General features: G+C 62.6%; 46 protein-coding genes and 1 pseudogene (1 of these 47 running past the window's edge). 23 read left to right on the top strand and 24 right to left on the bottom strand.

What is annotated here, in order from left to right; all coding sequences use genetic code 11:
- From UW3_RS0100610 to arcD (UW3_RS0100585), 6 genes are all read right to left on the bottom strand, one after another.
- A protein-coding gene (locus UW3_RS0100610; RefSeq protein ID WP_010220194.1) for a sigma-54-dependent transcriptional regulator crosses the window boundary here: on the bottom strand, nucleotides 1–378 show its beginning. The gene continues 1,131 nt to the left of window position 1, outside the view; the window shows 378 of its 1,509 coding nt (coding positions 1–378); it begins with the start codon at nucleotides 376–378; its stop codon lies off the left edge, out of view.
- Between the two features lie 143 nt (nucleotides 379–521).
- Complete coding sequence (locus tag UW3_RS0100605; protein ID WP_010220192.1) at nucleotides 522–890, bottom strand: DUF5064 family protein; 369 nt, start codon at nucleotides 888–890, stop codon at nucleotides 522–524.
- Nucleotides 891–945: 55 nt separating this feature from the next.
- Nucleotides 946–1,875 carry a carbamate kinase gene (arcC, locus tag UW3_RS0100600; protein WP_010220191.1) on the bottom strand — a complete coding sequence of 310 codons (930 nt, stop codon included), beginning with the start codon at nucleotides 1,873–1,875 and terminating at the stop codon, nucleotides 946–948.
- Nucleotides 1,876–2,006: 131 nt separating this feature from the next.
- Nucleotides 2,007–3,017 (bottom strand): ornithine carbamoyltransferase, encoded by a 1,011-nt coding sequence (locus tag UW3_RS0100595; protein WP_010220190.1) that lies wholly within the window; start codon nucleotides 3,015–3,017, stop codon nucleotides 2,007–2,009.
- A gap of 80 nt (nucleotides 3,018–3,097) precedes the next feature.
- Entirely contained in the window at nucleotides 3,098–4,354 is a 1,257-nt protein-coding gene (gene arcA, locus UW3_RS0100590) for an arginine deiminase (protein ID WP_010220189.1), read from the bottom strand.
- 33 nt (nucleotides 4,355–4,387) lie between these two features.
- The gene (gene arcD / locus UW3_RS0100585) at nucleotides 4,388–5,815 is read right to left on the bottom strand and encodes an arginine-ornithine antiporter (RefSeq protein WP_010220188.1); all 1,428 of its coding nucleotides are present in this window, start codon (nucleotides 5,813–5,815) and stop codon (nucleotides 4,388–4,390) included.
- A gap of 443 nt (nucleotides 5,816–6,258) precedes the next feature.
- Here arcD (UW3_RS0100585) and arcD (UW3_RS0100580) point away from each other — a divergent pair, with 443 nt between their 5' ends.
- Nucleotides 6,259–7,686, top strand: a complete 1,428-nt coding sequence (gene arcD / locus UW3_RS0100580) for an arginine-ornithine antiporter (protein ID WP_010220187.1) — start codon at nucleotides 6,259–6,261, stop codon at nucleotides 7,684–7,686.
- Nucleotides 7,687–7,791: 105 nt separating this feature from the next.
- Here arcD (UW3_RS0100580) and UW3_RS0100575 read toward each other — a convergent pair whose 3' ends face one another.
- The 9 genes and pseudogenes from UW3_RS0100575 to gap all read right to left on the bottom strand — a co-directional run bounded on the left by UW3_RS0100575 (nucleotide 7,792) and on the right by gap (nucleotide 18,083).
- Nucleotides 7,792–9,150: a CoA transferase gene (locus UW3_RS0100575; RefSeq protein WP_010220186.1), complete on the bottom strand. Its 1,359-nt coding sequence runs from the start codon at nucleotides 9,148–9,150 to the stop codon at nucleotides 7,792–7,794.
- 49 nt (nucleotides 9,151–9,199) lie between these two features.
- A complete protein-coding gene (locus UW3_RS30145) occupies nucleotides 9,200–9,955 on the bottom strand; it encodes a methyl-accepting chemotaxis protein (RefSeq protein WP_371128687.1) in 756 nt (251 codons plus the stop codon).
- A 102-nt stretch (nucleotides 9,956–10,057) separates the two neighbouring features.
- Nucleotides 10,058–11,128, bottom strand: a pseudogene (locus tag UW3_RS30140) (methyl-accepting chemotaxis protein); the annotation flags it as partial.
- A 298-nt stretch (nucleotides 11,129–11,426) separates the two neighbouring features.
- Entirely contained in the window at nucleotides 11,427–11,852 is a 426-nt protein-coding gene (locus tag UW3_RS0100565) for a YbaN family protein (RefSeq protein ID WP_010220184.1), read from the bottom strand.
- 60 nt (nucleotides 11,853–11,912) lie between these two features.
- A complete protein-coding gene (locus UW3_RS0100560; protein WP_010220183.1) occupies nucleotides 11,913–12,527 on the bottom strand; it encodes a biliverdin-producing heme oxygenase in 615 nt (204 codons plus the stop codon).
- A 145-nt stretch (nucleotides 12,528–12,672) separates the two neighbouring features.
- Complete coding sequence (locus tag UW3_RS0100555) at nucleotides 12,673–15,267, bottom strand: TonB-dependent receptor (RefSeq protein WP_010220181.1); 2,595 nt, start codon at nucleotides 15,265–15,267, stop codon at nucleotides 12,673–12,675.
- A gap of 119 nt (nucleotides 15,268–15,386) precedes the next feature.
- Nucleotides 15,387–16,349 (bottom strand): FecR family protein, encoded by a 963-nt coding sequence (locus UW3_RS0100550; RefSeq protein WP_026001135.1) that lies wholly within the window; start codon nucleotides 16,347–16,349, stop codon nucleotides 15,387–15,389.
- 93 nt (nucleotides 16,350–16,442) lie between these two features.
- Nucleotides 16,443–16,955, bottom strand: a complete 513-nt coding sequence (locus UW3_RS0100545) for an RNA polymerase sigma factor (protein ID WP_010220179.1) — start codon at nucleotides 16,953–16,955, stop codon at nucleotides 16,443–16,445.
- A 126-nt stretch (nucleotides 16,956–17,081) separates the two neighbouring features.
- Nucleotides 17,082–18,083 (bottom strand): type I glyceraldehyde-3-phosphate dehydrogenase, encoded by a 1,002-nt coding sequence (gene gap / locus UW3_RS0100540; protein WP_010220178.1) that lies wholly within the window; start codon nucleotides 18,081–18,083, stop codon nucleotides 17,082–17,084.
- Nucleotides 18,084–18,352: 269 nt separating this feature from the next.
- Here gap and edd point away from each other — a divergent pair, with 269 nt between their 5' ends.
- The 10 genes from edd to UW3_RS0100490 all read left to right on the top strand — a co-directional run bounded on the left by edd (nucleotide 18,353) and on the right by UW3_RS0100490 (nucleotide 30,171).
- Nucleotides 18,353–20,179: a phosphogluconate dehydratase gene (gene edd, locus UW3_RS0100535; RefSeq protein WP_010220177.1), complete on the top strand. Its 1,827-nt coding sequence runs from the start codon at nucleotides 18,353–18,355 to the stop codon at nucleotides 20,177–20,179.
- Complete coding sequence (locus tag UW3_RS0100530; protein WP_010220176.1) at nucleotides 20,176–21,129, top strand: glucokinase; 954 nt, start codon at nucleotides 20,176–20,178, stop codon at nucleotides 21,127–21,129. Before edd ends, UW3_RS0100530 begins: the two co-directional genes overlap by 4 nt.
- A gap of 75 nt (nucleotides 21,130–21,204) precedes the next feature.
- Entirely contained in the window at nucleotides 21,205–21,903 is a 699-nt protein-coding gene (locus tag UW3_RS0100525) for a response regulator (protein ID WP_036994276.1), read from the top strand.
- A 43-nt stretch (nucleotides 21,904–21,946) separates the two neighbouring features.
- Complete coding sequence (locus UW3_RS0100520; RefSeq protein WP_081492753.1) at nucleotides 21,947–23,341, top strand: ATP-binding protein; 1,395 nt, start codon at nucleotides 21,947–21,949, stop codon at nucleotides 23,339–23,341.
- Nucleotides 23,342–23,475: 134 nt separating this feature from the next.
- Nucleotides 23,476–24,738 carry an ABC transporter substrate-binding protein gene (locus tag UW3_RS0100515; RefSeq protein ID WP_010220173.1) on the top strand — a complete coding sequence of 421 codons (1,263 nt, stop codon included), beginning with the start codon at nucleotides 23,476–23,478 and terminating at the stop codon, nucleotides 24,736–24,738.
- Between the two features lie 121 nt (nucleotides 24,739–24,859).
- Entirely contained in the window at nucleotides 24,860–25,768 is a 909-nt protein-coding gene (locus UW3_RS0100510; protein ID WP_010220172.1) for a carbohydrate ABC transporter permease, read from the top strand.
- Nucleotides 25,761–26,606 carry a carbohydrate ABC transporter permease gene (locus UW3_RS0100505; protein ID WP_010220171.1) on the top strand — a complete coding sequence of 282 codons (846 nt, stop codon included), beginning with the start codon at nucleotides 25,761–25,763 and terminating at the stop codon, nucleotides 26,604–26,606. The genes UW3_RS0100510 and UW3_RS0100505 overlap by 8 nt, the downstream gene beginning before the upstream one ends.
- A gap of 5 nt (nucleotides 26,607–26,611) precedes the next feature.
- Nucleotides 26,612–27,772, top strand: a complete 1,161-nt coding sequence (locus UW3_RS0100500; RefSeq protein WP_010220170.1) for an ABC transporter ATP-binding protein — start codon at nucleotides 26,612–26,614, stop codon at nucleotides 27,770–27,772.
- Nucleotides 27,773–27,826: 54 nt separating this feature from the next.
- The gene (locus UW3_RS0100495; protein ID WP_010220169.1) at nucleotides 27,827–29,173 is read left to right on the top strand and encodes a carbohydrate porin; all 1,347 of its coding nucleotides are present in this window, start codon (nucleotides 27,827–27,829) and stop codon (nucleotides 29,171–29,173) included.
- A gap of 143 nt (nucleotides 29,174–29,316) precedes the next feature.
- Complete coding sequence (locus tag UW3_RS0100490; RefSeq protein WP_010220167.1) at nucleotides 29,317–30,171, top strand: D-hexose-6-phosphate mutarotase; 855 nt, start codon at nucleotides 29,317–29,319, stop codon at nucleotides 30,169–30,171.
- Here UW3_RS0100490 and hexR read toward each other — a convergent pair.
- The gene (gene hexR, locus UW3_RS0100485) at nucleotides 30,164–31,024 is read right to left on the bottom strand and encodes a DNA-binding transcriptional regulator HexR (protein WP_174242320.1); all 861 of its coding nucleotides are present in this window, start codon (nucleotides 31,022–31,024) and stop codon (nucleotides 30,164–30,166) included. The genes UW3_RS0100490 and hexR overlap by 8 nt on opposite strands.
- Nucleotides 31,025–31,237: 213 nt before the next feature.
- On the opposite strand from hexR, the gene zwf reads away from it, so the two are divergent.
- The 5 genes from zwf to UW3_RS0100460 all read left to right on the top strand — a co-directional run bounded on the left by zwf (nucleotide 31,238) and on the right by UW3_RS0100460 (nucleotide 35,772).
- Entirely contained in the window at nucleotides 31,238–32,707 is a 1,470-nt protein-coding gene (gene zwf, locus UW3_RS0100480; protein ID WP_010220164.1) for a glucose-6-phosphate dehydrogenase, read from the top strand.
- Nucleotides 32,694–33,407, top strand: coding sequence for a 6-phosphogluconolactonase (gene pgl / locus UW3_RS0100475; protein ID WP_010220163.1), 714 nt, complete (start codon nucleotides 32,694–32,696; stop codon nucleotides 33,405–33,407). The genes zwf and pgl overlap by 14 nt, the downstream gene beginning before the upstream one ends.
- Nucleotides 33,408–33,424: 17 nt before the next feature.
- Nucleotides 33,425–34,099, top strand: coding sequence for a bifunctional 4-hydroxy-2-oxoglutarate aldolase/2-dehydro-3-deoxy-phosphogluconate aldolase (locus UW3_RS0100470; RefSeq protein WP_010220162.1), 675 nt, complete (start codon nucleotides 33,425–33,427; stop codon nucleotides 34,097–34,099).
- 174 nt (nucleotides 34,100–34,273) lie between these two features.
- Nucleotides 34,274–35,008, top strand: a complete 735-nt coding sequence (locus UW3_RS0100465) for a monalysin family beta-barrel pore-forming toxin (protein ID WP_010220161.1) — start codon at nucleotides 34,274–34,276, stop codon at nucleotides 35,006–35,008.
- 56 nt (nucleotides 35,009–35,064) lie between these two features.
- On the top strand, nucleotides 35,065–35,772 hold the full coding sequence (locus UW3_RS0100460; RefSeq protein WP_010220160.1) for a monalysin family beta-barrel pore-forming toxin: 708 nt from the start codon (nucleotides 35,065–35,067) through the stop codon (nucleotides 35,770–35,772).
- Between the two features lie 66 nt (nucleotides 35,773–35,838).
- Here the strand turns inward: UW3_RS0100460 and UW3_RS0100455 are convergent, their stop codons facing one another.
- The 7 genes from UW3_RS0100455 to UW3_RS0100425 form a co-directional block, all read right to left on the bottom strand.
- Entirely contained in the window at nucleotides 35,839–37,185 is a 1,347-nt protein-coding gene (locus UW3_RS0100455; protein WP_010220159.1) for a coiled-coil domain-containing protein, read from the bottom strand.
- Nucleotides 37,186–37,189: 4 nt separating this feature from the next.
- Nucleotides 37,190–38,629, bottom strand: coding sequence for a DUF6384 family protein (locus UW3_RS29175; RefSeq protein ID WP_051636697.1), 1,440 nt, complete (start codon nucleotides 38,627–38,629; stop codon nucleotides 37,190–37,192).
- Nucleotides 38,629–39,768 (bottom strand): hypothetical protein, encoded by a 1,140-nt coding sequence (locus tag UW3_RS0100445; RefSeq protein ID WP_010220157.1) that lies wholly within the window; start codon nucleotides 39,766–39,768, stop codon nucleotides 38,629–38,631. The genes UW3_RS29175 and UW3_RS0100445 overlap by 1 nt, the downstream gene beginning before the upstream one ends.
- A gap of 165 nt (nucleotides 39,769–39,933) precedes the next feature.
- Nucleotides 39,934–41,607 (bottom strand): 2-isopropylmalate synthase, encoded by a 1,674-nt coding sequence (gene leuA, locus UW3_RS0100440; protein WP_010220156.1) that lies wholly within the window; start codon nucleotides 41,605–41,607, stop codon nucleotides 39,934–39,936.
- 311 nt (nucleotides 41,608–41,918) lie between these two features.
- A complete protein-coding gene (locus UW3_RS0100435) occupies nucleotides 41,919–42,743 on the bottom strand; it encodes a M23 family metallopeptidase (protein ID WP_010220155.1) in 825 nt (274 codons plus the stop codon).
- 3 nt (nucleotides 42,744–42,746) lie between these two features.
- Nucleotides 42,747–44,126: an exodeoxyribonuclease VII large subunit gene (gene xseA, locus UW3_RS0100430; RefSeq protein ID WP_010220154.1), complete on the bottom strand. Its 1,380-nt coding sequence runs from the start codon at nucleotides 44,124–44,126 to the stop codon at nucleotides 42,747–42,749.
- A gap of 85 nt (nucleotides 44,127–44,211) precedes the next feature.
- A complete protein-coding gene (locus UW3_RS0100425) occupies nucleotides 44,212–45,093 on the bottom strand; it encodes a LysR family transcriptional regulator (protein WP_010220153.1) in 882 nt (293 codons plus the stop codon).
- A 102-nt stretch (nucleotides 45,094–45,195) separates the two neighbouring features.
- On the opposite strand from UW3_RS0100425, the gene UW3_RS0100420 reads away from it, so the two are divergent.
- The 4 genes from UW3_RS0100420 (at nucleotide 45,196) to guaA (ending at nucleotide 49,813) form a co-directional block, all read left to right on the top strand.
- A complete protein-coding gene (locus UW3_RS0100420; RefSeq protein WP_010220152.1) occupies nucleotides 45,196–45,978 on the top strand; it encodes a sulfite exporter TauE/SafE family protein in 783 nt (260 codons plus the stop codon).
- Between the two features lie 18 nt (nucleotides 45,979–45,996).
- On the top strand, nucleotides 45,997–46,554 hold the full coding sequence (locus UW3_RS0100415; protein ID WP_026001132.1) for a hypothetical protein: 558 nt from the start codon (nucleotides 45,997–45,999) through the stop codon (nucleotides 46,552–46,554).
- A gap of 85 nt (nucleotides 46,555–46,639) precedes the next feature.
- A complete protein-coding gene (gene guaB / locus UW3_RS0100410; protein WP_010220150.1) occupies nucleotides 46,640–48,109 on the top strand; it encodes an IMP dehydrogenase in 1,470 nt (489 codons plus the stop codon).
- Between the two features lie 126 nt (nucleotides 48,110–48,235).
- Complete coding sequence (gene guaA, locus UW3_RS0100405; RefSeq protein ID WP_010220149.1) at nucleotides 48,236–49,813, top strand: glutamine-hydrolyzing GMP synthase; 1,578 nt, start codon at nucleotides 48,236–48,238, stop codon at nucleotides 49,811–49,813.
- Between the two features lie 65 nt (nucleotides 49,814–49,878).
- On the opposite strand, the gene UW3_RS0100400 is transcribed toward guaA, so the two are convergent.
- Complete coding sequence (locus tag UW3_RS0100400; protein WP_010220148.1) at nucleotides 49,879–52,809, bottom strand: membrane-targeted effector domain-containing toxin; 2,931 nt, start codon at nucleotides 52,807–52,809, stop codon at nucleotides 49,879–49,881.
- Between the two features lie 210 nt (nucleotides 52,810–53,019).
- Here UW3_RS0100400 and UW3_RS0100395 point away from each other — a divergent pair, with 210 nt between their 5' ends.
- The 3 genes from UW3_RS0100395 (at nucleotide 53,020) to tadA (ending at nucleotide 57,632) form a co-directional block, all read left to right on the top strand.
- Nucleotides 53,020–55,641 (top strand): membrane-targeted effector domain-containing toxin, encoded by a 2,622-nt coding sequence (locus tag UW3_RS0100395; RefSeq protein WP_010220147.1) that lies wholly within the window; start codon nucleotides 53,020–53,022, stop codon nucleotides 55,639–55,641.
- 132 nt (nucleotides 55,642–55,773) lie between these two features.
- A complete protein-coding gene (locus tag UW3_RS0100390; RefSeq protein WP_010220146.1) occupies nucleotides 55,774–57,150 on the top strand; it encodes a multicopper oxidase family protein in 1,377 nt (458 codons plus the stop codon).
- Nucleotides 57,150–57,632, top strand: coding sequence for a tRNA adenosine(34) deaminase TadA (gene tadA / locus UW3_RS0100385; protein WP_010220145.1), 483 nt, complete (start codon nucleotides 57,150–57,152; stop codon nucleotides 57,630–57,632). The genes UW3_RS0100390 and tadA overlap by 1 nt, the downstream gene beginning before the upstream one ends.
- The last annotated feature ends 39 nt before the right edge of the window (nucleotides 57,633–57,671 follow it).

Here is a 57,671-nt window from a genome sequence, read left to right as displayed (position 1 = left end):
GCCAAACAGGTCGGCCACCGAACGGTCGGACGGTTCCTGCCCGCACAGTGCCACCAACGCCGGGTTGGCCAGCAACACGTGGCCGGCGCTGTCGAGGGCCAGCACCGGGTCGCTCATGGCCGCCAGCAAGGCATCGAGCTGCAGGTGGCGACGCTGGCCGGGGAGGATGTCGACCACTTGTACGGTTTGCACGCCGTGCACGTTGAACAGCGCGTCGTGCAGCTCTTCGAGCACGTGGGGGCTGAGGGTCGGGGCGTCGATGTAGACGTTCGGCGGCACCATCTCCACAGCGTCCAGGTTGAGGTTGCGGGCGCCGAGCAGGGCCAGCACTTCCTGGGTGATGCCGACGCGGTCGATGAAACTGACGTGGATGCGCATGGGGGGAGGGGTTCAAGGCTGCCGAAGGCACCAAGTATGCCTTGCGACCGCTTTGCGGTCGAATCGCTGGCAAGCCAGCTCCCACAGGATCGGCGCATGCATTTCCCTGTGGGAGCTGGCTTGCCAGCGATGAGGCCCGAAGGCTATTCCAGATGTTCTGGCTTGACCGAGTCGCCAGACTTCATATTCAGCTGGGTCCGAATATCTTCGAACATCAGGTCATAGATCTTGTGTGGCGACCCGAGGCTCTCGAACTTCTTCGGCGCTGGCAGGTAGCTCTGGGCCTTGCGTGTGGTAAGGCTGAGAAAACTGGGGAGGACCTGATCTTTGGCCAGGAAGAATTTTTCGTCCACCGGCTTGCCTTCGATGTTGCCATGCATGTGGAACTGAATGCCTCGACCTTCCCTGGGGTCCTGCGCCACTTCGTAATTGATGTTCAGGTCGTAGCTGTGATCATTCTGGTTCAGTGCGGTGCGCTCGATATGGACGTGACCAGGTTGAAACTGGGCCATGGTGCAATCCTCCGGAAGGTTGAAAATGGCGGGCCCTCAAGCCCGCCCACTGCATTCAACGGTAGCTGATTCCAGGCTTCGAGGTGCTCACCCGGGTACCGGCGGTCCCCTTGACGATATCCTCGATGTCAGCCAGCGAACCGATGACCGCCACTTTGCCGGTATGGCGGGCGAAGTCGCAAGCGGCCTGGACTTTCGGGCCCATGGAGCCGGCGGCGAAACCGAGGCGTTCGAGCTCGTCCGGATGCGCCTGGGCAATGGCCTTCTGGCTCGGCTTGCCGTAGTCGATGAATGCGGCATTGACGTCGGTGGCGATCACGAGCAGGTCGGCTTCGAGCTGTTCGGCCAGCAGCGCCGAGCACAGGTCCTTGTCGATTACCGCTTCGATGCCCTTGAGCTTGCGCTCGGCGTCATACATGGTCGGAATGCCGCCGCCGCCCGCGCAGATGACGATGCTGCTCTTTTCCAGCAGCCATTTGATCGGGCGAATCTCGAAGATGCGCTTGGGTTTGGGGCTGGCCACCACTCGGCGGTATTTATCGCCGTCGGCCTTGACCACCCAGCCTTTCTCCTTGGCCAGACGCTCGGCGTCTTCCTTGCTGTAGACCGGGCCGATGAACTTGGTCGGGTCCTTGAAGGCCGGGTCGTTGGCGTCCACTTCCACCTGGGTCAGGAGGGTGGCGAACGGCACTTCGAAGTCCAGCAGGTTACCCAACTCCTGTTCAATGATGTAACCGATCATGCCTTCGGTTTCAGCGCCGAGCACGTCCAATGGGTAGGCTTCGTCCGGCTTGTAGGATTGCGCCTGCAACGACAGCAGACCGACTTGCGGGCCGTTGCCGTGGGCGATGACCAGCTCGTTGCCCGGATGGATCTTGGCGATCTGCTCGGCGGCGATGCGGATATTGGCGCGCTGATTGTCTGCAGTCATGGGTTCGCCACGGCGCAGCAGGGCGTTGCCGCCCAATGCAACAACGATACGCATGATGATGTCCTTCTAGGAAAGGGAGATGCCACCCTGTAGGAGCGGGCTTGCCCCGCGATGGCGGTGCATCTGCTGCACCGCGGTGACGCTATCGCGGGGCAAGCCCGCTCCCACAGAGATTGGCAGCTGGATTACAGGTCAGCCAGGGTCGAGACCAGGATCGCCTTGATGGTGTGCATGCGGTTTTCCGCTTGCTCGAAGGCGATGCAGGCAGGCGACTCGAACACGTCGTCGGTCACTTCGATACCGTTGGCCAGGTTCGGGTACTGCTCGGCGATCTGTTTGCCGACCTTGGTGTCGGAGTTGTGGAACGCTGGCAGGCAGTGCATGAACTTGGTCCGCGGGTTGCCGGTGGCTTTCATCAGCTCGGCGTTGACCTGGTACGGCAGCAGTTGCTGGATGCGTTCGCCCCAGGCTTCAACCGGCTCGCCCATCGATACCCAGACGTCGGTGTGGATGAAATCGACGCCCTTGACCGCCGCTTTCGGGTCTTCGGTGAGGGTGATGCGTGCGCCGCTTTCTTCCGCGTATTTCTTGCAACGGGCGACCAGGTCGTCGTGCGGCCACAGGGCTTTGGGCGCGCAGATGCGCACGTCCATGCCAAGTTTGGCGCCAACCAGCAGCAGCGAGTTGCCCATGTTGTTGCGGGCATCGCCCAGGTAGGCGTAGCTAATGTCGTGGATCGGCTTGTCGGCGTGTTCACGCATGGTCAGCACGTCGGCGATCATCTGGGTCGGGTGGTATTCGTCGGTCAGGCCGTTGAACACCGGGACGCCGGCGAACTTGGCCAGCTCTTCGACGATTTCCTGCTTGAAGCCACGGTATTCGATGGCGTCATACATGCGCCCAAGCACCCGGGCGGTGTCCTTCATGCTTTCCTTGTGGCCGATCTGCGAGGAGTTAGGGTCGATGTAGGTGACGTTGGCGCCCTGGTCGTAGGCAGCCACTTCAAAGGCGCAACGGGTGCGGGTCGAGGTTTTCTCGAAGATCAGCGCAATGTTGTTGCCTTTGAGGTGCTGCTGCTCGGTGCCGGTGTACTTGGCACGTTTCAGGTCGCGGGACAGGTCCAGCAGGTAGCGCAATTCGCGAGGGGTGTGGTGTTCCAGGCTCAGCAGGTTACGGTTGTGGATGTTGAACGCCATGATGATTCTCCTGTTCGTGTGAACGGAAAGCGGTGATCGGCCCGTCTGCACCCGTGGGTGCAGACGGTTGGATGGTCGTTTTAATAGTCGATAGGGTCACGCACGATCGGACAGGTCATGCAGTGACCGCCGCCGCGACCGCGGCCCAGTTCGCCGGCGCTGATGGTGATGACTTCGACACCGGCCTTGCGCAGCAGGGTGTTGGTGTAGGTGTTGCGGTCGTAGCCGATGACCACGCCAGGCTCTACCGCCACCACGTTGTTGCCGTCATCCCATTGCTCGCGTTCGGCGGCGAAGCTGTTGCCGCCGGTTTCCACTACGCGCAGCTGCTTGAGGTTGAGGGACTCGGCGACCACGTCGAGGAACGACTTGTTTTCGCGGCGCACGTCCATGCCGTACGGCTTGCTGCTGTCCGGACGGATGACGAACGGGACGATTTCCTTGACCACTTCCGGGAAGATCGTGACCAGGTCGCGGTCGCAGAAGCTGAACACGGTGTCCAGGTGCATCGCTGCGCGGGATTTCGGCAAGCCGGCCACCACGACCTTCTCGACCGCGCCTTTGGCAAACAGCGATTGCGCCAGTTGACCGATGGCCTGGCGCGAGGTGCGCTCGCCCATGCCGATCAGGACCACGCCATTGCCGATCGGCATGACGTCGCCGCCTTCGAGGGTGGCTTTGCCGTGGTCATGGTCCGGGTCGCCGTACCAGACTTCAAAGTCGGCACCGCTGAACTCGGGGTGGAACTTGTAGATGGCGGTGGTCAGCAGGGTTTCCTGACGTCGCGCCGGCCAGTACATCGGGTTGAGGGTCACGCCGCCGTAGATCCAGCAGGTGGTGTCGCGGGTGAACTGGGTGTTGGGCAGTGGGTCGAGCAGGAAGCTGGAGTGGCCCAGGTAGTCGCGGTACATCTTGATGACGCTGGCGCCTTCGCTGTCGGGCAGGTCTTCACCGGCCACGCCGCCGATCAGGAATTCGGCGAGCTTGCGTGGCTCCAGGCCTTCGAGCCAGCTGCGCACTTCGTTGGTCAGGCCGACTCCGACGGTGTCCGGGGTGATCTTGCGGTCGAGGATCCATTTCAGCGCTTCGGGGTTTTGTACGGTCTCGGTCAGCAGGTTGTGCATTTCCAGCACTTCGATGCCGCGCTCGCGCATTTTGGTGACGAAGTCGAAGTGGTCGCGCTTGGCCTGGTTGACCCAGATGACGTCATCGAACAGCAGTTCGTCGCAGTTGCTCGGGGTCAGGCGCTGGTGCGCCAGGCCAGGGGAGCAGACCATCACTTTGCGCAGTTTGCCGGCTTCGGAATGTACGCCGTACTTAACTTTATCCGTGGACATGGTTCATTTCCTCCAAGTTGCGAAAACGGGTGGTTACAGAGTCAGGAAGCCGTCGTACAGGCCGTAGGCCGCCACCAGGGCGCCAAGGACCACGGCGGCGAAGATCAGCTTCTCCACGTTGGTAAAAATCGGTTGGCCGACCTCGCGCTTGGCCTTGGCGAACAGGATCACGCCAGGGGCATAGAGCAGGGCCGAGAGCAGCAGGTATTTGACGCCGCCGGCATACAGCAGCCAGACCGCGTAGAGCAGGGCGATGGCGCCGATGACCAAGTCTTTCTTGCGTTCGGCCAGGGCCTGTTCGTAGGTTTCACTGCGCAGGGCGAGCAGGAAGGCATAGGCTGCCGACCACAGGTAAGGCACCAGGATCATCGAGGTGGCGAGGTAGATCAGTGACAGGTAGGTACTGGCCGAGAACAGGGTGATGACCAGGAAGATCTGCACCATGGCGTTGGTCAGCCACAAGGCATTGGCCGGTACGTGGTTGGCGTTCTCGCGGCGCAGGAACTCCGGCATGGTGTGGTCTTTGGCGGCGGCGAACATGATCTCGGCGCACAGCAGCACCCAGGACAGCAGCGCGCCGAGCAGCGAGATGATCAGGCCGACGCTGATCAGGACCGCGCCCCAGTGACCGACCACGTGCTCAAGCACGGCAGCCATCGACGGGTTCTGCAGCTTGGCCAGTTCCGGTTGAGTCATGATGCCCAGCGACAGCACGTTGACCAGCACCAGGAACAGCAGCACGGTGATGAAGCCGATGACCGTGGCCTTGCCCACGTCCGAGCGTTTTTCCGCCCGGGCCGAGAAGATGCTCGCGCCTTCGATGCCGATGAACACCCAGACGGTGACCAGCATCATGTTGCGCACCTGGTTCATCACGCTGCCCAGGTCCGGGTTCATCGAACCCCAGATGTCAGCGGTGAAGATGTCCAGCTTGAAGGCGAACAGCGCGATCAGCACGAACAGCGCCAGCGGCACGACCTTGGCCACGGTGGTGACCAGGTTGATGAAGGCCGCTTCCTTGATGCCGCGCAGCACCAGGAAATGCACGGCCCAGAGCAGTACCGAGGCGCCAATGACCGCCGCCGGGGTGTTGCCCTCGCCAAAGATCGGGAAGAAGTAGCCAAGCGTGCTGAACAGCAATACGAAGTAGCCGACGTTGCCGAGCCAGGCACTGATCCAGTAGCCCCAGGCCGAAGAAAAGCCCATGTAATCGCCGAAACCGGCCTTGGCGTAGGCGTACACCCCGCCGTCCAGGTCAGGCTTGCGATTGGCCAATGTCTGGAATACGAAAGCCAGGGTCAGCATGCCGATGGCAGTGATGCCCCAGCCGATCAGAACAGCGCCTACATCGGCACTTGCGGCCATGTTTTGCGGCAGCGAAAAGATCCCGCCGCCGATCATCGAGCCGACAACAAGTGCAACCAGCGCACCAAGTCGTAGTTTTCCGGGAGCGTCTGACATTGAATAACTCCGTACCAGGAGAAGAGATGGCGCTAGAATAAATCCAGCGGCGAATTCATTAGCTGATTCAGGTCAGTTCATGAGGACATTCCATTGCAAATCAATGACTGAAACAGCTTCCCGGAGTACGCCGACCACAGTGCTGCAAGCCTTGTCCACCGGCACCTCCATGGCGTTTTAGAGCAATCGCTCTTGCGGGGGCTGCGAGAATTGAAGCTAGTCCGTTTTGGGGGAATCGCAAATTTTCCCTGAGAAAATTTCTTATTAGCTTGAAGAGGCGGAAATTGTGCCCAAAACTCACCGTTTAGTTCGTCAGGCATAGACGCACTAGTTATGAGCAGGGGGCGCTTAGTGGTTTAATATATATAGACGCTAAGACTGAGCTTGTATTTAACTCAGGGTGTACCTCTGGCGTTACAAACACGAGACAGAAGGGGATCTGCATGTCCGAACCTGGACAGAAATTGCGCCTGGGTGCGTTGATCGCCTTGGTGGTCGGCTCGATGATCGGCGGTGGGATTTTTTCGCTGCCGCAAAACATGGCCGCACGTGCTGACGTCGGCGCGGTACTGATCGGCTGGGGGATTACGGCGGTGGGCATGTTGGCGCTGGCCTTCGTGTTCCAGACCCTGGCCAACCGCAAACCTGAGCTCGACTCCGGGGTGTATGCCTACGCCAAGGCCGGCTTTGGCGATTACATGGGCTTTTCTTCGGCCTGGGGCTACTGGATCAGCGCCTGGCTGGGCAACGTCGGCTACTTCGTGCTGCTGTTCAGCACCCTGGGTTTCTACTTTCCGGTGTTCGGTGAGGGCAATACGCCGATTGCCATTGCCTGTGCCTCGTTGCTGCTGTGGGCGGTGCACTTTCTGGTGCTGCGCGGAATCAAGGAGGCGGCGTTCATCAACCAGGTCACCACCGTGGCCAAGATCGTGCCGCTGGTGATGTTCATCGTCATTGCCGCCGTGGCGTTTCGCGCCGAGATCTTCACTCGTGATATCTGGGGCATGAGCAACCCGAAGTTCGGCGGGGTGCTGGACCAGGTACGCAACATGATGCTGGTGACGGTGTTCGTGTTCATCGGTATCGAGGGTGCCAGCGTCTATTCGGGGCGCGCGGCAAAGCGCTCGGACGTCGGCAAGGCCACGGTGGTCGGCTTTCTTGGCGTGCTGGCCCTGCTGGTGCTGGTCAACGTGCTGTCGCTCGGGGTGATGACCCAGCCGGAACTGGCGGCCTTGCAGAACCCGTCGCTGGCCTCGGTGCTTGAACATATTGTCGGGCCCTGGGGGGCCTTGCTGATCAGTATCGGCCTGGCGGTGTCGCTGCTCGGCGCCTTGCTGTCGTGGGCCTTGCTGTGTGCCGAGATTCTCTTTGCCACCGCTCGCGACCAGACCATGCCGCGCTTTCTGGCCAGGGAAAACGCCAACCACGTTCCCTCCAATGCGCTGTGGCTGACCAACGTGATGATTCAGCTGTTCCTGCTGATCACGCTGTTCTCTGCCGGGACCTACACCAGCCTGATCTACCTGGCGTCGTCGATGATCCTGGTGCCCTATCTGTGGTCGGCGGCTTATGCGGTATTGCTGGCGGTGCGCGGGGAATCGTACGAAGGGCACCCGGGGGCGCGACGCAAGGACTTGGTGATTGCCGGTATCGCCCTGGTGTATGCGATTTGGCTGTTGTACGCCGGCGGGCTCAAGTACCTGTTGTTGTCGGCGCTGCTGTACGCGCCGGGGGTGATCCTGTTCGCCAGGGCCAAGCATGAGCAGGGGCAGGCGCTGTTTACCACTTGGGAGAAGCTGATCTTTGCTGCGGTGCTGGTGGGCGCGGGGTTGGCGGCTTATGGCTTGTACAGTGGGGTGTTGAGCCTTTAATCAGGGCTGCGGCGCAGCCCATCGCCGGCAAGGCCGGCTCCCACAGTAGACCGGTGTGCAGCACACTCTGTGGGGGCTGGCTTTGCCCGCGAGAGGCCCTCGCATTCACCAACAGGCAGCAGCAGAACCCAGCTCACAAGCCCCCCGCTCCCAAACCAGCGGCGCCCCTGCAACCCGCAGCGGCGCTTTTAGCCGTCGCGCCGTCCCCCAGGGCGTCTGCTCCAGTAGCGGGTTCAGATCCGCCGCCGTCTCTACCTGCAACGGCACATCCGCTACCACGGTGCCCTGATCGATCAACAACTTCGCCGTGCGCGCCAGCGACAGGCGCAAGGTTGCCCCGCAACCGCTGCCCAGGCGATCGCTGTACGCCTTGATCGCCGCAGCCGCCATCAGGTAGCCGGTGCCATGGTCCAGCGCCTGCACCGGCAGCGGCACGGGCTGGTCGGCCTGTTGCCAGCGCATGCCTTCGCAAGCGATGCCGCAACTCATCTGCACCAGGCTGTCGAAGCCCCGGCGCTGCTGCCAGGGGCCGCTCCAGCCGTAGGCGTTGAGGCTCACATCGATGAGCCCGGGGTTGAGCTGGCGGCGCTGTTCGCTGGCATACCCCAGTCGTTCGAGGGCATCGGCGCGGTAACCATGCAGGAGAATATCGGCTTCACTGAGCAGGCGTTCAAACACCCGTCGATCATCCCCATCGTGCAAGTCCAGGTGCGCACAACGTTTACCCAGGGTCACCTCGGCAACCACCGCCGGTTCCTCCCAGCCTGGCGGGTCGATCCGCAGTACCTCAGCGCCGAAGCCAGCCAGCAGGCGGCTGGCTGTGGGGCCGGCGAGGATGCGGGTCAGGTCCAGCACCTTGACCCCGGCCAGAGGTCGGACGGCGTTACCGCTCCAGCGTCTGCTTGTAAAGGCTGGAGCCAGTTGGCGGTGAATCAACGGCTCGGCATTCACTGCCAGGCCCTGAGGATGGGCCGACCATTCGGACCCGCTGTGCATTTGCGCGGCGCAACCGCCAGCGGTGACTATCGCGCTTTCCAGCTCGCTTGCGCGCCAGCGCGCAACCAGGTCAGCCATTTGTGCGCGGTCAGCCGCACGGCCCACTACCTTCTCGGCGGCGGCGCGATGATGAGCTGCGTTGGTATGCAGGCGAATCCAGCCGTCCTCGGCGCGGTAGTCACCGGCAATCGGGTCCCACAAGGGCGGTGTGCTCCAGCCTTGCGGGCGCAGGCTGGTGGCGAACCAGAACGAGCTCAGGCGGCGGTCAACTTCAACGGCAGGCTGTTGCTCAAGCTGGCGCCGCAGCAGTTCGGCGATTGCCAGGCCACAGGCGGCAACGCTGCTGCTGGCAAGCGCGGTGACGGCGAAAGTCGAAGGCAGGGCGCCGTTGCCGTGAAAGCGCAGGGTATTGCGCAGTGCCGTTGGCAGCTGCAGTTCGGCGACAAGGGTGTCGAGTAGCGCGGTCATCAATGGCCCTCCAGCAGAAGGGCCATTGCAGACCATCAGCGGCGCCAGGTCAAACCCTGAACTGATCCATCAGGGCCATCTGCTGCGACGACAGGGTGTTGAGCTGGCTGCTCACCTGCGCCGATTCGGCGGCCTGGCCGGTCAGGGTTTCGGTCACGCCACGGATCGCCGAGACGTTGCGGTTGACCTCTTCGGCCACGGCGCTTTGCTGCTCGGCGGCACTGGCGATCTGCAGGTTCATGTCGCTGATCACCGTGACCGCCTCGCTGATTTTGTCCAGCGCTTGCACCGCCTGGTGGATCTGCCCGGCGTTTTCCTGGGCCTTGCCGTGGCTCGAATGCATGGTCGCGACCACCTCGCGGGTGTTGCTCTGGATGCGTTCGATCACCTGGCGGATCTCTTCCACCGAGTCCTGGGTGCGCCGTGCCAGATTGCGCACTTCATCGGCCACCACGGCAAAGCCACGGCCGCTTTCGCCGGCGCGGGCCGCTTCGATCGCGGCGTTGAGGGCCAGCAGGTTGGTCTGTTCGGCGATGCTGCGGATCACTTCCAGCACCGAGCCGATCTGCTCGCTGTTCTGCGCCAGGGTTTCCACTTCGCCGACGGCCTTGCTGACCTGTTCGGCAAGCACGGTAATGTCGCGGGTGCTGCGCTCGATGATTGCCATGCCGTCCTTGGCCGAGCGGTCGGCCCCTCGGGCGGCATCGGCGGCACTGGCGGCGCTGTTGGCGACGTCATGGGCGGTGGCGCTCATCTCGTTGGAGGCGGTGGCCACCTGGTCGATCTCGCGAAACTGCACCTGCATGCCTTCGCTGGTGCGCTGGGCAATCGCCGAGGACTGGTCGGCGGTGGCTCGGGCCTGGGTGATGCTCTGCTTGATCTGGGCGATGGTCGGCTGCAGCTTGTCGAGGAAGCGGTTGAAGCCGCCGGTCAGCCGGCCCAGTTCGTCCTTGCGCGCGTAGCGCAGGCGCTGGGTCAGGTCGCCGTCGCCGCTGGCGATGTCTTCGAGCATGCTCGCCACGCTGTTCAGCGGGCGGGTCACGCCGGTGGCGGTCAGCCACATCAGCAGCAGGCCGCCGAGGCCGGCGAGGGTGGCGAACAGCAGCACCTTGACGGTGCCGCTGGTGCGGGCGTCCTCGAGGGTAGCCTGAAGGCTGGTGGCGTCGGCCAGCAGTACCTGCTTGGGCAGGTCGATCAGAATGCCCCAGGGTTTGCTGTCGGTAATCGGTTGCACCGGGTTGACGGCACGGATGGTTTGGCCTTGCTCAAGGATCAGCGGCTGGTTGGCGGCGAGCTTTTGCAGTGCTTGCTGGCCGTCCTGGTCGATGGGTTTGCCGACCTTGCCGGCATCGTTGCTGTTGGCGGCCAGCAGGCCGCTGGGGGCGACGATCATCAAGCGCCCGGCGCCGTTGAACAGCTCCTGCTGGGCTTTGGCGGCAGCGGATTGCAGGGCATCGAGGGAGATGTCCACGCCGGCCACGGCGATCACCTTGCCGTTGTGCAGCAGCGGCATGGTGATACTGGTCATCAGCATCTGCTTGCCGCCGACGGTGTCGGAGTAGGGTTCGAGCAGGCACGCCCGGGCGCTGTTGCGCGAGCAGGTGTACCAGACGTTGTAGGGCGTGCCGCTGAGGTTGATCTCGGTCTTGTTCAGGTCGACATCGCTGATCACCGTGTTCAGGGCCTGGCCCTGGGCGCGGCTCCAGTAACTGGCAAAGCGCCCGCTTTCGTTGCTCAGGCGCTTGGCGTCGTTGGCAAAAGCACTGTCGCCGCCCTCCAGGCCATCGGCCTCGAAGGCCAGCCAGATGCCGAGCACGTCGGGGTTGCGCTTGAAGCTGGTGGCCAGGCTCTGGTTGATCGCTTCGCGCAGGTCGCCGCCGCTCAGGCCGCGGTCACGGGCCAGTTGTTGCAGGTCCTGGACCTGGTCGGCGAGGGCGGTGATGACGGTCTGGCTGTCGCTGAAGGTGCGCCGCAGCATCTCGGCTTTCTCGCCCGCGCGGGCCTGCAGCAGGGCCTGGACGTTGCGGGTGAGCATGGTGGTGCTGGCGTCAGCGACCAGTTCATCGCTCTGGTGCGATTGATACAGGTTGATACCGACGACAAGTGCGACCACGCCAAGCAGGCAGAGGCCGGAGAGCAGGACGATTTTCAGGCGGATCGAGAGCGTGTCGAACATGGACGTACTCGCTAAAAGGCAGGCCGGCAGGGACCGAGCCACCGTACGGGCTCGATTCGCTACATCCATTTAGCGATAACAGTTCATCGGCCTTATAGCCTTAGCCATGAGTGTGTGCCGATGAACGGTCGTCAAGGCTCAAGGGCGCGGCTTCTGGCCGCGACCAGATCCACAGGTTGCCCAGGGTCATGCCGGCAATGGCGAGAAATACCGGCCAGCGATGGTCGAGGAACACCAGCATGAGGCTGGCGCACAGCAGCATGCTGAGCGTGGCGCTGACCTTGGCCCGGCGCTGGATCACCTTGCCGTTGCGCCAGTTGCTCAGGATCGGCCCGAACAAGCGATGGTTTTCCAGCCAGGCGCTCAGGCGCGGCGAACTGCGGGTGGCGGCCCAAGCGGCAAGGAGGATGAATTCGGTGGTGGGCAGGCCGGGAATCACGATCGCCACCAGGCCGATGCCGAGGCTGACGTAAGCCAGCAGGCCAAACAGCAGGCGTGAGAGTTTTGAAGCGGCTGGGCGGGTCATGGGCTTGTCGGTGTGCACGGGCAAGGCCCGGTTACCGCGAGGGTAACCGGGTACGACGCATCAGGCCAGTTCGGCTTTAGGCGCAGTTGCATAGGCGTGTTTGAGCAGTTCGGTGAAGCGCTCGAAGGCGGCCACGGCGCCTTGCTCGGCCTTGGCTTCTTCTTCGGCGCTCAGTTGCAGGCCGTCGAGGATGCGGGTGAACTGTTTCCAGCCTTCGGCGCGGCCACCGGCCGGTTCGCCCAGGTGACGGGCACCGAAGCTGTCCGACAGGCCCAGGCCTACGGCACGTTTGATCAGGAACGCGGCGCCAAGCTTGGAACCTTCGGAAACGAAGATCCAGCCCATGGCTTCACCCAGGCTTGGGTTCTGCAGGGCGCCGGCGAAGTCGGCCGGGATCTCGGTGTTCAGGTCCGCCAGGTCCAGGCCGGCCTGTTCGGCGCGGCAGCGTTCGGCCAGATCCGGGACGATGGCGATCAGTGCCGGATCGGTGTACAGCGCTTTGAGCTCGGACTGGAACAGGTACTGGGCAACCACGAAGCGGGCGAAACTCTCGCGGGTTTCGAACGGCGCGTGGGATTTGACCAGGGCGTCCAGTTCGCTGTGCGGGGCGTGGGTCAGCTGGTTCAAGCGTTGCGAGCGCAGGCTGGCGCGTTCGGCGGTGGTAGCGGCGGTCATGGTGATTCCTTGCGAAATGGGCGTGCCTGATGACTAGACGAATGAGAAGACGCGTGACAGTAAAAAAACCTCACCTCAAAGGCTTTTCGCGGGGCAAGCCCGCTCCTACAAAATCTGTAGGAGCGGGCTTGCCCCGCGATGCGGTTTAAATATCCCAGACCAGGTTGATGGCGACGTTGCGGCCCGGCATGGTCAGGCGGTCGAGGTTGGCCGGGGCGGTCACTGCCGCTTCACCGAGGCCGTCGTAGCCGCGCACGTCATCCCACTGCCAGTACTTTTTGTCGGTCAGGTTGTAGAGACCGGCGTTGACGCTGATGTCGTCAGTAACCTTGTAGAAACCGGTCAGGTCGAGCACGCCGTAGCCGGGGGTGCGGAACTGCTTGCTGGTGCCGTCGGGGGCAAAGAAGGTGGTGTCGTCGACGCGGTCCTTGCGCTTGACCAGGGTCCAGCTCAGCAGCGCGCCGTATTGTTCCTGCTCGTAGCCCAGGCCCATCACCGCGGTCAGCGGGTTGACGCTGTTGAGTGGCTGGCCGCTGTCGTCGTTGCGGCCGTGGGCGTAGGCCAGCGAGCCCTGGGTGTACACGCCGTGCGGAGCACCGAAGGCGTCGAGGTTCAGGCGGCCCTTGAACTCGGCACCCTTGATGGTCGCGTGCTTGATGTTGTTGGCTTCGAAGGTCTGGCCCAGGTTGCTGCCCTGCACGGCGTCTTCGTTGATGAAGTCGCGGTACTTGTTGTAGAACACCGCAACATCGAAGTTACCCGCTTCGAAGTTGCCGCGCAGACCGGTTTCGTAGCTCTTGCTCTTTTCCGGTTCGAGGTTGGAGTTGCCACGCACGCTGTAGCCCAGCCCCGGGTTCTCGAAGCGGCCGTACAGCGCCTTGGCGGTTGGCGTGCGGAAGCCTTCGGCGTACTGGCCGTACCAGGTGTAGTTGTCGTTGAAGGCGTAAGTCAGGCCGAACTTGGGCGAGACCCGGTGCCATTTCTTGGCGTCGTCATCGACAGGGTCGGTGGCGCTGGCGCCAACCCCGCGGAGGAACTCGTCGGTCATGTGCGGCTTGAGTTCGGTGTAGTCGTAGCGCACACCCGGCAGGAAGGTCCACTGGTTCCAGCGGATCTCGTCCTGGGCGAACAGGCTGTAGGTGTTGACGGTCGGATCGGGGAAATCGCTGACCAGGGCCTGGCTGTCTTTGGCACTGGCCTGGCCGATGAATTGACAGTCGCCACCAACGTTCAGGCAGGTGCCGGTGCCGCTGCGCGAGCCGGTGACCTTCTGGTGCTTGAGGGTGGTGCCGTAGGTCAGCAGGTGCTCGGTGGCGCCGACGCTGAAGGCTTTGTCCAGTTGCGCGTCGAACAGCCACTGGCGATCCTTGTAGGTGGTCTGGCGGTCACGGAACACCTGGCGGCCCGATGCGAAGTAGAGCTCTTCGGTGCGCTGGTCGGTCTTGCCGATCTGGTAGTTCAGGCTCCACTTCATGTTGTCGGCCAGTACGCTGCCCAGGGCGAATTCGTGGTTGATACCGAAACGCTCGCGGGTCACGGTGTCGTTACCGGTGCGGTCGCGGTACGAGTTCATGGCGCCAAAGCCTGGAATGAACGGCCCGCCCACGGCGCTCTTCTGCTTCAGGTCGCGGTCGTCCTTGTAGCTTTCGTAGGTGAAGGCCAGGCGCGCGTCGTCAGCGTAGTTCCAGCCGGCCTTGGCGAGGATGTTGGTGGTGCGTACGTCTTCGGGGTTGGCGGCGGTACGCGCCAGGCCTGTGCCGCCGTGGCTGCTGTAAGACTCGATTTCATGGCCGTTGCGCTGGCTCAGGTGCAGCAGGCCGTCGAATTCCCCCTGGCGGCCGGCGACGGTGGCCGAGTTCAGCCAGCTCTCATCTGCCGAGCTGTAGCCGGTCTTCAGGCGTGCGCCGAGGTCCTGGCCAGGCTTGATGATGTCGTCGGGGTCGAGGGTGAAGTAGCTGACCGCGCCGCCGATGGCGTTGCTGCCGTACAGCACCGAGGCCGGGCCACGGAGGATCTCCACGCGCTTGACGATCTCAGGGTCGACGTAGTTGCGCTGGGTCTGGGCGTAGGGGCCGAAGAAGAAACTGTCGGGGATCGACACGCCGTCGATCTGGGTCAGTACCCGTTCACCGTCGATACCACGGATGTTGTAACCGTTCAGGCCGCTGCGCTGCCCGGTGCCGCTGACCGACACACCCGGCTCGTAACGGACCAGGTCCTTGATGCTGTTGACGTTCTGCCGGTCGAGCTGCTCACGGGTCTGCACGCTGACGGTGCTCGGCACCTGGCTGATGTCCTGGGCGCTGCGGGTGGCACTGACGGTGATCTGCTGCAGGGCGATGGCCTTGCTGGCGCTGCGTTCAATCACCACGTTGCCGCTGCCGAGGGTGCGGTAGCTCAAGCCGGTGCCGGCCAGCAGTTGCTGTAACGCGGCTTCCGGCTTCAGCGAACCCTGCGCCCCCGGGGAGGCCACGCCTTCGGCCAGTTCAGCGGAGAAGCCCACTTGCCAGCCGGTCACCACAGTAAAGGCATTGAGCGCCGACACCAGTGGTTGCTGGCTGATGGCGAAGCGGTAGTCGCCCATCCGCGGGGCACTGGCCTGGGCCGGTTCCGCGGCCAGCGCCGGCAGGCTGCAGGCGCCGCTGGCGAGCAGGGCCAGGGTCAGCAGGGAGAACGTGCAACGCTGCAGGCCGGAGGTAGGTGAAGTGGCTGAAGACCGACGAGTGAAACCAGTGGGCATCGAAAGCGCTCCCTGTCGCGCAAATGTTATAGGTGCTGGCTGATTCAAAAATAAGAATCAGTTGCATTGGCTATAACGAGACGTAACAGCTTCAGGGATCGCGTAAAAAAACTTTTGCGTCAGTTGAGAATGACCAGTGCCGGGTATTCGTGCAGCTGCGCCGAGGTGATGTGGGCAAGGGCGCGCAGGGTTTCCAGGGGTTGGTCGAGGCGGTAGTTGCCAGTGACCGCGACGTTTGCCAGGTGCTCATTACCGTTGATGATCCAGCCGGGGTAGTAGCGGCGCAGTTCGGCCAGCACCTGGCTCAACGGACAATTTTCGAATACCAGGCGGCCCTGGACCCAGGCCAGGTCCTTCTGCGCGTCCAGGCGCCCGCGTTGGCTGAAACCGTTGGGCCCGACGCTGATACTGTCCCCCGCCGACAGGCGAATGCGCTGGTCGCTGCTGGCCTGCAGGTCGACGTCACCGCGTTGCACCCGCACCTGGGCTTCGCCGTTGAGGTAGCGCACGGCAAAATCGGTGTCGCGCACGCTGGCCCGCAACGGGCCGGCCTGCAGCTCCAGGGGCGGTTGGGTACCGGCGGGCACTTCGAAGTAGGCCTCGCCCTGCAGCAGCCGGGCCACCTGACGGTTGTCGCGCAGGTCGCTGGCAAAGGCCGAATTGGTGTTGAGCAACACCCTGGAGCCGTCGTCCAGCTGTAGCCGCTGGCGTTCACCCACCACGGTCAGGTGGTCGGCCTGCAGGCGCAGCGGCAGGTTGCCAAGGGTGAAAATCCCTACCAGCAGCACGGCGGCTGCGGCCAGGGGCTTGTAGTGCGGGCGGATGCGTGAGCGTAGCGTGCGGCGCTGCCCCTGTTGCAACTGGCTGGCAACCTGACGCAACGGCGCGCCGTTCCAGATCGCTTCGGCCTCGACGTAGGCCCGGGCATTGGCCGGATCGGCTTCCAGCCAGGCTTCGAAGGCCTGGGTATCTTGTTCCGACGCGCATTGCAGGCGAATCAGCCAGTCCAGAGCCTGGTCCATGGCCTGATCACTGGCACCTTGGCCAGGTGGCGAGGGGCGAGGGGCGGGACGGTCGGTCACGGGTGGGTCCTTGGCGGGTTGGCGCTTTTGCGCGAATGATCGGGGGTATCCATGGGGATGGCAAGGGTTTAGCTGCGATCGACGACAGGCTGTTTACTGCAGCCGGTCGGCTACCCCCACACAGATGGCCATGATCAGTTTCAGTTCCTTCTGAACCGTGCTTGCCGAGACGTTCAACTGCTCGGCGATTTCCAGGTAGCTGGCGCCATGCAGGCGGCTGAGGATGAAGATCCGTTGTTGGCGCTCGGTCAATTGCGCGAGGCTGACGCTCAGGCGCTTGAGCAGTTGTTCGGCGTGGGCGGCGTCTTCGGCGCTGCTGCTGGGCGCGGCGACGTTGTGCAGGATCTGCTCGGGTACATCGTCGACCAGGTTGCGCGACTGCGCCCGGCGTGCGCGCAAGTGATCGAGGGCGAGGTTGCGCGCAGTCTGGAACACGAAGGGTTCAAGGTGTTCGATGGGGCGTTCGCCAAGGGCGCGGGTCACCCGCAGGTAGGTCTCCTGCAACAGGTCCTCGGCAGTGCTGGGGTTATCCACCATGCGCTGCAGGGTACGCAGCAGGCTGACGCGCTGCGCGAGGAAAACGGCGTTGAACTGGGACTGACTCACAGCGGTACCCGACCATGGCGTGGCGAATGATAATGCTTATCATCAACGCCTTGGTCAAGTATTGGCGTTTTTTAACCTGCGACACTGGACCTGTGGGAACTGGCTTGCCAGCTCCCACAGCGATCGTCAACGGGCGTTGCACAGCGCCAGGCAGTTATCCAGCATGCGATTGGAGAAGCCCCATTCGTTGTCGTACCAGGCCAGCACCTTGAGCATGCGCCCGTTGGTGCGGGTGTGATTGGCATCGAAAATCGACGACAGCGGGTTATGGTTGAAATCACAGGACACCAGCGGCAGGCTGTTGTAGCCCAGCACCTTGGAATGCCGGCTGGCTTCCTTGAACAACTCATTGACTGCCGTGGCCGTGGCCTCGCGCTCAAGGTTGACGGTAAGGTCGACCAGCGACACGTTGATCACCGGCACCCGCACGGCCATGCCGGTGAGCTTGCCGGCCAGCTCCGGCAGCACCAGGCCCACCGCTTCGGCCGCGCCGGTCTTGCTCGGGATCATCGACTGGGTCGCCGAGCGGGCACGGAACGGGTCGCTGTGGTAGACATCGGTCAGGTTCTGGTCGTTGGTGTAGGCGTGGATGGTGGTCATCAAGCCTTGTTCGATACCGTACTCGCGGTGCAGTACCTGGGCCAGCGGCGCCAGGCAGTTGGTGGTGCACGAAGCACTGGAGATGATTTGGTGCGAAGGGCGCAGGATGTCATGGTTGACCCCATACACCACGGTGGCATCAGCACCCTTGGCTGGTGCCGAGATAATGACTTTGCCAGCCCCGGCAGTAAGATGGGCGGCCGCCTTGGCGCGTTCGGTGAACAAGCCGGTGCATTCGAACACCACATCGATGGCTTCGGCTTTCCATGGCAACTCCGCCGGATTGCGGATGGCGCTGACGGCAATGCGGTCGCCGTTGACAGTAATGCTCTCGTGATCGGATTCAACCGTGGCAGCAAAGCTGCCGTGGACGCTGTCGTGTTTGAGCAGATGGGCATTGATCGCACTGTCGCCCAGGTCGTTGATGGCGACGACCTGCAGGTCCTGGCGGTAGCCTTGGGTATAGAGTGCGCGAAGGATGTTGCGGCCGATGCGGCCAAAGCCATTGATTGCGATACGAAGGGTCATGGAGCTACCTCTGGCAGACCGGGTGAAGCCCGTGGCAATTGAAGTTTTGCTTCACTGCATCTGTTTTTGTTGTTGGAATTACAAGATTATTCGTAAAAAAATAGAAAACAAGCCTTTTTGCTGGCAGTATTTTGTTCAATCTACAACGAGCGATCGGCCAAGCCGTTCCTCCCGCAACGCATCGCCCCTGTTTTTGAGCCTAGGCCGCGATCGTTGATAAGGGAAACCGCCGCAGAGGTCGCAACCACCGATAGCCTGGAGTCCAGTACATGCATCCGCGCATTCTTGAGGTCACCCAACGGCTGATCGCCCGCAGTCGCCCCACCCGTGAACGCTACCTTGAACTGATTCGCGGGGCCGCCAGCGACGGGCCGATGCGCGCCAAGCTGCAATGCGCCAACTTCGCTCACGGTGTCGCCGGCTGTGGCAGCCAGGACAAACAGAGCCTGCGAATGATGAACGCGGCCAACGTCGCCATCGTCTCCGCCTACAACGACATGCTCTCGGCGCATCAGCCTTATGAGCATTACCCCGAACAGATCAAACAGGCGCTGCGCGAGATTGGCTCGGTCGGCCAGTTCGCCGGTGGCGTGCCGGCCATGTGCGACGGGGTCACCCAGGGTGAGCCAGGCATGGAGCTGGGCATCGCCAGCCGCGAAGTGATCGCCATGTCGACCGCCATTGCCCTGTCGCACAACATGTTCGACGCGGCGCTGATGCTCGGTATCTGCGACAAGATCGTCCCTGGCCTGCTAATGGGCGCGTTGCGCTTCGGCCATCTGCCGACCCTGTTCGTCCCGGGCGGGCCAATGCCGTCGGGCATCTCCAACAAGGAGAAAGCCGATGTGCGCCAGCGTTACGCCGAAGGCAAGGCCAGCCGCGAGGAGCTGCTGGAGTCGGAGATGAAGTCCTATCACAGCCCCGGCACCTGCACCTTCTACGGCACCGCCAACACCAACCAGTTGCTGATGGAAGTGATGGGCCTGCACCTGCCGGGCGCCTCGTTCGTCAACCCGTACACGCCGCTGCGCGATGCCCTCACCGCCGAGGCCGCCCAACAGGTCACGCGCATGACCAAGGCCAGCGGTAACTTCATGCCCCTGGGCGAGATCGTCGACGAGAAAGCCCTGGTCAACTCCATCGTTGCCTTGCACGCCACCGGCGGCTCGACCAACCATACCCTGCACATGCCGGCGATTGCCCAGGCGGCGGGCATCCAGCTGACCTGGCAGGACATGGCCGAGCTTTCGGAGGTGGTGCCGACCCTGTCTCACGTCTACCCGAACGGCAAGGCCGACATCAACCACTTCCAGGCCGCCGGCGGCATGGCCTTGCTGATTCGCGAACTGCTCGATGCCGGTTTGCTCCACGAAGACGTCAACACCGTCGCTGGCCACGGTCTGCGCCGTTACACCCAGGAGCCGTTCCTCGAGGGCGGCAAGCTGGTCTGGCGCGAAGGCCCAAAGGCGAGCCTGGACGAGGCAATCCTGCGTCCGGTCGCGCGGCCGTTCTCGCCCGAAGGCGGCCTGCGGGTGATGGAAGGCAACCTCGGGCGCGGGGTGATGAAAGTTTCCGCCGTCGCTCCCGAACATCAGGTGGTCGAAGCCCCGGCGCGGGTCTTCCATGACCAGCAGGCGCTGGCCGATGCGTTCCAGGCCGGCGAGCTGGAGCGCGATTTTGTCGCGGTGATGCGCTTTCAGGGCCCGCGCTGCAACGGCATGCCCGAGTTGCACAAGATGACCCCGTTCCTCGGCGTGCTGCAGGATCGTGGCTTCAAGGTGGCACTGGTAACCGACGGGCGTATGTCCGGCGCTTCGGGGAAAATCCCCGCGGCCATTCATGTTTGCCCTGAAGCCTTCGATGGCGGCCCGCTGGCACGCCTGCGCGATGGTGATATCGTCCGCGTCGACGGTGTGGCCGGCACCTTGACCGTGAAGCTCAGTGCGGCCGAACTGGCTGATCGTGAACTGCCGGCGGCGCCGAGCGGCAATGACCTGGGCTGCGGCCGCGAGCTGTTTGGCTTCCTGCGTACCGCCCTGAGCCCGGCGGAGAAGGGCGCCAGCGCCTTCACCTCGGCACTGGAGACGCTCAAGTGAAGCGCGCACTGGTCGGCGATATCGGCGGCACCAACGCGCGCTTTGCCCTCTGGGAAGACAACCGCATGCACGCGGTGCAGGTCTTTGCCACGGCCGACTACACCAGCCCGGAACAGGCCATCGGCGCCTATCTGGCCGATCATGGCCTGGCCCGCGGTGAGCTGGGCGCGGTGTGCCTGGCGGTGGCCGGGCCGGTCGATGGCGATGAGTTCCGCTTTACCAACAACCACTGGCGCCTCAGCCGTCAGGCGTTCTGCAAGACCTTGCAGGTCGAGCGCTTGCTGCTGATCAACGACTTCACCGCCATGGCCCTGGGCATGACCCGTCTGCAGGCGGGCGAGTACCGTACCGTTTGCGACGGCACGCCCGATGCCGGCCGCCCGGCCCTGGTGATCGGCCCGGGCACGGGTCTTGGCGTCGGCACCTTGCTGAGCCTGGGAGAGGACCGCTGGATGGCCTTGCCCGGCGAGGGCGGGCATGTCGACCTGCCGGTGGGCAATGCCCGCGAAGCGCAGATTCGTCAGCAGATCGAGAACGAAATCGGTCATGTCAGCGCCGAATCCGTCCTCAGCGGCGGCGGCCTGTTGCGTTTGTACCAGGCCATCTGCGCGCTGGACGGCCAGCCCGCACCGCTGCAGAGCCCGGCGGCGATCACCGATGCGGCGCTGGCCGGTGAGCCTGTTGCCCTGGCGGTGATCGAGCAGTTCTGCTGCTTCCTGGGCCGAGTAGCGGGCAATGATGTCCTGACTCTCGGCGCACGCGCCGGGGTGTATATCGTCGGCGGCGTGATTCCGCGCTTTGCCGAACTGTTCTTGCGCAGCGGCTTTAGCGCCAGCTTTGCCGACAAGGGCTGCATGAGTGGCTACTTCAAGGATGTCCCGGTATGGTTGGTAACCGCTGAGTTCTCCGGTTTACTCGGGGCTGGCGTAGCTTTGCAACAAGCCGGCTGATATCTGGGGGCGGGCTTGCCCCGCGAGGCCCTCTCCCTGATAGACAAGGAGTGATGCGTGAGCAAGTCGATACTGATGGTCGACGACGACCAGGACATCCGTGAGCTGTTGCAAACCTACCTGAGCCGTGCCGGTTTCAGCGTCCAGGCGGTGGCCGACGGGCGCGGCTTTCGCCAGGCTCTGGATGCCAGCGATTGCGACCTGGTGATCCTCGATGTGATGCTGCCCGACGAAGACGGTTTCAGCTTGTGCCGCTGGGTGCGTCAGCATCCGCGCCTGGCGCAGGTGCCGATCATCATGCTCACTGCCAGCTCCGACGAGGCCGACCGGGTCATCGGCCTGGAGCTGGGCGCCGATGATTACCTGGGTAAACCCTTCAGTCCGCGTGAACTGCAGGCGCGGATCAAAGCCCTGTTGCGCCGTGCCGGTTTTGGCCAGGAGCGCAATGGCGGTGATGTGCTGGCCTTCGATGACTGGCGCCTGGATACCATCAGCCACCGCTTGTTCCACCGCGATGGTGAAGAGGTGATCCTTTCCGGCGCCGACTTTGCCTTGCTCAAACTGTTCCTCGATCACCCGCAACAGATCCTCGACCGCGACACCATCGGCAATGCCACCCGCGGTCGCGAGCCGATGCCCCTGGACCGTATCGTCGACATGGCGGTCAGCCGCCTGCGCCAACGCCTGCGCGACACAGACAAACCGCCGCGTTTGATTCGTACCGTACGCGGCAGTGGTTACCTGCTGGCGGCCAACGTTGCGCCTGCGCACTGAAGGGCGCTGGCGACTGCCGCTGCCGCGCTCGCTGCTGGGGCGGATGCTGCTGTTGACCCTGCTGGTGGTGCTGCTGGCGCAGGGCCTGTCGAGCCTGATCTGGCTGTCGCAACTGCGCGCCAGCCAGATGGAGGGCCTGGTCGCCAGCGCGCGCAGCCTGGCCCATTCGATGAGTGCCAGCGTCAGTTACTTTCGTTCGCTGCCGGTGGCGTACCGGCCGATGGTGCTCGACCAGTTGCGCAGCATGGGCGGCACCCGTTTTGTCGTTTCCCTCAATGACAAACCCCTGGGCATGCAGGTGCTGGCGGCCACGCCGCGCAAGCAAGCGGTGGTCGATGCCGTCGGCGACGTGCTGCACCAGCGCCTTGGCGCGCAGCTGGAAATCTCCATCCAGTTCGTCAGCCCGCAGGATCTGCGGATCTTCAACAGCGGCCTGAAACTCGATGAGCTGCCGCGCTCCTGGGCGCACTATGCGTTGACCCTGGAGCCGATCAACCCGCCAGTGCTGGTGACCCAGATCCGCCTGGATGAAGACGAATGGCTGTACATCGCCTCGTTGCTGCCCGAGCCCTACACCAGCCTCGAAGAACAGGGCCTGCCGAGTCAGCAGCTGTGGTTCATCGTGCTCACCAGCTCGTTCCTGCTGTTGTTCATCGGTTTGCTGGTGCACTGGCAGAGCCGCCCGCTCAAGCGCCTGGCCCTGGCTGCCAGGGAAATGTCACTGGGGGCCGATGTCGAGCCGGTGACGGAAGGCGGTGGCAGCGAAGTGGAGGAGGTGGGCCGGGCCTTCAATGCCATGCGCGAGCGCATCAGCCGCTACCTGACCGAACGCAGCCAGTTGTTCAGCGCCATCTCCCACGACCTGCGCACGCCGATCACGCGTTTGCGCCTGCGGGTCGAGCTGCTGGATGACGAGCCGTTGCAGGCCAAGTTCGGCCGCGACCTGGATGAGCTGGAGATGTTGGTCAAGGGCGCACTGCAATGCGTGAAAGACACCGACATCCACGAGAACATCGAGCGTATCGACCTCAACCAGGTGCTCGAATGCCTGGTCGAGCCGTACCTGGGCAGCGGCCAGATCACGCTTGAAGGCCGCGCGCTGGCGCCGTATCCCGGCAAGCCACTGGCGCTCAAGCGCTGCATCGGCAACCTGATCGACAACGCCCTGAAGTATGGCGAGCGTGCTCACCTGCGCATCCTCGACAGCGACAGTGACTTCGTTTTGCAGGTCGACGACGAGGGCCCGGGTGTGCCTGAGCAGCGTCAGGAACAGGTGTTCGAGCCGCACTTTCGCCTGGCCGGGCAGCAGCAGGGTTACGGTCTGGGGCTGGGTATCGCGCGCAACATCGCGCACAGCCATGGCGGTGAAGTGAGCCTGCGCAACCTGCGTGAGGGCGGCTTGCGGGTGACCCTGAGCCTGCCGCGCAGCAGTGACTGAAAGCGAATGTCACCAGCCTGTGACATTAGCGCATCCCTTCGTTACCTCCGGCACAGGTGCCGCTGGTTAGACTCTGATGCAAGCGCAAGCACCACGACTTGCACCTGCATAACAACAAGAAAAGGTTCCTCTCGATGAATGCGATCAATCGCCTCGCCGCTGTCATTTCTCTCGCCTCCTTGTTGCCCTTGAGTGCTGTTGCTGCCGCTAACGGTACGGTCGAAGTCACCCACTGGTGGACCTCCGGCGGTGAAGCCGCGGCGGTGAAAACCCTCAAGGAACAAGTCGAGAAAGACGGCTTCACCTGGAAGGACAACGCCGTCGCCGGTGGCGGTGGCGCCGCGGCCATGACCGTGCTGAAAAGCCGCGCGGTCGCCGGCAACCCGCCGGGCGCCGCCCAGATCAAGGGGCCGGATATCCAGGAATGGGGCGCGCTGGGCCTGCTCACTGAGCTTGATGATGTCGCCAAAGCCAACAACTGGGATGCCCTGCTGCCAAAGAAAGTTGCGCAGCTCATGCAGTACGACGGCCACTATGTAGCGGTGCCGGTGAACATCCACCGGGTCAACTGGTTGTGGATCAATCCGCAGGTGTTCGACAAGGCCGGTGCCAAGGTGCCGACCACCCTCGACGAACTGTTCGCTGCCGCCGACAAGCTCAAGGCTGCCGGCTTCACCCCGCTGGCCCATGGTGGCCAGCCGTGGCAGGACAGCACCGTGTTCGAAGACCTGGTGCTGAGCATCCTCGGGCCCCAGGGCTATCACCAAGCCTTTGTCGAACTGGACGAAGACACCCTGACCGGCGAAAAAATGATCGAGGTGTTCAAGACCCTGCAACGCCTGGGCACCTACATGGACCCTAACCGCGCCGGACGTGACTGGAACATTGCCGCTGGCGAGGTCATCAACGGCAAGGCCGGCATGCAGATCATGGGCGACTGGGCCAAGAGCGAATGGACTGCCGCCGGCAAGGTCGCGGGCAAGGACTACCAGTGCGTGGCCTTCCCCGGCACCCAGGGCAGCTTCGCCTACAACATCGATTCGCTGGCGATGTTCAAGCTCAAGAACGCGAACGACATCAAGGCCCAGAACGACCTGGCCAAGGTCGCCCTGGAGCCGCGGTTCCAGACCGTGTTCAACCAGAACAAGGGCTCCCTGCCGGTGCGCCAGGACATGGACATGAGCCAGTTCGACGCCTGTACGCAGAAGTCGGCGGCGGACTTCAAGGAAGCGGAAAAAGGTGACGGCCTGCAACCGAGCATGGCCCACAACATGGCGACCTCCCTGGCGGTGCAAGGGGCGATCTTCGATGTTGTCACCAACTTCTTCAACGACCCGAAAGCCGACCCGGCGACAGCGGTCAAACAGCTGAATTCGGCGATCAAGTCGGCCAAGTGATGGGCTGATGTGCGGGGGCGGGCTTTCGGACCCTTCGCGGGGCAAGCCCGCTCCCACAACAGCAACGCATCCCTGTAGGAGCGGGCTTGCCCCGCGATAGCCTCCACACGAGATCATCCTGATGAGCACTGTTGCCACAATCAACAAGGCCTCCCCCCTGGACGCCCTGCAGCGCTGGCTACCGAAACTGGTACTGGCGCCTAGCATGCTGATCGTCCTGGTGGGCTTTTACGGCTACATCCTCTGGACCTTCGTCCTGTCCTTCACCAACTCAAGCTTCATGCCCAGCTACAAGTGGGTGGGCCTGGCGCAGTACGCGCGGCTGATGGAGAACGACCGCTGGTGGGTGGCGAGCAAGAACCTGCTGCTGTTCGGCGGTATGTTCATCGCCATCAGCCTGGTGATCGGCGTGCTGCTGGCGGTGCTGCTCGACCAGCGCATCCGCCGCGAAGGGTTCATTCGCACCATTTACCTGTACCCGATGGCGCTGTCGATGATCGTCACCGGCACCGCCTGGAAATGGCTGCTCAACCCCGGCCTGGGCCTGGACAAGATGCTCCGCGACTGGGGCTGGGAAGGCTTTCGCCTGGACTGGCTGGTGGACCCCGACCGGGTCGTCTACTGCCTGGTGATCGCCGCCGTGTGGCAGGCCTCGGGCTTTGTCATGGCGCTGTTCCTGGCCGGCCTGCGCGGCGTCGATCAATCGATCATTCGCGCCGCGCAAGTCGATGGCGCCAGCCTGCCGAGCATCTACCTGCGTATCGTCCTGCCGAGCCTGCGTCCGGTATTTTTCAGTGCGTTGATGATCCTTGCGCACATCGCGATCAAGAGCTTCGACCTGGTCGCGGCGATGACCGCGGGCGGCCCGGGCTATGCCTCGGACCTGCCGGCGATGTTCATGTACTCCTTCACCTTCAGCCGCGGGCAGATGGGCATGGGCTCGGCCAGTGCGATCCTGATGCTCGGCGCGATCCTGTCGATCCTGGTGCCTTACCTGTATTCGGAACTGAGGAACAAGCGCCATGACTAGGTCCCTCGCTCCCCGCTCATTGAGCCTCAGCCGCCTGGCCATCTATTCGACCCTGATCCTGGCCTGCGCGCTGTACCTGATCCCGCTGATCGTGATGCTGCTGACCAGCTTCAAGTCGCCGGAAGACATCCGTACCGGCAATCTGCTGAGCTGGCCCGAGGTGATCACCGGCATTGGCTGGATCAAGGCCTGGGACACGGTGGGTGGCTACTTCTGGAACTCGGTGAAGATCACCGTGCCGGCGGTGCTGATCTCGACCCTGCTCGGTGCGCTCAATGGCTATGTGCTGTCGATGTGGCGCTTCAGGGGCTCGCAGCTGTTCTTCGGGCTGCTGCTGTTCGGTTGCTTCCTGCCGTTCCAGACCGTGCTGCTGCCGGCCTCGTTCACCCTCGGCAAGCTTGGCCTGGCAAGCACCACCACCGGCCTGGTGCTGGTACACATCGTCTATGGCCTGGCCTTTACCACGCTGTTTTTCCGCAACTACTACTGCAGCGTGCCGGATGCCCTGGTGCGGGCGGCGCGGCTCGATGGCGCGGGGTTCTTCACCATCTTCGGGCGCATCCTGCTGCCGATGTCGGTGCCGATCATCATGGTCTGCCTGATCTGGCAGTTCACCCAGATCTGGAACGACTTTCTCTTCGGCGTGGTGTTCGCCAGCGGCGACGCACAACCGATCACCGTGGCCCTGAACAACCTGGTCAATACCAGCACCGGGGTCAAGGAATACAACGTCGACATGGCGGCGGCGATGATCGCCGGGTTACCGACCCTGTTGGTCTATGTGCTGGCTGGCAAGTATTTCCTGCGCGGGCTCACGGCCGGCGCGGTCAAGGGGTAAACACAATGGCAACGCTTGAACTGCGCAACGTCAACAAGAGCTACGGCAGCGGCCTGCCGGACACCTTGAAAAACATCGAACTGTCGATCGACTCCGGCGAGTTCCTGATCCTGGTCGGCCCGTCCGGTTGTGGTAAATCGACCCTGATGAACTGCATCGCCGGCCTCGAACAGATCAGTGGCGGGGCGATCCTGGTGGACGATGCCGACATTAGCGGGATGAGTCCCAAGGATCGCGACATCGCCATGGTGTTTCAGTCTTACGCGCTGTACCCGACCATGAACGTGCGCGACAACATCGCCTTCGGCCTGAAGATGCGCAAGATGCCCGCCGCCGCCATCGATGAAGAGGTGGCACGGGTGGCCAAGCTGCTGCAGATCGAGCATCTGCTCACGCGCAAGCCCGGTCAGCTGTCCGGGGGGCAGCAGCAGCGCGTGGCCATGGGCCGGGCCTTGGCGCGGCGACCGAAGATCTACCTGTTCGACGAGCCGCTGTCCAACCTCGACGCCAAGCTGCGGGTGGAGATGCGCACCGAAATCAAGCTGATGCATCAACGCCTGAAGACCACCACGGTGTACGTCACCCACGATCAGATCGAGGCCATGACCCTGGGCGACAAAGTGGCGGTGATGAAGGACGGGCTGATCCAGCAGTTCGGCACCCCGCAGCAGATCTACAACGATCCGGCCAACCTGTTCGTCGCCAGCTTCATCGGTTCGCCACCGATGAACTTCATTCCCCTGCGCCTGCAACGCCAGGACGGCCGCCTGCTGGCGCTGCTCGACAGTGGCCAGGCGCGCTGCGAGCTACCCTTGGGTATCGAGACGGCGGGCCTGGAGGACCGTGAAGTGATCCTCGGCATTCGCCCGGAACAGATCGCCCTGGCCCCGGCCCAGGCCAATGGTTTGCCGAGTATTCGTGCCGAGGTGCAAGTCACCGAACCCACCGGCCCGGACCTGCTGGTGTTCGTTACCTTGAACCAGACCAAAGTCTGCTGCCGCCTGGCCCCGGATGTACCGACCCAGGTGGGCGACACCCTGAACCTGCAGTTCGACCCGGCGCGGGTGCTGCTGTTCGATGCCGCCACTGGCGAGCGCCTGGGCGTCGCTGCGCCGGTACTGGCCCAGGCGGGCAAGGATAATGTCGCCCAATTCAAGGGCCGCTGAATTCGTTAGAGAACGTAGAAACCCATCGAGAACAATAAAACGAGGAAACAAGGGATGGATCACTTCAAGCGTATCAAGCCGCTGGCGCCATTGACCCTGCTGGCGGCCCTGGGCGTCAGTTGCGGGGTGCAGGCGGCCGGCGCCTTTGCCCCGGAGTCGAAATGGATGAGCGGCGATTGGGGCGGTACCCGTACCGAATTGCTGGAGAAGGGCTACGACTTCACCCTCGATTACGTCGGTGAGGTGGCCGGCAACCTCAACGGTGGCTACAACGACGACAAGACTGCCCGCTACAGTGACCAGTTCGCCCTCGGCGCGCACCTGGACCTGGAGAAGATCTTCGGTTGGCAGGATGCCGAGTTCAAGCTGGCGATCACCGAGCGTAGCGGTCGCAACCTGTCCAACGACCGTATCAGCGACCCGCGCGCCGGGCAGTTCAGTTCGGTTCAGGAGGTCTGGGGCCGCGGCCAGACCTGGCGCCTGACGCAGATGTGGGTCAAACAGAAGTACTTCGACGGCGCCCTGGACGTGAAGGTCGGGCGCTTTGGCGAAGGCGAGGACTTCAACAGCTTCCCCTGCGACTTCCAGAACCTGGCGTTCTGCGGCTCGCAAGTGGGCAACTGGGTGGGTGGCATCTGGTACAACTGGCCGGTCAGCCAATGGGCGATGCGGGTCAAGTACAACATAACCCCGGAGTTCTTCGCCCAGGTCGGCGTGTATGAGCAGAACCCCTCCAACCTCGAGACCGGCAACGGCTTCAAGCTCAGCGGCAGCGGCACCAAGGGCATGATCCTGCCGGTGGAACTGGTCTGGTCGCCGCAGGTCAATGGCCTGCCGGGCGAGTACCGCCTGGGTTACTACTACAGCACGGCCAAGGCCGATGACCTGTATGACGATGTCAATGGCCAGCCCCAGGCGCTGACCGGCGCCGCCTTCAAGTCGCATTCGAGCAAGCATGGCTGGTGGGTGGTGGCCCAGCAGCAGGTCACCGCGCACAACGGCGATGCCAACCGCGGCCTGAGCCTGTTCGCCAACTTCACCGTGCACGACAAGGCCACCAACGTGGTGGACAACTACCAGCAGGTGGGCATGGTCTACAAGGGTGCCTTCGATGGCCGGCCCAAGGATGACATCGGCTTTGGCGTGGCGCGCATTCACGTCAACGATGATGTGAAGGATCGCGCGCAACTGCTCAATCAGCAAAGCGGCATCGAGGATTACAACGACGCCGGTTTCGTGCCGATCCAGAAGACCGAATACAACGCCGAGCTGTACTACGGCTTCCACGTCACCAACTGGCTGACCGTGCGGCCGAACCTGCAGTACATCAAGAGCCCGGGCGGGGTCGATGAGGTGGATAACGCGCTGGTCGCCGGGTTGAAGATTCAGTCGTCGTTCTGAGGTGATATGTTGTAAATTTACGCATATTGCGACCGCTGTGCGGTCGATCGCTGGCAAGCCAGCTCCCACATGGGTTGCGCAGATCCTGTGGGAGCTGGCTTGCCAGCGATAGCGTTCCCACTGAATAACAAGAGTTCCCAGCCATGCCAGAGCACCCGCTACAACGTTTCTTCACCTCGCAGAGGCCGCGGCCGACCTTCGAGTGGGAGCGTTACCAGCAGCGCGATGTGCTGATCATCGATCACCCGCAATGCCAGGCGGTGTTCAGCCGTCAGGGTGCGCAATTGTTGCACTTCCAACCGCAGGGCGAGCGCCCGTGGCTGTGGTGTGCGGCGCAGTGGCCGCAAGTTGGCGCCATCCGTGGCGGCGTGCCGGTGTGCTGGCCCTGGTATGGCCGTCATCCCAGCGAAGACATGTGGCCGGCCCACGGCTGGGCGCGCTTGCTCGACTGGAAGCTGATCGACAGCAGCGAAGATGAACACGGCGTGACCCTCAAATGGCGCCTGCAACTGTGCGACTGGCAGGTCGACCTGTTGGCCAGGCTGGGTAAACGCATGGAGCTGCAGCTGAGTACCGAACACCAGGACAGCCAGCCTTGTCAGTTGAGTCATGCTCTGCTGGCTTACTGGCGTATTAGTGACGTTTCTGAGATAGCGCTATCTGGGCTGGAAAACATTGAAGGTTACGACCGTTTGAACCGTCAATCCTGTCGCCAGAAGGGCGCTTTGAAGGTCCACGGCGGTTGCCAGCGGGTGTTTCCCAATGCGGCGACCCTGCAGTTGCACGATCCGGCTTGGCAGCGCCAGCTGTGCATCGATACCGGTGACAGCGAGGATACCGTGGTCTGGCACCCCGGCAGTCGGCCGTTGATGGGTGTCAGTGGCAGCGAAACCCTGGGCTTCGTCTGTGTCGAGGCGGCCAGTGGCAGCAGTGACAGCCTGAGCCTGGCGCCAGGGGAGCAAGCACACCTGCGTTTGCAGGCGCACCTGCTCAGTTGAGTTCGTCGTCGATCGGGTAACGGCTGGCGTTGAGGCTTTCCTTGATTTTGCGCAGGTGCGGCTGGAAGTCGACGCCGCGGCGCAAGGTCATGCCGGTGGCCAGCACGTCGAGCACGGTCAGCTGGATGATTCGCGAGGTCATCGGCATATAGATGTCGGTGTCTTCCGGCAGCGGGATGTTCAGGCTCAGGCTGCTGGCCTTGGCCAATGGCGAGTCGGCGGCGGTCAGGCCGAGTACCGAGGCGCCGTTTTCCCGGGCCAGGCGCGCGACTTCAACCAGCTCGCGGGTGCGCCCGGTGTAGGAGATGATCACGAACAGCTCGCCGGTGTGGGCCACCGAGGCCAGCATGCGTTGCATCAGCACATCGGCGTGGGCCGACACTGCCAGGTTGAAGCGGAAGAACTTGTGCTGGGCATCCAGCGCCACCGGGGCCGAGGCGCCGAGGCCGAAGAAGTGGATCTGCCGGGCCTGGATCAGCATGTCGACGGCGCGGCTGATCAGCTGCGGATCCAGTTGCTGGCAGGCACTGTCCAGCGAGGCGATGGCGCTGCCGAAGATTTTCTGGGTGTAGGACGCCGGATCATCGTCGGCTTCCACTGCCCGGCTGACGTAGGCAGCGCCGCTGGCCAGGCTCTGCGCCAGTTGCAGCTTCAGTTCGGGGTAGCCGCTGACGCCGAACGAGCGGCAAAAGCGATTGACCGTCGGCTCGCTGACCTTGGCGGCCTGGGCCAGGGCGGCAATGCTGAAACGGGTGGCTTGCTGGGGGTTGAGCAGGATGACTTCGGCGACTTTACGCTCAGCCTTGTTCAGCTCTTCGAGGCGGCCCTGGATCTGCTCCAGGAGGTTTCGCACGCGGTCCATGGGTGTTTTCCTTGGGTCGATGAGGCACCCGGCTGGTGACAGCTGCGGGCTTTTGACACGGTGGCCTATCGTACTGATGGCATGGGTGGCACACCACTTGAATCTGTCCACTGGGTAAAATGTTGTGGTTTTTACTACATTATTCCTTGAAAACTGCGATTGAAAACGGTATTTCTACGTCAACTTGATAAAAGAACCAACATCATGGCTTCGATCAGCGTTGAACCCTGCACCTTTGCCCTGTTTGGCGCCCTTGGCGACCTGGCCTTGCGCAAGCTATTTCCGGCGCTTTATCAGCTCGACCGGGCCGATTTGCTGCACGCCGACACCCGCGTGCTGGCCCTGGCCCGCGAGGCGGGCAGCGTTGAACAACACCTGGCGTCGATAGAAGCGCATCTGCGGGAGTTCGTGCCCGCCGGGCAGATCGAGGCGCCGGTGTTGCAGCGCTTCCTGGCCCGCCTGAGCTACCTGCACGTGGATTTTCTCCAGGCCGATGACTATCAGGCCCTGGCCGAGCAGGTTGGCAGCGACAGCCAGTTGATCGCCTACTTCGCCACCCCGGCGGCGGTGTATGGCGGCATCTGCGAGAACCTCGACAAGGTTGGCCTCAGCGCCCGTACCCGGGTGGTGCTGGAAAAACCCATCGGCCATGACCTGGAATCCTCACGGCGGGTCAACGACGCCGTGGCCCAGTACTTTCCAGAAAACCGCGTCTACCGCATTGACCATTACCTGGGCAAGGAGACGGTGCAGAACCTCATTGCCCTGCGTTTTGCCAACAGCCTGTTCGAAACCCAGTGGAACCAGAACTCGATCTCCCACGTGGAGATCACCGTCGCCGAAAAAGTCGGCATCGAAGGGCGCTGGGGCTATTTCGACAAGGCCGGGCAACTGCGCGACATGATCCAGAACCACCTGCTGCAACTGCTCTGCCTGATTGCCATGGACCCGCCCAGCGATCTCTCGGCCGACAGTATCCGTGACGAGAAGGTCAAGGTGCTCAAGGCCCTGGCGCCGATCAAGGGCGAGGGCTTGAGCACGCAAGTGGTGCGCGGCCAGTACATTGCCGGCTACAGCGAAGGCAAGCCGGTGCCCGGTTACCTGGAAGAAGACAACGCCAACGCCCAGAGCGACACCGAAACCTTCGTCGCTCTGCGTGCCGATATCCGCAACTGGCGCTGGGCCGGGGTGCCGTTCTACCTGCGCACCGGCAAGCGCATGCCGCAGAAGCTGTCGCAGATCGTCATCCACTTCAAGGAAACCCCGCACTACATCTTCGCCCCGGAACAGCGTTTGCAGATTGGCAACAAGCTGATCATCCGCCTGCAACCGGACGAAGGTATCTCGCTGCGGGTGATGACCAAGGAGCAGGGCCTGGACAAAGGCATGCAACTGCGCAGCGGGCCCTTGCAGCTGAATTTCTCCGATACCTGGCGTAGCGCGCGGATCCCCGATGCCTACGAGCGGTTGTTGCTGGAAGTGATGCGCGGCAATCAGAACCTGTTTGTGCGCAAGGATGAAATCGAATACGCGTGGAAGTGGTGCGATCAGCTGATCGCCGGCTGGAAACAGTCGGGCGACGCGCCCAAGCCCTATGCCGCCGGTTCCTGGGGGCCGATGAGCTCGATTGCACTGATTACCCGCGATGGGAGGTCCTGGTATGGCGATATCTGAACTGCAACTGCCGGCAACCGTCACGGCACATGATTTCAACACCGCGCCGCAATTGGCCGAAGGGCTGGCCAAGGACGTGGCCGGGCGCCTGAATATGGCCATTGCAGCTAAAGGCCAGGCCACCCTGGTAGTGTCCGGTGGGCGCAGCCCGGTGGCTTTCTTTGCGGCGCTGCTCAAGCAGCCGCTGGACTGGTCGAAGGTGCTGGTGACCCTGGCTGACGAGCGCTGGGTGCCGGTCGAGCATGCCGACAGCAATGCCGGCCTGCTCAAGCGCCATTTGTTGACCGGTCCTGCTGCCAAGGCGCGTTTCCTCAGCCTCTATCGCGCCGCAGGCAGTCTTGAGGCCGCTGCGCAGGAAGCCGATCAGGCCCTGGCCGAACTGCCAGGGATCGACGTACTGGTGCTGGGCATGGGCGACGATGGCCATACCGCCTCGCTGTTCCCCAACAGCCCGAACCTTGCCGAAGGCCTTGACCCAAGCAGCCCGCGTCGCTGCCTGGCGATGCGGGCGCCGGCGGTGCCGCATCAGCGCTTGAGCATGACCCGCGCACTGCTGGCCCGTGCCGGCTTTACCGCCTTGTCGGTGCAAGGTGCGGGCAAACTCGCTACCCTGCGCGCCGCGCTGGCCGGCGACGACTCGGCGCAAATGCCGATTCGCGCCTTCTTACAAGACCCTCTGGATATTTACTGGTGCCCATGAGCCAAGGATCTGCCGTTATGACCACGCATGAACTGAAACAGCCGGGAGCTTCCATGGCCGACAAGATTGCCCGGATCGATCAGATCTGCACCCAGGCGCGCATTTTGCCGGTGATCACCATCGCCCGCGAAGAAGACATTCTGCCCCTGGCCGACGCTCTGGCCGCCGGTGGCATCAAGACCCTGGAAGTGACCTTGCGCTCCGCCCACGGCCTCAAGGCCATCCAGGTGCTGCGTGAGCAGCGCCCGCAGCTGTGTATCGGGGCGGGCACGGTACTGGACCGCAACATGTTTGCCGCCGTGCAAGCGGCCGGCGCGCAGTTCGTGGTCACCCCGGGCATCACCCAGGACTTGCTCGAAGCGGGCGTCGACAGCGACATTCCGCTGCTGCCCGGCATCAGCACGCCGTCGGAAATCATGATGGGCTACGCCCTCGGCTACCGGCGCTTCAAGCTGTTCCCGGCCGAGATCAGCGGCGGCGTGGCGGCGATCAAGGCCTATGGCGGCCCGTTCGGCGACGTGCGCTTCTGCCCCACCGGTGGGGTCAATCCGGGCAATGTGAAACAGTACATGGCCCTGGCCAATGTGATGTGCGTGGGCGGTACCTGGATGCTCGACAGCAGCTGGATCAACAACCGCGACTGGGCCCGCATCCAGGCTTGCAGCGCCGAGGCCCTGGCCCTGCTGGACTGAAACCGAATTCGTTGTGTGCTACACGGCTTTGAGGTGCGCTTGGTCGGCGCACCTTTTTTTTTGCCTGTGATTTTGTCGAGGGTGTTGACGCTCAAGGGAAGCATGTCCGGCTGTCGAGATGATCGACCGCGCCGTACGGTTAAAAGGCTGAACGACTTTTAACTGAGGTGCGTTATGCAAGACGAAGAAGTACATGAGGCAGTCGGGTTCCCGCTCAAGTGCGGGTCATACGAAATTGAACGCTATTTGATCGGTGATCAGAACTTCACCCGGGGCTGCTGGCTTGACGGGCAGTCAATCTACGGCGACGTCAACTTCAAGGAGCGCAAATGGCCGACCATCAGCCGGCCGGTTTTTGCCTATCTGGCTTATGTTGATACGCGGGTGATACAGGGTACTGGCAATCAGACCATGGAAGTCACCGCTGCTCAGGGGCATCACCTTTGGTTCTTCAAGGGCACGGCCAAAGACTGTTCCGTGGCGCCGGCGATTGATCAAGTCAATGCGTTTTCAAACCTTCAAACCGGGATGAATTCCGAGCAGGCCTGGGCACCCGCACGGCCGCAAAAACAATCGTTACTCGTCCCGGGTGGCGAGACCTACCTGGTTTATCAGGTGGCACTGGTCTATGCCCATCGCGCATTCGGTGCTGCTGACACTATCGGCAGCCTGTTCAGCTCCAATCATACCTGCGTCACGCGGACTGAGGGGCGAAAGGACTTGTTGTTCCTTTCCTCGGTGACAACCAATCGGCTTTGCGCCCGCGAACTGGATCGAGAGGTGGAACAGCCTCTGTCCAGAGACGATCTGTTCAAATTGATATTGCTCGACAAGTACTCCGCGGCTGTCAATGCCGGCGCCTGGAGTTTTGATATGGACGCGCTTCACGATCCGCGTAAACGCTACTGATCAGCAGGCGTGCCTGGACATTACCGACGTTACCCGTTTTGACAAGGAATTCACCGATGAATCAGCAACCAGCAATACGCGACTTGCCTTTTAAAGAAGGCGCCTATGAAATTGATCGCTACTTGTTTGCAGAAGGCGCTTCCAGTTATGGATGCTGGGTAGAGGGCCTGACAGTAGAAGGTGGTGTCAGCTACCTGGGTTCTTCTTGGAACGTTCAGACACGACCCATCTTTGCTTACCTTGAGTACCTCAGGCCGCTGGTCAACAAGCTCAGTGTTGAACAGACCTTTAAAGTCACTACCCAGCAGGGGATGAGCAAAAGTTATGCGACTGCCGTCTCGAAAACCTACGGCGCTGGGGTAAAGCTGGGGGCGATCAAAATAGGTGCGGAGATCACTGAGGCCAGCGTCTACGGCGAGGCCTTTTCCGAGTCCAGCACTGACGAGTGTTCATTGTCTGTTCCGGCCCATGCGACGAACTATGTTTATCAAGTCAACATGGTCTATGCGCACAAGATGCTGGCGGGCGGCAAGCTTAAACAGGCGGCGGATAACAATCTCGTCGACCTGGTCGTTGATGAACATGATCGCGTGGTTCGAGCAGACCTGGTCTTTCTCACGTCGTTTGCTACGCAGAAAATTGTCATGTTGCCCAGCGACGCATCCATCAATCCCTTCAGCTGGGAGCAGATCAAAAAAGCGGTCCTGTTTGAGGGCTACCAGCACTATAGCGAGCAGGGCGATATCGGTTTCTGGGGTTTTTGACCATCTCAGAGGCTGATGGCCTGTACGCCAGCCACGCCTGAAATCCGGGCGTGGCTGGCTGGGTACTCAAAAGCTGTCGCTGGTGCTGAAGCCCCCACCACCGCTGCTGCTGGAGCTGGAAAAACCGCTACTGCTCGAACTTGAACTACTGGAGCCGGAGCTCGACCAACTGCTCGACGAAGAGCCGCTGGATGACGAGCTGCGCGGCACCAGGCGCCGGCCACTTTGCAGCAGGGTTTCCAGGGCGTGCAGGCTGAGATCGCGCGTCATGTAGTCGGCCAGCAAGCGGTCGAAGCTCAAGCTGGTGTTATAGCTGTAATCGCTGTCCCGGTAGTAATCGGTGCGCAGTGCCCGCTCCAGTTCCTTGGCTCGTTCGTAGTCACGCAGGGCGCGGTCATGCTGGTCGCGCAGGTCCGGCAAGCGCGCCTGTACATCCTGCAGGCGCGGGTACAGTTCCTTGAGCTGGGCGGCGATCTTGTCATCGTTGCTGTCCGGGGTTTTTTGCACTTCGACCAGCAGTTGTTCGATCGTTTGCGCCTGCAGGCGCTCGGTGATGTTCTGGCGGATCCGCAGGTAGTGCGGGTCCTGCTTGCCGGCAAAAGCGGCCAATTGCTGGTGCTGCTCGTTGGCCCGCGCCTTGGCAGCGGCGATATGTTTGTTCAGCGTGGTGTCTTCGCAGGTCAAAGGGTCCATGCCCGCCGCCGTTCGCGCCTGGGCCAGGTGCTGGTTAACCGCGGCTTGCCGCGTGGCAATCAGGGCCAGGCGCTCGCCTTGCTGTTCTTCGTTGCGTGTCTGCATGGCGCGCAGGATCAGCTCGTTGCTGCGGTTACCCTGGTAGTTGACGCGCTTGGCCAGCTTGTTGTCGAGCCAGCGGTGCAGAAAGTTGTAGCGGTACTGGTCGGTGCCGTAATCACGTTTGAGCAGGTGGTAATAGATCGGGTTGGCACTGTAGGAGGGCAGCTTGTCGACGCACTCCTGGCGGATCTCGGCGTAGCCGGTAATCGCTTCGCGATTGGCCTCTTGCGCGGCGAGCAGTTGCTCCTCCAGCTCGCACCAGGCAGGTTCGAGCGCCAGTTGCTCCTTCACCTGGCGCTCGATGCTTTCAATACGCTCGCGCACGGTGTGCTGGCTGGTCAGCGAGGCGGCAATATCGCTTTCGACCTGGGCAAGCTCCGCGCGCAGTTGCACTTCGGCCTCCTGGCGTGCCTGCAATTGCAGCAAGGTGTCCTGGTCGAGGGCCGGGCGATGTTCAAGCTTGAGCGTGACGATATTGCTCAGGCGCGTGAGGATGTCCTGCTCCAGGCGTGCTTCCTGATCGCTCAGGGCCGACAACATCTGTTCGGCACTGCGCAGCAAGGCCTCGCTGCTGCGGGCGTTCTGTGCCACGGTGCTGGTGAGGGTACTAGGCGTCATGTGTTCACCAGTCCAGGATCATGTCAGGGTTGCTTGTGGTGCGCTGGTTGAAGCGCAGGGTCAGCGAATTGGCAGCCTTGCTGCCCATCATGCGCTCATCGACATGGCCGTCGTCGAGCTTGTCCTGCTTGACCTTGAGGTATTCGGCCTGGCTGACGCGCACGCCGAACAAGCGGGTCCAGCGTTGTTTGCCGGTTTCAGAGCTGGTGACCGGGACATTGGCGCTGATGCCAGCCGGGTCGGTGGCCTCGACCACCAGGAACCAGCTCTTGCCTTTGTCGGTGGCCTCGCCGCGGTTGCAACCGGCGGCGTCGTAGCAACGCTCGACCCCGGACTTGATCCCGGTGCGGTCCACGACCTGGATCGTCAGCGCAACGGCCGCGAAGTCGAGCATCTGCTCAAGATGCTTAAGCTGACCTTGGGCCTGGAAGGTGTCCTGGGTGTCCAGGCTGTTGCTGGCTTGCGCGAACAGCGCTTGCAGTTGCGCACGATCGCCAGCGGCCAGGGGCATCGCCTTGAAGCGCTGCAGCAGTTGCTCGCGCAGGGTGAACTGCTCCAGCAAGCTGCTGGTATAAAGGATCTGCTCAGCCAGTTCGTTGACCTGCCGGGTGGCTGTTTTCAGCGTTTTATCGTCCTTGACCTGCAGCAGTTGCTGGTCGGCCAAGCTGGCAAGCTCCTTGAGCTTGGCAAACCGCTTGATGCCTTCCAGGTAGGTCGGTGTGGCCAACAGGCTGGCCAGCTCATCGCGCTGTTTGTAGATGCCCTCGACCGTGGCTAAGGCGTACCGGCTCTCGTACAGGTTGTCGCGGGCCTGCTCGAGCTGCGCCTCACGCTGCTCGACCAGCGCCTTGACGCTGTCGCGGTTGGTCTTGTGGATGAAATCCGGCACATCGCTGGCAAAGCTCTGATCCAGTGGCGGCAAGGTTTGCCGGACGTACTCGAGCAGGCGGCTGACAGCGGCATCGGGCTGTGCCACAGCCTTTTGCTGCAATTGCTCAAGCTTCTCGTGCTGCTGCTGGATGTTGCTGCGCAGGTCTTGATCACGACGAAGCAGCTCACGGGCACTGTTCTGGACTTCCACCGTCACGCCGGTGTCATGGGCGATGCGTGTGCACTGGGTGATCAGCGCCGCGGCAATGAGCGCCAGAAACAGCTTGTAGAGCTGGCTGCGCGCCATTGATGCCTTGCTCAGCAGCCTTTGCCACCCACTCAGCGGCGGGGCTTCGAACATCAGCCGACGGGCGAAGAACTCGCGCACGCCCTGGTCGATCAGCGCCTCGTCGAAGGCGATGTTGTGGCTCTGGTAGTAGTCACGAATACGCGCCGCGACTTCGGCGCGGCGCTTGGGCAGGTTCAGGTGTTCCTGGAGCTGCATCTGCTGGTGGCGCAATTCGTCGACGAACGCCATCGCTCCGAGCTGTTCGGAGAGTGGAATGCTACTCATCAGGCCGCCTTGCTGAGCAGCGCGGCGAATTTACGTTTGGCATCCTCGACCGCGGCGGCGATGTCGCGCGAAGCGTTGCTCGATTCTGCCCGGTAGGTTTCGGTGAGGCTGTTCATGTCGGTCTGGAACGACAGCGTGGCATCGGCCAGGGCGCGCACCGAATCGACCTTGATGGTCGAGCCGTAGCTGGCCTTGACCGCGGCTTCAAGCTGCTGGTTGCCGGTGCTGCCCAGGGCTTCGAGGCCCTTGCTGATACCGTCAGTGGTGGCGTTGAGGGTATGGGTGGCCTCGGCCAGGCCGCTGTTGGCGGTGAACGACACGGCCAGGCCGGTGAGTACCACTTCGTTGGTCGAGAAGAACGAGACCATGCGCTGGTACTGGCGCTCCTTGATCACGTGCACCTGGTTGATCCGGGCGAAGACCATCTCGGCAGTGTTGTAGCCGACCTTGAGGTCATCGGCGATGTCCTTGACGATCTGGTAGCGCTTGTCTTCATCCTGCAGGGCGCGCACGGCTTCGTCGCGGCGCAGTTCCAGGGCCGCGCGTTGGGCCGGCTCGGCCGATTCGGCGGCGGCGACCTGCTGGTTGGCCTCATTCAGTTCGGCGGTGCGCTGTTCCAGGGCCTGGCCGGCAATGGCCAGCACCTGCTGGGCTTCGACCTCGGCGGCTTTCATGGCCATGCGAAAGTCCATATAGGATTCGAGGATCACCGTCTCGCGGCTGATCTGGTCGTTGGCCGACTTGCACACCTGCAGGTAGTTGTCGCGAATGTCGTTGAAGCGGCTGGGGATCGAGCCGCGGCGCATGTTCATCCAGGCCAGCTTGAGTTTTTCCATGCTGTCCAGGCGCCCGTCGTCCATCCAGCCGGCCATGGCGGCAGCGTCTTCACGGATCGAGGTGAAGCTCTGGGTGATGTCCATGAAGCGGGTGGAGATGTCCATGCCCTCGATCTGCTCGCGAACCATGCCGTTGAAGGCGGTGGACTGCTGCAGAACCGTGGCGATGGAGGTGACCTTGGTGGTGTCGTATTGTGCAACGCGGTCCAGCAACACCAGGACAGGCGCGTCCTGAACGGGGCGAACGAGGTTGATGCCGATGGTGCGCAGGCCGCTCAGTGCCCGCTCGAGGTAGTTGCTCATCGAGTGTCCTTTCATGATGTGCGCGCAGCGCAAGGTAAAGCGAGGAGGGGAGTATACCGGGGCTTGTCGGTAAGCTGACCGACGATTTTCACAGGCGCAAACGAAAGTGCCCGCCTCGGGAAGGAGGCGGGCACTTCAGTTGCAGCGTACAGCTCAGGCTGTGGCTCAGGCGGCCTTGGCTGCTTGTTGGCTCAGCGAGCGGTTCAGGGCACTGAACAGTGCCTTGAAGCTGGCCGTGGTGATGTTTTCATCGATACCCACGCCGTGCACTGGGCGGCCACCAGCGACGCGCAGTTCGATGTAGGCCGCCGCCTTGGCGTTGGTGCCGGCACCAATGGCGTGCTCGTTGTAGTCCATGATTTCCACGGCGATCGGCAAGCCGGCCACCAGGGCTTCGAGGGCGCCGTTGCCCTTGCCGCGCCAGTGCAGGGTGGTTTCGCCCTCTGCGGCGACTTCCACCTCCACCGCGCTGTGGCCGTTCTCTTCCTGCAGGCGATGGCTGACCAGGGCGTATGGCGAGTTGGCCTGCAGGTACTCGCGGTGCAACAGCGAGTGGATCTGCTGGGCGGTCATTTCCAGGCCCAGGCGGTCGGTTTCGCCCTGCACCACCTGGCTGAACTCGATCTGCATGCGCCGTGGCAGGCTGATGCCGTATTCCTGTTCGAGCAGGTAGGTGATGCCGCCCTTGCCCGACTGGCTGTTGACGCGAATCACAGCTTCGTAGCTGCGGCCGATGTCAGCCGGGTCGATCGGCAGGTACGGCACTTCCCACTTGGCGTCTTCTTTCTGCTGGGTGAAGCCTTTGCGGATGGCGTCCTGGTGCGAGCCGGAGAACGCGGTGTGCACCAGGTCACCGACGTACGGATGACGTGGGTGCACGGGGATCTGGTTGCACTCCTCGACCACCTTGCGCACGCCGTCGATGTCGGAGAAATCCAGCTCAGGGTCGATGCCCTGGGTGTAGAGGTTCAACGCCAGGGTCACCAGGTCGACGTTGCCGGTGCGCTCGCCGTTGCCGAACAGGCAGCCTTCGACACGGTCGGCGCCAGCCATCAGGCCCAGCTCGGTGGCGGCTACGCCAGTGCCACGGTCGTTGTGGGTGTGCAGGCTGATGATCACGCTGTCGCGGCGGTTGACGTTGCGGCCGAACCATTCGATCTGGTCGGCATAGATATTCGGCGTCGAGACTTCGACGGTAGCCGGCAGGTTGAGGATGATCTTGTGCTCAGGGGTCGGGTTCCACACCTCGATCACTGCGTCGCAGACTTCCTTGGCGAACTCAAGCTCGGTGGCGCTGAACGTCTCCGGCGAGTACTGGAAGGTCCACTGGGTTTCCGGCTGCTGGGCGGCGTATTTGACGAACAATTTTGCCGCGTTCACCGCGATGTCTTTCACGCCTTGCTTGTCCTGGTTGAAGACAATGCGGCGGAACGACGGGCTGGTGGCGTTGTACAGGTGAACGATGGCCTTTTTCGCCCCGCGCAGGGATTCGAAGGTGCGCGCGATCAGGTCTTCACGGGCCTGGGTCAGCACCTGGATGGTGGTGTCGTCCGGAATGTGGCCATCTTCAATCAGGGTACGCACGAAGTCGAAATCGGTTTGCGACGCGGACGGGAACGAGGCTTCGATTTCCTTGACGCCAACGCTGACCAAGGTCTTCCAGAAGCGCAGCTTCTTCACCGCATCCATCGGTTCGATCAACGACTGGTTGCCATCACGCAGGTCCGAGCTGCACCAGATCGGCGCCTGGGTGATGGTCTTCGAAGGCCAGGTGCGGTCCGGCAAGTTGACGGTCGCGAAGGCGCTGTATTTTTTCGAAGGGTCTTTGAGCATGGTCATGAAGGCAATCCTTGAATGTGCGGCCTTGAAAGGGGCCCGCCGAACGAAAACGAGATGAAAAGGCGAGGCGACGCGATTCAGCTTGGTAGTCGTGCACTGACCAGGCAGAGGCTGCGGTGTTGACGAAGCAGGATGAGGGTCTGAAAGGTTTTCATGGCTTCAACCCTAACCAGTGGGGTTAAAGATGGCAAGCCTTGCAAAAAGATTGAGAGAAATGCTTAAAAAATGCAGATTGTCGAGATTTTATGGCGGGTAATTTATGAAAAGACCGCGCCAGTTGCGCGGTCTTTTTGAATGGCGCAAACCAGGCGTCAGGGCTGGAAGGCACCGATGAAGATCGCCGGATCGACCCGCGCATCGTTGAGGCTGACGTTCCAGTGCATGTGCGGACCGGTGGCGCGGCCGGTCGCGCCGACGCGGCCAACCACGGCGCCGCGGCTGAGCTGCTGGCCGGGCTTCACGTCGATCCTGGACATGTGGCAGAACATGCTGATGAAGCCCTGGCCATGGTCGACGAACACCGTGTTGCCGTTGAAGAAGTAGTTGCCGATCAGGATCACCTTGCCGTTGGCCGGAGTCTTGATCGGCGTGCCGGCGGGTACGGCGAAGTCCAGGCCGGCGTGCGGGTTGCGCTCCTCACCATTGAAGAAGCGGCGCACGCCGAACTTGCTCGACAGCGGGCCATTGACTGGTTTGTCGAGGATCAGGTTGCTCGGCAGGGTGGGGCTGAAGCTGCGATAGGCCTTGATCTGCTCGGCAAGCTCGGCATCGATGCGCTTGAGGTCGGCCGGGTCGGGATTGACCTGGCGTTTGTTCTTCAGGGTGATGCGCTGCTCCGGGTACTTCTTGCTGCCCACGGTGAAGCTAAGGGTGCGGCTGCCCAGGGTGAGCTGTGCAGTGCCGGGCTTTTGCGTCAGCGGCAGGCCGACGATGGCCAGCCAGGTGTCCTGTTCCCTGACCACCAGCACCGGCTTGCCATCGAAGCGGGCGCTGGGTGCCGTGGCGGCCGGGCCCAGATCGATCACGGCGACGCCGCCGGGTACCGGCTTGTTCAGTTGGCGGGTGATGTAGCTGGCCTGGGCATTGCTGGCGAACATCAGGCATAGCAGTAACAGTGGGGCAAACAGACGGCGCATGATTCAGTCCAGTAAAGAGAGCGTGACCGGAGTCAGGTGGTTGTCTTCGACCCGCACCTGCAGTTCGCCTTCGCCCAGGCGGGCGGTCAGGCGCTGGCCATTGTGGGTCTGGGTGGCAGTGCGGATGGCCTGGCCACGCTCATCGAGCAGGATGCTGTAGCCACGGCCCAGGGTCGCCAGGGGACTGACCACGTGCAGGGTCTGGGCCTGCGCTTGCAGGCGTTGGCGACGATCCTTGAGCGTCTCGCGCATGGCCCGCGGCAGGCGTTCGGCGAGGCTGTCCAGACGCTGCTTGAGCAGGGCCAGGGTGCGCCCGGGGTGTTGCGCGGCCAGGCGTGTGTCCAGGCGCGCGAGGTGCTCGCGACGCTGGTTCAGGCGCTGCGCGAAGGCGCGGCGCAGGCGCATGTCCAGATCGTCCAGGCGCTGGGCCTGCTGGCGCAGGCGTTCGCCCGGATGACGCAGGCGCCGGGTCAGGCTGTCCAGGCGCAGGCGCTCGTGCAGCAGGCGGCTCTGGATGCGTAGCAGCAGGCGGCGCTTGAGGCTGTCGATGCGCCGTTGCAGGTCGCTGCTGTCCGGCGCCAGCAGCTCGGCGGCGGCAGACGGCGTCGGGGCGCGGACGTCGGCGACGAAGTCACTGATCGAGACATCGGTTTCATGCCCGACAGCGCTGACGATGGGGGTCTTGCAGGCGGCGATGGCGCGGGCCACGGCCTCTTCGTTGAAGCACCAGAGGTCTTCCAGCGAGCCGCCGCCGCGGGCCAGGATCAGTGCGTCGAAGCCGCGGCTGTCGGCCAATTGCAGGGCGCGGACGATCTGGCTGATGGCTTCGCGGCCCTGCACGGCGGTGGGGATCAGGGTCAGCTCAACTTGCGGCGCACGGCGTCGGAACACGCTGATGATGTCGCGGATCACCGCGCCGGTGGGCGAGCTGACGATGCCGATGCGCTGCGGGTGAGCGGGCAGGGCGAGCTTGTTTTCAGCACTGAACAGGCCTTCGCCACCGAGCTTTTCCTTCAGCGCTTCGAAGGCCAGGCGCAGGGCACCGTCGCCGGCCGGCTCGACGGTGTCGAGGATCAGTTGGTAGTCGCCACGGCCTTCGAACAGCGAGACCTTGCCGCGCACCTTGACCGCCAGGCCGTCGCGCAGGGCCTGGCGGACCCGAGCGGCGTTCTGGCGGAACAGTGCGCAGCGCACCTGGGCGCCGCTGTCCTTGAGGGTGAAGTAGACATGACCGGAGGCCGGGCGGGCGAGGTTGGAAATCTCGCCTTCGACCCAGACATTGCGGAACACGTCTTCCAGCAGCACCCGGGCGCGGCCGTTGAGTTGGCTGACGGTCAGGACTTCGCGGTCCAGGCCGAGTCTTTCGAAGGGGTCTTTGATCATGGGCTGCATCATAAAGGATTGTGGCTTGGGGGTGTCAGTGGGGGCAGTGGTGTCTGCATCGCTGGCTTGCCAGCGATTGGGGCCCTTAGCCTTGAATATGACTCACAAACTGCTCAACCAAAGCCCCTGCATCGCGCCGATAGGCCATCGCCACCGTGCTGCGGCAACCCTCATCAGCCAGCGCAATGAAGCGCAGCGAAGGCGGGGCAATCTGCGCCATGCATTGCGGCAGCAAGGCCACCCCAAAGCCTGCCTGGATCAACTGCAACTGGGTGGTCTTGCGCGATACCACCCGCGCCGCCCTGGGAAAGAACCCTTCACGCATGCACAGTTCGGCTGACAGGTAACTCAGGCCGCCACGCTGGCGATGGGGGATGGAAATAAACGCCTGCTCACGCAACTGCGCCAGGCGCACGCTGGTTTCCCGCGCCAATGGATGATCCTCGGCGACCGCCAGCAGCAACGGCTCTTCGAACAGCGGTTGCACGCACAGGCCTTCATGTTGACGCAGGACCGGCAAGCGCAGCAGGCCGACTTCCAGGCGACCTTCAGCCAATTCCACCAACTGCGCCTCGGACGACTGTTGGGCGATTTCCATGGACACGCCCGGGTTGTCGTGCAGATAGCCGCTGAGCCGTGCCAGCAACTGCCCGGTCAATGGTACGGTGCTGGAATGGTTGAGGCGCAGGCTGCCACGCACGCCCTGGCCAACCTCACGGGCCAGGCGTTCGGCTTTTTCCAGGTCCACCAGCAAGGTCCGCGCCCTGGGCAAAAAGGCCTGGCCCGCTGCGGTGAGGCGCGGCTGGCGGGGGGTGCGCTCGAACAGCAGGGTGTCGAGCTGCGATTCCAGCTCCTTGACCTGCCGGCTCAGGGCCGACTGGGCGATGAACAGGCGTTCGGCCGCAGCGCTGAAGCTACCGCTTTCGGCGATTTCGACGAAGTAACGCAACTGACGGGTAGAAATCATTGGTGCTATGCCGTTTCAAGATGGCTGATCAGGTAATTGCATATTAGTCGGCATGGCTTGCCTCTGGCTAAAGTTTCCCGACCTCCTCTGATGAAAGCCGCCATGATCCCGACCCTGTTTGCCCAATTGCCCTTTACCTCCCTCGACTGGCTGCCGATCCTGCTCGGCGTGGCCGCAGCCTATGTCGTCTTCGGCATCGCCGGTTTCGGCACCGCGTTGGTGGCCGGCCCCGTGCTGATCAACTTCATGCCGCTGTCGCGGATCATCCCTTTGCTGGTGTTGCTGGACTTTGTCGCCGCCTTCGGTAACTGGCTGCCGGCGCGCAAAGCGGTGGCGCGCCCGGAACTGATGCGCCTGCTGCCGTGCATGGCGTTGGGCTGCACCCTGGGCGTGGTGTTTTTGCTCAACCTCAAGTCCGACCTGTTGCTGTTGCTGATGGGTTTGTTCATCAGCGCCTATGCCCTGTACAGCCTGGCGGTGAAGGTCAAGCCGGCGCAGTTGTCTGCCGCCTGGTCGGTGCCGATGGGGACGGCAGGCGGCCTGTTCGGTGCCTTGTTCGGCAGCGGTGGCTTTCTATACGCCCTTTACCTCAATGCCCGCCTGCCTTCCAAGGAACAGGCGCAGGCAACCCAGAGCGCGTTGATCAGTTGCAGCACGGTGGTGCGCCTGAGCCTGTTCCTGATTGCCGGTGTGTATGCCGACCGGCCGCTGTTGCTGCTGGCGCTGTGCTTGTTGCCGATGATGGCGTTCGGGGTGTACCTGGGCCGGCGCCTGACCCTGAACATGTCGCGCGACACCTTCGTACGCCTGGTCACCTGGCTGGTGCTGGCCAGCGGCATTGCCCTGATCGGCCGCTACCTGAGTGCGGTAAACTGGTACCTTTGAACCTGTTTGGCCGCTGTCATGACAACCCAGAGCATTATTGTCCCGAAGATTTCCACCGTCCCCGTGCATGAGGCCCGCGCCCGGGCAATCCTGCGCTGGCTGGTGCGCGAGAAGGTCGTCGAGGAGCAACTGAGCACCTGCGGCAGCACCGGCAACCGCATGGCCTACGCCATCGCCGAAGGTGCGCGCAAAGTGGTCGAGCATCCCGAGTTGCTGCCGTATGGTCAGCCGGTCAATGGCCTTGAGGTCATTACCAAGCGCTGCATCTATACCCCGACCGAAGGGTTTCTCGAAGAAGCCGGCTGCGCCGAGTGCCGCAAGGAAGTCGGCGTGGCGCTGTTCGAAAGCCTGGAGGACTGGATGCCCGGGCGAACGGAAAACTTCATCTGCCCATTGTGTGGTCATGAAGACGACATCAACGGCTTTCTGTTCCTGCAACCGTGCGCATTTTCCAATCTCGGTTTCATCTTCAATAACTGGAGCGCAGCGGGGTTCAAGCAGGCTTTTCTGGATAACTTCGCCGATTGGCTGGACCACCCGGTAGCCGTGGTGCAGGTAACTCGCGCAGGCAACTGACCGAAGGCCCATCTTTGCATTGAGCGAAGGGCACTGGATGAGTATAATGGCGCGCTTCCATTTTTCCCGCCCGGGAGCCCCCGCGATGCTGCGTATCAGCCAAGAAGCCCTGACCTTCGACGACATTCTCCTAGTGCCTGGTTATTCAGAGGTGCTACCCAATGAAGTCAGTCTCAAGACCCGTTTGACCCGTGGCATCGAGCTGAATATTCCGTTGGTTTCCGCCGCCATGGATACCGTGACCGAAGCCCGTCTGGCCATTGCCATGGCCCAGGAAGGCGGCATCGGCATCATTCACAAGAACATGACCATCGAGCAGCAAGCTGCCGAAGTGCGCAAGGTCAAGAAGTTCGAGGCTGGCGTGGTCAAGGACCCGATCACCATCGAGGCCGACGCCACGGTACGTGACCTGTTCGACCTGACCCGGCTGAACAACATCTCCGGCGTACCGGTGCTGCACGATGGCGACCTGGTCGGTATCGTCACCTCCCGTGACGTGCGCTTCGAAAACCGTCTGGATGCCACCGTCCGTGAAGTGATGACGCCTAAAGAGCGCCTGGTCACGGTCAAGGAAGGCGCCGACAAGAACGAAGCCCGCGAGCTGCTGCACAAGCACCGCATCGAGCGCGTGCTGATCGTCGACGACAACTTCGCCCTCAAGGGCATGATGACCGTCAACGACATCGAAAAAGCCAAGGCCTACCCGCTGGCCAGCAAGGACGACCAGGGTCGCCTGCGCGTCGGTGCTGCGGTCGGTACCGGCAAAGACACCGGTGACCGCGTTGCGGCGCTGGTTGCCGCTGGCGTTGACGTGGTGGTGGTCGACACTGCGCACGGTCACTCCAAGGGCGTGATCGATCGCGTTCGCTGGGTCAAAGAGAACTTCCCGCAGGTTCAGGTCATCGGCGGCAACATCGCCACCGGCGCTGCCGCCAAGGCCCTGGCCGAAGCCGGCGCTGACGCGGTCAAGGTCGGTATCGGCCCGGGCTCGATCTGCACCACCCGTATCGTCGCCGGTGTCGGTGTGCCGCAGATCAGCGCCATCGCCAACGTCGCTGCGGCCCTTGAAGGCACTGGCATCCCGTTGATCGCCGACGGTGGCATCCGCTTCTCCGGTGACCTGTCCAAGGCCATCGTTGCCGGTGCTTCGGCCGTGATGATGGGCTCGATGTTCGCCGGTACCGAAGAGGCTCCGGGCGAGATCGAACTGTTCCAGGGTCGCTCCTACAAGGCTTATCGCGGCATGGGTTCGCTGGGCGCCATGTCCCAGGCCCAGGGTTCCTCCGACCGTTACTTCCAGGACTCCTCGGCCGGCGCCGAGAAGCTGGTACCGGAAGGTATCGAAGGCCGCGTGCCGTACAAGGGCACCCTGACCGCGATCATCCACCAGCTGATGGGCGGCCTGCGCTCCTCGATGGGTTACACCGGCAGTGCCAACATCGAAGAGATGCGCACCAAGCCTGAGTTCGTGCGCATCACCGGTGCCGGCATGGCCGAGTCCCACGTGCATGACGTACAGATCACCAAAGAAGCGCCAAACTATCGGGTCGGCTAACGCCTCCAGCGGCAAGTGACAAGCTTCTAGCTCCAAGCGGTAGTTGCTCTGCAGCGGCTACCGCGTAATTCCCGAACAACTTGCAGCTTGCAGCTTGAAGCTTGCAACTGCATCAGAGATTGAGTCATGGCCCTCGACATTCACGCTCACCGCATCCTGATCCTCGACTTCGGTTCCCAGTACACCCAGCTGATCGCCCGCCGCGTGCGCGAAATCGGCGTGTATTGCGAACTGCACCCGTTCGACATGGACGATGAAGCGATTCGCGAATTCGCCCCGCGCGGCATCATCCTCGCCGGTGGCCCCGAGTCCGTGCACGAAGCCGACAGCCCGCGCGCGCCACAGGCCGTCTGGGACCTGGGCGTACCGGTGTTCGGTATCTGCTACGGCATGCAGACCATGGCCGAACAGCTGGGCGGCAAGGTTGAAGGCTCCGAGCTGCGTGAGTTCGGCTATGCCCGCGTCGATGTAGTCGGCAAGAGCCGCCTGCTCGATGGCATCGAAGACCACGTCGATGCCGACGGCGTCCTCGGCCTGGACGTGTGGATGAGCCACGGTGACAAGGTCACCCGCATCCCGGAAGAGTTCCACATCCTGGCCAGCACCCCGAGCTGCCCGATCGCCGGCATGGCCGACGACACCCGTGGCTACTACGGCGTGCAGTTCCACCCGGAAGTGACCCACACCAAGCAGGGCGGTCGCATCCTCTCGCGCTTCATCCTCGACATCTGCGGCTGCGAAGCACTGTGGACGCCGTCGCACATCGCTGAAGACGCCATCGCCCAGATCCGCGCCCAGGTTGGCAGCGACAACGTCCTGCTCGGCCTGTCCGGCGGCGTCGACTCCTCGGTGGTCGCAGCCCTGCTGCACAAGGCCATCGGCGACCAGCTGACCTGCGTGTTCGTCGACAACGGCCTGCTGCGCCTGCATGAAGGCGAGCAAGTGATGGCCATGTTCGCCGAGAACATGGGCGTCAAGGTAATCCGCGCCAACGCCGAAGAGCAGTTCCTGACCAACCTGGCCGGCGAGGCTGACCCTGAGAAGAAGCGCAAGATCATCGGTCGCACCTTCATCGACGTGTTCGATGCCGAGTCGAACAAGCTGCACAACATCAAGTACCTGGCCCAGGGCACCATCTACCCGGACGTGATCGAGTCGGCTGGCGCCAAGAGCGGCAAGGCCCACGTGATCAAGTCGCACCACAACGTCGGTGGCCTGCCGGAAGAGATGAACCTCAAGCTGGTCGAGCCGCTGCGCGAGCTGTTCAAGGACGAGGTTCGCCGCCTTGGCCTGGAGCTGGGCCTGCCGTACGACATGGTCTACCGTCACCCGTTCCCGGGCCCGGGCCTGGGCGTGCGCATCCTTGGCGAAGTGAAGAAGGAATACGCCGACCTGCTGCGTCGCGCCGACCACATCTTCATCGAAGAACTGCGCAAGGCCGACTGGTACCACAAGGTCAGCCAGGCCTTCGTGGTGTTTCAGCCGGTGAAATCGGTGGGCGTGGTCGGTGACGGCCGTCGTTACGCCTGGGTCGTGGCCCTGCGTGCGGTCGAGACCATCGACTTCATGACCGCCCGTTGGGCGCACCTGCCTTACGAGCTGCTGGAAACCGTCAGCGGCCGGATCATCAACGAGATCGAAGGCATCTCCCGCGTCACCTACGACGTGTCGAGCAAGCCGCCAGCGACCATCGAGTGGGAATGATCCCGCTGCGTGAAGCGCTGTAGCGCGTGAAGCAAACGCCCCGACATGTCGGGGCGTTTGTTTTTTCAGGCCTCGGTCATCCCCATGAGCTTGAGCGCCGCGGCCAGTTCGCGCAGGTCGTTGAAGCGCCGCCTGTGGACGCGCGGCCAGGAGGGTCGGTCGATTGAGACATGGTCCTCGGTAACGCGAATAACGGTGCGTACGATCGAACGGTCGATGCTGCGATGGAACAGCAGGGTTTGGTCGCCCTGGCGTTCGATCAGGAACATACCGGTCCGCGACAGGCGAGCTTCGTGGGTAGCCACTACATCGGCAGCCCACGAGCCCGGAGTCACCATTCGCAGGACCAGGTCGTTCTTGATGAAGCGTGGTGGCCCGTTTTTGGACAGCTCGCCAAACCTGCCTTCATCGACAAACAGGCCGACAGTGGTTCCTGCCTCGGCATCGGCTACCCGCAGGCCAATGGCCTGGTTCAACTCACTGAGCCCTGGCACCTGCTCGAAGGTATTGGCGTGGGTTTCGCCTACCAGTGCAATCCAGCGTCCCGGGCTTTGCTGTTCTACAGCACTGATGATTGAAGTGGCATAGCGATTCATCATTTCGATGCGCAGGGTGTCTTTCGGATCCACCAGGCCCGTCTGACGGTAGCTGGCCATGCAGTCAATTGCCTGGATACGCAGGTGGTTGCGCTGCGCGGTCTTGACCAGGTTGAGAAAGGTGAACTGGCCTGACGGGTCGGTTCCGAACCCGCTATCAAGGCTCTCCAGGTATTTGTTCAGGCCTTGGGGCATCGTCCCTGTGCGCATGAAAGTATCCAGGTCGGCCTGATGGAAGTCGGTCAGTAAATGCTCCATGTACAGCGTGCGAACTCTTTGCTTGGCAAGCACCTCCATGTTCTCGATCAGGAACTTCTTGCTCGCAATCGAGCTGTGACGCTCACCAATCACCAGCCCTTCGGCGCGCTGAAAAGCCTCCTTGATAATTGACTTGGGCGTGCTGTTTGTCGGTAGCGACGGGATCTCTACACGCGGCGGCACCTGCACCCTACGAAGGTACGTACGGCTTTCCTCAGCCAACTGCTGGCGTATCCGAGTGAAAGAGGCGGCCGCTGCGTTGAGCTCGCGATCATCCATGTCTGTGTAGCCGCTGAGGAACCGGTCGCCCGGCTTGTTGGCGGCGTTTTGCAGTTTTGCGCGTAATTCGACGGGTACTTCGTAGGGCGACGGGGGCAGTACGACGGGTGTTGGCGCTACGGGGCTCGAGCCCCAGGGATGTTTGCTCCAGAACTTGCCTCCCCCTCGCAGGCCGGGCCTGGGTGGCAGTTCCCACTGGCCATTGGCGTTGAGCCTCACGGGTTGACTGCGGTAGAACGCGTACGGGTTCTGTTCATCGACGATCACCCAGGTTTTCATTTCACCAACGTAGCGCACTGCATAAGGATCACCGTTGAGGGTGATGTAGGTCTGCCTATTGAGCAGGTACGTGCCGCGCAGCTTGCCCTCCAGTTGTGGGTGTTGCCCATCGACAATGACGTTGGCGATCGGCCGCTCCAGGGGCAGGTCCAGCACCTGCGGCAGTGGACGGGTTTCACTGGCGAAGGGCGGTCGAGGTGTGCCTGCAGCGCTGGCGCTGCGTTCGGCTTCGAGTGGGTCGATGATTTCCGCGACTTCGCCGGCGGGGCTGGCACCGAATACCAGGGTGGCGTCGAAGGCGGCACTGACCGCGCTGACGATGGCGCCAGTGACACCGGCCTTGCGTTGCGCCGTGGTGTCGCCGTTCACCGCCTGATCGATGTTCAGGCCCAGGCTGGCCAGGTCCGCGCCTACCACCGCCAATGCCACTGGCCAGCACATCGCACCGATGACACCAAAGGTGTTGGTAAAGGCATTGAGATACCCGATCCACATCTGTTTGCGCAGTTCGGTGTTCGAGCGCAGTGCCGTATCAGCGTCGGCATACATGCGTTCGCGGGCCTGGTCTCGCAGGTAGCTGAACAGATCTCCGGCGATTGGCCGGTCGAGCTGGTTGATCAACGAATGGTCACCATGACCGTAACTGGTTACTAACAGTTCGATAAGGCTGTTCAGGCCGACACCCGAGCCCCGTGGCGGGTGGGCCGACAATGGAAAATGCGATTCGAAGCGGGCGAGGCTGACCAGGTCGGTACAGGCCTGTTGCAGTACCCAGATGTGCAGGTCGTTGTTGGTTTCGAAGCTGTGCAGGCTGGTTGTTTCCCCGGGCATATAGACAAACTGATGGCCTTCAGGGGAGACAATACGCACGATATCGCTGGCCAGGTAGCCGCCAATGTCGAATGTTCGAACGCTCCAGCCTTGCGCCGCCTGCACTTCAACCGCCAGTTGCTTTCGGGTTATCGGGGCGCGCAAGTCGCCTGCCACTGCCTTGAAGATCGCCTGGCAGTGCTGCGGGTACAGAGTGCCGCTTTGATAATCCTCATACGCTTTGGCGAGAAAGTTGACCTTGGCCATCAGGCGAAAATCATCGGCATGGGCTTGCCAGAAGGCATCGAGCTTGTGGTTGAACAGCGTACTGAAGTCGATCTGCCAGAATTCATTGAGCACATCCTGGCCCAGCATACGTATTTCATTGGTTTCGTTGAAAACCGGGCTGTGTGGCCCGGCCCGATAAAAGCCACCGTTCTGTTGCAGCAGATCGCTGTTGTCCTGGTCGTGGCTGTTGAAACGGCGCATGACCAACTGCGGCAAGGTCATCGACTCAAGCGGTGGGCCGTAATGTTCCCAGCCGGTGAAACTTCGGATGCTGCTCACCGCGCCAGCGAAGCGGTGCCAGTAGATTGTGTCTGGTTCCGGCGTCTTTCCGGTGAATTTGAGCAACAGATTTCGGGCAACCTCGCGGGCCATTTCCCACATGTCCGGGCATTTAGTCACCAGCGTGGTGGCGATCGTGTTGAGCGCTTGCTTCTGAGCTTGGCTGGAGGCCAGCGAATTGGAATGGACATTTAATTGATAGGGCATGTGCATCTCCTTGTAGACGAATGCCCATTGAGGAGGTCTGCGTCGTACCTGCTGTCATAGGTATTTGTTGATACAACGAAATAGATTTTTCTGGCGTTGCACTGAGCCGTTTCGCTGTCTAGCTGATGGCTGTCAGGGATACTTATTTAGGACTGATGACATCGACGTATAACCCAGGCTGAGGGCTTCTTATGCAAAGGAACTCATGTCATGGAACATTTGCAGTCTGTTGATCAGTCCAACCTGCACCTTGAGGCGGCGCGTGCATCGCTGCGCCAGCTTGCCGAAACGGTGGTCAATGCCTTCCCGGACCTGCATGCCAGCGCTCGCTTGGCGGCGATGCAACTGCTGGTCACACAAACCAACCAGCACGGGGATCCGGACAAGATCTACTGGAATCGTTTTTCCCACGCCGCCAGCAACGACCGCAGCTACACCGGTTGGGAGCACTATGGAACGCCTTATCAGTCTTGGACCTTGACCGAGTTAGTCATGCGCCGCTTTCGCGTCAGTGACCAGGACAACGCCGACCTTCTGCAGTTGTACGGCGGTTTCTACACCGAGGGGCCAGAGGCGCGGCGTTTCGATGAAAGCAATGAAGTGCGTCTGGATCCGCAAAAAGTCCTTAACGCCTTGTGGGAGATGGACTTTGGCGCCGGGTTCCAGCGCCAGCGTACGGCGTTCTGGGTCGAGCACGGTGCTGACGTGCGCGCGCTCAGCAAGCTCAATTACCTGGCGCAAGCGTTGCAGGCAGGCCTCGGTGGGCATCTGAACGAGCAGCAGTTGCAACTGGTGTTCGACGCTGTCGGCTTCGACAGCAGCGTTGCTGTGCATCTGCAGCATTTTGAACAAGTGCAGCAACCTGCTGCCGGCATTCAGCTTGCGACCTTGAGCCTGGCCGGGCAGGTGTCGTCGGCGCTGGTGTGGTTGCAGGGGCCGGGGGCACAGCCACAGCATGTGCTCTACATGCCCGGTGCGGTGCCGTCGTTCCAGGCTTTCAGTAGCCAGCGGGAACTGTTCGAATGGCTGTTTGGCTGGCTGCAGGTGGCCGCCAGCCGCGAGCAATTGTTGGCTTATTTCTCCAGCGCTCCGCAGCAGGTGCAGGGGTTGCGTGATCAACTCGCCTCCTGGGCGCAAGGCTCGGTAGAGGCATTTGCCGCTCAGGTGCAGCGTGCGCCGATCAACGGCGAGGTCTTCACCTGGATGCGCGACAACGCCCGGCAGCACATGGAACTTGAAACCGATGCGGCCCTGCGCACCAATGCCGAACTGCGTGCGCAGTTGTGGGTGGGCTACCTGGGCGTGGCTTCGCGCCTGCTCGGTGCCGTGGCGCCTGCCGGTTGGCCGTTGGCACTGCTGGCGGTGGCTGTAGGTACTGCCAGCCTTGCGTTGAACATCGAGCAGGCGGTCGATGGCGACAACCCCGAAGAGCGTCGGGCGGGCTTGCTTGGGGCCATCCTTGCCGGTGTCGATCTGCTGCTCAACCTGCCGTTTCTGCTGCCACTGGGGCGGGGGGCGGCGCAAGGGCTGGGCCCGCTTGAAGGCAATGTGATCATCGATGTGCCAGCGGCCACGAGCGGCCCCTTGCAAGGTGTCAGTAGCCTGGCTGATGGTGCCCAGTACATCGAGCTCGAGGGGGGGCCCTACCGGGTTCGCTATGACCAGGCCTTGCGTACCTGGTTGATTGTTCCTGAAGACAATCCGTTTGCCTTCAATGGCGTAATACCCGTGCGCCTGGACGAGCAGGGGCAGTGGGTCGTGCTCGAGTCCGCCTGTTTGCGCGGGGGCGGCCAGTGCCTGGGAGGGCTGACGCCCGAGCCGGCGGTCGCGATGGTGGATTATTCGCCCTTCGAGGCCGTTCCAGGCCGCTATGAAGTCCCCGAACCGGCCCGGCCTGCGGTGCGGGAACTGCTCAGTGCGAGGAACCGGCGGGCAATCGGCGGTGATTACTACGACCCGGAGTCGCCGCTGATGGAAGTGCGCGATAGCCTGGAGCAGATTCGGCAGCAATTGCGCACCGATGCCGAGACTTTCTTCACCCGGATAACCCTGCCCAGGTTCAGGATTCACCCGCCAGCGGCCTCGATCAGCCCGCAGCGGGCATTCATCGAATTGTTCGACGAGCACGCCGGCGTGGTCATCGGCGAATCGCACGCCTCGATCGCCAGCAAGCGTTGGCTGCTGGAAAACCTCACGCCGATGTATGCCAAAGGCGTACGCACGCTTTATCTCGAGCACCTGATGACCGATCTGCACCAGGCAGACCTGGACCTGTTCCATCGCAGCGGGCGCATGAGTGCGCAATTGCGGCGCTATCTGGAGCGGCTGGATGTCGGGCATCGTACCGATCCCACTGGCCGCTACACCTTCCTTGAACTGGTAAGAAAAGCCCGGGCCAACCGTATCAGGGTACAGGCTGTGGATTGTGTGGCGAGCTATCAGTTGGAGGGCCTTGAGGTTGAGCAACCGTTCAATCCGCTGCGCCAGAAAGTCATGAACTACTATGCCAACCGGGTTATTACCGCCAGGCAAGCGGAGCCTGGCGCAGGCAAATGGGTGGCGCTGGTCGGCAACACCCACAGCAACCTGTACAAGCGCGTACCAGGGCTGGCGGAACTGCAAGGGGTGCCAGGCTTGCGCCTGGTCGATGCCGGGCCGGGGCAGGCGACCGGCATTACCCTGGATGCGGGTGAATACTACTTGCCGAGCATGGGCAACCCCGACGGTATCGTACAGGGTGACTTGCGCCTGGCATTGCAGACGCAGGATCAGCCCGTTGCGTTTCGTGACGCCATTACTGCCCCGCCAGGCGTGATAAGGCCAGGTGAGTAGGCCCTGCGGCAACTCTTCACTTAATATTTCTCAATTGCAGGTGTATCGTATTCGCCCTTCATCGCCGGTACCTTGGCGCTTTTTTCGCCGGGTGCCGGCATGTTGTTCCTGGCATTACGAGGTACCTGCTGCATGTCCTTTACCCGGCGACAAATTCTCGGTGGCCTGAGCGGCCTGGTGGCGATTGGCCTGGGCGCGGGTGGTGCATCCCGTTACTGGCTGGGGCGCACCGATCCGAATGCCGGGCATGACTACGAGCTGATCGCCGCACCGCTGGATGTCGAGCTGGTCTGCGGGTTCAAGACCGAGGCCTGGGCCTTCGGTCCGTCGGCGCCGGGTACCGAACTGCGGGTGCGCCAGGGCGAATGGTTGCGGGTACGTTTCATCAATCACCTGCCGGTGGCCACCACCATCCACTGGCATGGCATCCGCCTGCCGCTGGAGATGGACGGTGTGCCATACGTCTCGCAACTGCCGGTGTTGCCGGGCGAGTACTTCGACTACAAGTTCCGCGTGCCGGATGCCGGCAGCTACTGGTACCACCCGCATGTGAACAGCTCCGAGGAACTCGGCCGCGGCCTGGTCGGCCCGCTGATTGTCGAGGAGCGCGAGCCTACCGGCTTCAAGCATGAACGCACCCTGAGCCTGAAGAACTGGCACGTGGACGAGCAGGGCGCGTACCTGCCCTTCAGCATCCCGCGCGAGGCCGCCCGTGGCGGCACTGCGGGCCGGCTGATCACCATCAATGGCCAGGCCAACGCCGTGGTCGACATGCCTGCCGGACAAATCGTGCGGGTGCGCTTGCTGAACCTCGACAACACCCTGACCTATCGCATCAACCTCAAGGGCAACTTCGAGGCGAAGGTCTACGCGCTGGACGGCAATCCCATCACCCCGCGCCCGCTGGGCAAGGACTACTGGCTGGGCCCGGGCATGCGTATCTGCCTGGCGATCAAGATGCCGCCGGCCGGTGAAGAGCTGTCGTTGCGCGATGGTCCGGTGCGCCTGGGGACCCTGCGCTCGGTGGCCAGCAGCGAAGGGCCGGGCGACTGGCCGCCGGCGCTGCCGGCCAATCCGATTGCCGAGCCGGACCTGGCCAATGCCGAGAAGCTCAACTTCAATTTCGAGTGGGTCGGCTCGGTGTCGGTGAACACCGAGAACGGCAAGCCGCCAAGCTTGTGGCAGATCAACGGCAAGGCCTGGGACATCACCGACAAGACCTGTGCCGATCGGCCGATCGCCACGCTGCAAAAGGGCAAGAGCTACATCTTCGAGCTGAAGAACATGACCCAGTACCAACACCCGATTCACCTGCACGGCATGAGTTTCAAGGTGATCGGCTCGAACAAGCGCAAGATCGAACCGTACTACACCGACACCTACCTGCTGGGCAAGAACGAGCGCGCACGGGTGGCGCTGGTGGCCGATAACCCGGGTACCTGGATGTTCCACTGCCACGTGATCGACCATATGGAAACCGGCCTGATGGCCGCGATCGAGGTGGCGTGATGCGCCAGCCGCAGATCATCGATCGCAGCCGCGATCAGCAATTCATGCGCCTGGCGCTGGAGTTGGCAGCGCAAGGCGCGGCCATGGGCGAAGTGCCGGTGGGCGCGGTAGTGGTTCAGCACGGTCAGGTGATTGGCCGTGGCTTCAACTGCCCGATCAGCGGCAGCGATCCCAGCGCCCACGCCGAGATGGTCGCCATTCGTGCCGCCGCCCAGGCAGCGAGCAACTACCGCCTGCCGGGTAGTACGCTCTATGTGACCCTGGAGCCGTGCAGCATGTGCGCCGGGCTGATTGTCCATTCGCGGATCAGCCGGGTGGTGTATGGCGCGCTGGAGCCCAAGGCGGGCGTGGTGCAAAGCCAGGGGCAGTTCTTTACCCAGGGGTTTCTCAATCACCGGGTGATGTTCGAGGGGGGCGTGCTGGCGCAGGAGTGCGGGACGATTCTGTCCGAGTTCTTCAAGGCGCGGCGGGCGAAGGCCTGAGGTGGCCTTGATCGCGGGGCAAGTCGGGTCGCCGCACCG

The organism is Pseudomonas donghuensis (assembly GCF_000259195.1).
In the GTDB taxonomy this organism is placed as follows: domain Bacteria; phylum Pseudomonadota; class Gammaproteobacteria; order Pseudomonadales; family Pseudomonadaceae; genus Aquipseudomonas; species Aquipseudomonas donghuensis.
Note: the sequence above shows the minus strand (reverse complement) of the source record. Positions and strands in the feature narration are given on the sequence as shown.

Excerpts from the sequence above, each read along its gene's own strand:
- guaA (WP_010220149.1), top strand. The coding sequence starts at position 48,236 with ATGGCCCTCGACATTCACGCTCACCGCATCCTGATCCTCGACTTCGGT.
- UW3_RS0100400 (WP_010220148.1), bottom strand. The coding sequence starts at position 52,809 with ATGCCCTATCAATTAAATGTCCATTCCAATTCGCTGGCCTCCAGCCAA.
- gap (WP_010220178.1), bottom strand. The coding sequence starts at position 18,083 with ATGACCCTTCGTATCGCAATCAATGGCTTTGGCCGCATCGGCCGCAAC.
- UW3_RS0100565 (WP_010220184.1), bottom strand. The coding sequence starts at position 11,852 with ATGACCCGCCCAGCCGCTTCAAAACTCTCACGCCTGCTGTTTGGCCTG.
- pgl (WP_010220163.1), top strand. The coding sequence starts at position 32,694 with ATGGCGATATCTGAACTGCAACTGCCGGCAACCGTCACGGCACATGAT.
- UW3_RS0100505 (WP_010220171.1), top strand. The coding sequence starts at position 25,761 with ATGACTAGGTCCCTCGCTCCCCGCTCATTGAGCCTCAGCCGCCTGGCC.
- UW3_RS29175 (WP_051636697.1), bottom strand. The coding sequence starts at position 38,629 with ATGAGTAGCATTCCACTCTCCGAACAGCTCGGAGCGATGGCGTTCGTC.
- UW3_RS0100595 (WP_010220190.1), bottom strand. The coding sequence starts at position 3,017 with ATGGCGTTCAACATCCACAACCGTAACCTGCTGAGCCTGGAACACCAC.
- UW3_RS0100500 (WP_010220170.1), top strand. The coding sequence starts at position 26,612 with ATGGCAACGCTTGAACTGCGCAACGTCAACAAGAGCTACGGCAGCGGC.
- UW3_RS0100395 (WP_010220147.1), top strand. The coding sequence starts at position 53,020 with ATGGAACATTTGCAGTCTGTTGATCAGTCCAACCTGCACCTTGAGGCG.
- arcD (WP_010220188.1), bottom strand. The coding sequence starts at position 5,815 with ATGTCAGACGCTCCCGGAAAACTACGACTTGGTGCGCTGGTTGCACTT.
- arcC (WP_010220191.1), bottom strand. The coding sequence starts at position 1,875 with ATGCGTATCGTTGTTGCATTGGGCGGCAACGCCCTGCTGCGCCGTGGC.
- UW3_RS0100560 (WP_010220183.1), bottom strand. The coding sequence starts at position 12,527 with ATGACCGCCGCTACCACCGCCGAACGCGCCAGCCTGCGCTCGCAACGC.
- UW3_RS0100605 (WP_010220192.1), bottom strand. The coding sequence starts at position 890 with ATGGCCCAGTTTCAACCTGGTCACGTCCATATCGAGCGCACCGCACTG.
- UW3_RS30145 (WP_371128687.1), bottom strand. The coding sequence starts at position 9,955 with ATGCAGGTGCAGTTTCGCGAGATCGACCAGGTGGCCACCGCCTCCAAC.
- UW3_RS0100575 (WP_010220186.1), bottom strand. The coding sequence starts at position 9,150 with ATGACCGCGCTACTCGACACCCTTGTCGCCGAACTGCAGCTGCCAACG.
- UW3_RS0100515 (WP_010220173.1), top strand. The coding sequence starts at position 23,476 with ATGAATGCGATCAATCGCCTCGCCGCTGTCATTTCTCTCGCCTCCTTG.
- UW3_RS0100420 (WP_010220152.1), top strand. The coding sequence starts at position 45,196 with ATGATCCCGACCCTGTTTGCCCAATTGCCCTTTACCTCCCTCGACTGG.
- UW3_RS0100520 (WP_081492753.1), top strand. The coding sequence starts at position 21,947 with ATGCTGCTGTTGACCCTGCTGGTGGTGCTGCTGGCGCAGGGCCTGTCG.
- UW3_RS0100435 (WP_010220155.1), bottom strand. The coding sequence starts at position 42,743 with ATGCGCCGTCTGTTTGCCCCACTGTTACTGCTATGCCTGATGTTCGCC.
- UW3_RS0100470 (WP_010220162.1), top strand. The coding sequence starts at position 33,425 with ATGACCACGCATGAACTGAAACAGCCGGGAGCTTCCATGGCCGACAAG.
- arcD (WP_010220187.1), top strand. The coding sequence starts at position 6,259 with ATGTCCGAACCTGGACAGAAATTGCGCCTGGGTGCGTTGATCGCCTTG.
- xseA (WP_010220154.1), bottom strand. The coding sequence starts at position 44,126 with ATGATCAAAGACCCCTTCGAAAGACTCGGCCTGGACCGCGAAGTCCTG.
- UW3_RS0100445 (WP_010220157.1), bottom strand. The coding sequence starts at position 39,768 with ATGAGCAACTACCTCGAGCGGGCACTGAGCGGCCTGCGCACCATCGGC.
- UW3_RS0100555 (WP_010220181.1), bottom strand. The coding sequence starts at position 15,267 with ATGCCCACTGGTTTCACTCGTCGGTCTTCAGCCACTTCACCTACCTCC.
- UW3_RS0100455 (WP_010220159.1), bottom strand. The coding sequence starts at position 37,185 with ATGACGCCTAGTACCCTCACCAGCACCGTGGCACAGAACGCCCGCAGC.
- zwf (WP_010220164.1), top strand. The coding sequence starts at position 31,238 with ATGGCTTCGATCAGCGTTGAACCCTGCACCTTTGCCCTGTTTGGCGCC.
- arcA (WP_010220189.1), bottom strand. The coding sequence starts at position 4,354 with ATGTCCACGGATAAAGTTAAGTACGGCGTACATTCCGAAGCCGGCAAA.
- UW3_RS0100465 (WP_010220161.1), top strand. The coding sequence starts at position 34,274 with ATGCAAGACGAAGAAGTACATGAGGCAGTCGGGTTCCCGCTCAAGTGC.
- UW3_RS0100460 (WP_010220160.1), top strand. The coding sequence starts at position 35,065 with ATGAATCAGCAACCAGCAATACGCGACTTGCCTTTTAAAGAAGGCGCC.
- UW3_RS0100490 (WP_010220167.1), top strand. The coding sequence starts at position 29,317 with ATGCCAGAGCACCCGCTACAACGTTTCTTCACCTCGCAGAGGCCGCGG.
- UW3_RS0100390 (WP_010220146.1), top strand. The coding sequence starts at position 55,774 with ATGTCCTTTACCCGGCGACAAATTCTCGGTGGCCTGAGCGGCCTGGTG.
- UW3_RS0100415 (WP_026001132.1), top strand. The coding sequence starts at position 45,997 with ATGACAACCCAGAGCATTATTGTCCCGAAGATTTCCACCGTCCCCGTG.
- guaB (WP_010220150.1), top strand. The coding sequence starts at position 46,640 with ATGCTGCGTATCAGCCAAGAAGCCCTGACCTTCGACGACATTCTCCTA.
- UW3_RS0100510 (WP_010220172.1), top strand. The coding sequence starts at position 24,860 with ATGAGCACTGTTGCCACAATCAACAAGGCCTCCCCCCTGGACGCCCTG.
- tadA (WP_010220145.1), top strand. The coding sequence starts at position 57,150 with ATGCGCCAGCCGCAGATCATCGATCGCAGCCGCGATCAGCAATTCATG.
- leuA (WP_010220156.1), bottom strand. The coding sequence starts at position 41,607 with ATGACCATGCTCAAAGACCCTTCGAAAAAATACAGCGCCTTCGCGACC.
- UW3_RS0100495 (WP_010220169.1), top strand. The coding sequence starts at position 27,827 with ATGGATCACTTCAAGCGTATCAAGCCGCTGGCGCCATTGACCCTGCTG.
- edd (WP_010220177.1), top strand. The coding sequence starts at position 18,353 with ATGCATCCGCGCATTCTTGAGGTCACCCAACGGCTGATCGCCCGCAGT.
- UW3_RS0100425 (WP_010220153.1), bottom strand. The coding sequence starts at position 45,093 with ATGATTTCTACCCGTCAGTTGCGTTACTTCGTCGAAATCGCCGAAAGC.
- UW3_RS0100525 (WP_036994276.1), top strand. The coding sequence starts at position 21,205 with ATGGTCGACGACGACCAGGACATCCGTGAGCTGTTGCAAACCTACCTG.